Source organism: Streptomyces sp. EDA2-14 (genome assembly GCF_054963755.1).
In genome coordinates this window covers 852,492-908,828 of sequence record NZ_JBUEGE010000001.1, presented here as the reverse complement: position 1 = coordinate 908,828, position 56,337 = coordinate 852,492, and the positions used below count along the sequence as shown (strand labels likewise).

General features: G+C 72.2%; 52 protein-coding genes (2 of these 52 running past the window's edge). 33 read left to right on the top strand and 19 right to left on the bottom strand.

The window, feature by feature from the left end:
* From ACY34M_RS04035 to ACY34M_RS04015, 5 genes are all read left to right on the top strand, one after another.
* On the top strand, positions 1-24 hold the 3' portion of the coding sequence (locus ACY34M_RS04035; protein WP_462717638.1) for a GntR family transcriptional regulator. It extends 600 nt beyond the left edge of the window; only the last 24 of its 624 coding nucleotides appear in the window; its start codon lies beyond the left edge, outside the window; it ends in the stop codon at positions 22-24.
* A 234-nt stretch (positions 25-258) separates the two neighbouring features.
* Entirely contained in the window at positions 259-2,964 is a 2,706-nt protein-coding gene (gene aceE / locus ACY34M_RS04030) for a pyruvate dehydrogenase (acetyl-transferring), homodimeric type (protein WP_462717637.1), read from the top strand.
* A gap of 127 nt (positions 2,965-3,091) precedes the next feature.
* Positions 3,092-3,853 (top strand): VOC family protein, encoded by a 762-nt coding sequence (locus ACY34M_RS04025; RefSeq protein WP_462717636.1) that lies wholly within the window; start codon positions 3,092-3,094, stop codon positions 3,851-3,853.
* A 60-nt stretch (positions 3,854-3,913) separates the two neighbouring features.
* Positions 3,914-4,906 (top strand): helix-turn-helix transcriptional regulator, encoded by a 993-nt coding sequence (locus ACY34M_RS04020; RefSeq protein WP_462717635.1) that lies wholly within the window; start codon positions 3,914-3,916, stop codon positions 4,904-4,906.
* Positions 4,907-5,017: 111 nt separating this feature from the next.
* Entirely contained in the window at positions 5,018-5,533 is a 516-nt protein-coding gene (locus ACY34M_RS04015) for a DUF4240 domain-containing protein (protein ID WP_462717730.1), read from the top strand.
* A 71-nt stretch (positions 5,534-5,604) separates the two neighbouring features.
* Here ACY34M_RS04015 and ACY34M_RS04010 read toward each other — a convergent pair whose 3' ends face one another.
* Positions 5,605-6,492: a TIGR01777 family oxidoreductase gene (locus ACY34M_RS04010; protein WP_462717634.1), complete on the bottom strand. Its 888-nt coding sequence runs from the start codon at positions 6,490-6,492 to the stop codon at positions 5,605-5,607.
* A 32-nt stretch (positions 6,493-6,524) separates the two neighbouring features.
* Here ACY34M_RS04010 and ACY34M_RS04005 point away from each other — a divergent pair, with 32 nt between their 5' ends.
* The 3 genes from ACY34M_RS04005 (at position 6,525) to ACY34M_RS03995 (ending at position 9,728) form a co-directional block, all read left to right on the top strand.
* A complete protein-coding gene (locus ACY34M_RS04005; protein WP_462717633.1) occupies positions 6,525-7,025 on the top strand; it encodes an N-acetyltransferase family protein in 501 nt (166 codons plus the stop codon).
* Positions 7,026-7,152: 127 nt separating this feature from the next.
* Positions 7,153-8,361, top strand: a complete 1,209-nt coding sequence (locus ACY34M_RS04000; protein ID WP_462717632.1) for a PP2C family protein-serine/threonine phosphatase — start codon at positions 7,153-7,155, stop codon at positions 8,359-8,361.
* 17 nt (positions 8,362-8,378) lie between these two features.
* Positions 8,379-9,728, top strand: a complete 1,350-nt coding sequence (locus ACY34M_RS03995; RefSeq protein WP_462717631.1) for a hypothetical protein — start codon at positions 8,379-8,381, stop codon at positions 9,726-9,728.
* A 15-nt stretch (positions 9,729-9,743) separates the two neighbouring features.
* On the opposite strand, the gene ACY34M_RS03990 is transcribed toward ACY34M_RS03995, so the two are convergent.
* Entirely contained in the window at positions 9,744-10,538 is a 795-nt protein-coding gene (locus ACY34M_RS03990; RefSeq protein WP_462717729.1) for a peptidoglycan recognition protein family protein, read from the bottom strand.
* Between the two features lie 108 nt (positions 10,539-10,646).
* Here ACY34M_RS03990 and ACY34M_RS03985 point away from each other — a divergent pair, with 108 nt between their 5' ends.
* On the top strand, positions 10,647-11,843 hold the full coding sequence (locus ACY34M_RS03985; protein WP_462717630.1) for a MarP family serine protease: 1,197 nt from the start codon (positions 10,647-10,649) through the stop codon (positions 11,841-11,843).
* A 48-nt stretch (positions 11,844-11,891) separates the two neighbouring features.
* Here ACY34M_RS03985 and ACY34M_RS03980 read toward each other — a convergent pair whose 3' ends face one another.
* Positions 11,892-12,485: a cysteine hydrolase family protein gene (locus tag ACY34M_RS03980; RefSeq protein ID WP_462717629.1), complete on the bottom strand. Its 594-nt coding sequence runs from the start codon at positions 12,483-12,485 to the stop codon at positions 11,892-11,894.
* 86 nt (positions 12,486-12,571) lie between these two features.
* On the opposite strand from ACY34M_RS03980, the gene ACY34M_RS03975 reads away from it, so the two are divergent.
* On the top strand, positions 12,572-13,564 hold the full coding sequence (locus ACY34M_RS03975) for a GlxA family transcriptional regulator (protein ID WP_462717628.1): 993 nt from the start codon (positions 12,572-12,574) through the stop codon (positions 13,562-13,564).
* 32 nt (positions 13,565-13,596) lie between these two features.
* Here the strand turns inward: ACY34M_RS03975 and ACY34M_RS03970 are convergent, their stop codons facing one another.
* On the bottom strand, positions 13,597-14,382 hold the full coding sequence (locus ACY34M_RS03970; protein ID WP_462717627.1) for an SDR family NAD(P)-dependent oxidoreductase: 786 nt from the start codon (positions 14,380-14,382) through the stop codon (positions 13,597-13,599).
* A 120-nt stretch (positions 14,383-14,502) separates the two neighbouring features.
* Here ACY34M_RS03970 and ACY34M_RS03965 point away from each other — a divergent pair, with 120 nt between their 5' ends.
* Both ACY34M_RS03965 and ACY34M_RS03960 read left to right on the top strand, forming a co-directional pair.
* Entirely contained in the window at positions 14,503-15,144 is a 642-nt protein-coding gene (locus tag ACY34M_RS03965) for a TetR/AcrR family transcriptional regulator (protein WP_462717626.1), read from the top strand.
* Positions 15,145-15,427: 283 nt separating this feature from the next.
* Complete coding sequence (locus ACY34M_RS03960) at positions 15,428-16,759, top strand: NAD(P)/FAD-dependent oxidoreductase (protein ID WP_462717625.1); 1,332 nt, start codon at positions 15,428-15,430, stop codon at positions 16,757-16,759.
* A 190-nt stretch (positions 16,760-16,949) separates the two neighbouring features.
* Here ACY34M_RS03960 and ACY34M_RS03955 read toward each other — a convergent pair whose 3' ends face one another.
* The gene (locus ACY34M_RS03955; protein ID WP_462717624.1) at positions 16,950-18,413 is read right to left on the bottom strand and encodes a regulator; all 1,464 of its coding nucleotides are present in this window, start codon (positions 18,411-18,413) and stop codon (positions 16,950-16,952) included.
* 298 nt (positions 18,414-18,711) lie between these two features.
* Between ACY34M_RS03955 and lipB the strand changes: the two genes are divergently transcribed.
* The 4 genes from lipB (at position 18,712) to ACY34M_RS03935 (ending at position 21,797) form a co-directional block, all read left to right on the top strand.
* On the top strand, positions 18,712-19,515 hold the full coding sequence (gene lipB, locus ACY34M_RS03950) for a lipoyl(octanoyl) transferase LipB (protein WP_462717623.1): 804 nt from the start codon (positions 18,712-18,714) through the stop codon (positions 19,513-19,515).
* A gap of 112 nt (positions 19,516-19,627) precedes the next feature.
* A complete protein-coding gene (gene lipA / locus ACY34M_RS03945; RefSeq protein ID WP_462717622.1) occupies positions 19,628-20,593 on the top strand; it encodes a lipoyl synthase in 966 nt (321 codons plus the stop codon).
* 234 nt (positions 20,594-20,827) lie between these two features.
* Positions 20,828-21,025, top strand: coding sequence for an SCO2195 family GlnR-regulated protein (locus ACY34M_RS03940; RefSeq protein ID WP_306323515.1), 198 nt, complete (start codon positions 20,828-20,830; stop codon positions 21,023-21,025).
* Positions 21,026-21,083: 58 nt separating this feature from the next.
* A complete protein-coding gene (locus tag ACY34M_RS03935) occupies positions 21,084-21,797 on the top strand; it encodes a DUF4191 domain-containing protein (protein ID WP_462717621.1) in 714 nt (237 codons plus the stop codon).
* A 71-nt stretch (positions 21,798-21,868) separates the two neighbouring features.
* Here ACY34M_RS03935 and ACY34M_RS03930 read toward each other — a convergent pair whose 3' ends face one another.
* Positions 21,869-22,336 (bottom strand): RDD family protein, encoded by a 468-nt coding sequence (locus ACY34M_RS03930; RefSeq protein ID WP_462717620.1) that lies wholly within the window; start codon positions 22,334-22,336, stop codon positions 21,869-21,871.
* 199 nt (positions 22,337-22,535) lie between these two features.
* Here ACY34M_RS03930 and glnA point away from each other — a divergent pair, with 199 nt between their 5' ends.
* Positions 22,536-23,945, top strand: a complete 1,410-nt coding sequence (gene glnA / locus ACY34M_RS03925; protein ID WP_462717619.1) for a type I glutamate--ammonia ligase — start codon at positions 22,536-22,538, stop codon at positions 23,943-23,945.
* A 171-nt stretch (positions 23,946-24,116) separates the two neighbouring features.
* The gene (locus tag ACY34M_RS03920; protein ID WP_462717618.1) at positions 24,117-24,629 is read left to right on the top strand and encodes a DUF1269 domain-containing protein; all 513 of its coding nucleotides are present in this window, start codon (positions 24,117-24,119) and stop codon (positions 24,627-24,629) included.
* Between the two features lie 36 nt (positions 24,630-24,665).
* On the opposite strand, the gene ACY34M_RS03915 is transcribed toward ACY34M_RS03920, so the two are convergent.
* From ACY34M_RS03915 to ACY34M_RS03890, 6 genes are all read right to left on the bottom strand, one after another.
* The gene (locus ACY34M_RS03915; RefSeq protein WP_462717617.1) at positions 24,666-25,391 is read right to left on the bottom strand and encodes a GAF and ANTAR domain-containing protein; all 726 of its coding nucleotides are present in this window, start codon (positions 25,389-25,391) and stop codon (positions 24,666-24,668) included.
* A gap of 12 nt (positions 25,392-25,403) precedes the next feature.
* A complete protein-coding gene (locus ACY34M_RS03910) occupies positions 25,404-26,258 on the bottom strand; it encodes an ANTAR domain-containing protein (protein ID WP_462717616.1) in 855 nt (284 codons plus the stop codon).
* Positions 26,259-26,282: 24 nt separating this feature from the next.
* Positions 26,283-28,151: a CheR family methyltransferase gene (locus ACY34M_RS03905; RefSeq protein WP_462717615.1), complete on the bottom strand. Its 1,869-nt coding sequence runs from the start codon at positions 28,149-28,151 to the stop codon at positions 26,283-26,285.
* Positions 28,152-28,165: 14 nt separating this feature from the next.
* Complete coding sequence (locus tag ACY34M_RS03900; RefSeq protein WP_462717614.1) at positions 28,166-28,762, bottom strand: chemotaxis protein CheB; 597 nt, start codon at positions 28,760-28,762, stop codon at positions 28,166-28,168.
* 95 nt (positions 28,763-28,857) lie between these two features.
* The gene (locus ACY34M_RS03895; protein ID WP_462717613.1) at positions 28,858-30,204 is read right to left on the bottom strand and encodes a DUF2252 domain-containing protein; all 1,347 of its coding nucleotides are present in this window, start codon (positions 30,202-30,204) and stop codon (positions 28,858-28,860) included.
* 18 nt (positions 30,205-30,222) lie between these two features.
* Positions 30,223-30,699 carry a hypothetical protein gene (locus ACY34M_RS03890; RefSeq protein ID WP_462717612.1) on the bottom strand — a complete coding sequence of 159 codons (477 nt, stop codon included), beginning with the start codon at positions 30,697-30,699 and terminating at the stop codon, positions 30,223-30,225.
* A gap of 155 nt (positions 30,700-30,854) precedes the next feature.
* On the opposite strand from ACY34M_RS03890, the gene ACY34M_RS03885 reads away from it, so the two are divergent.
* Positions 30,855-32,060, top strand: a complete 1,206-nt coding sequence (locus ACY34M_RS03885) for a winged helix DNA-binding domain-containing protein (RefSeq protein WP_462717611.1) — start codon at positions 30,855-30,857, stop codon at positions 32,058-32,060.
* A gap of 44 nt (positions 32,061-32,104) precedes the next feature.
* Here the strand turns inward: ACY34M_RS03885 and ACY34M_RS03880 are convergent, their stop codons facing one another.
* Positions 32,105-32,386, bottom strand: coding sequence for a hypothetical protein (locus tag ACY34M_RS03880; RefSeq protein ID WP_462717610.1), 282 nt, complete (start codon positions 32,384-32,386; stop codon positions 32,105-32,107).
* Between the two features lie 136 nt (positions 32,387-32,522).
* Between ACY34M_RS03880 and ACY34M_RS03875 the strand changes: the two genes are divergently transcribed.
* From ACY34M_RS03875 to ACY34M_RS03860, 4 genes are all read left to right on the top strand, one after another.
* Positions 32,523-32,885, top strand: a complete 363-nt coding sequence (locus tag ACY34M_RS03875; RefSeq protein WP_462717609.1) for an arsenate reductase family protein — start codon at positions 32,523-32,525, stop codon at positions 32,883-32,885.
* A gap of 160 nt (positions 32,886-33,045) precedes the next feature.
* Positions 33,046-34,077, top strand: coding sequence for a glutamine synthetase (gene glnII / locus ACY34M_RS03870; RefSeq protein ID WP_462717608.1), 1,032 nt, complete (start codon positions 33,046-33,048; stop codon positions 34,075-34,077).
* A 158-nt stretch (positions 34,078-34,235) separates the two neighbouring features.
* Positions 34,236-34,706 carry a winged helix-turn-helix domain-containing protein gene (locus ACY34M_RS03865; protein ID WP_462717728.1) on the top strand — a complete coding sequence of 157 codons (471 nt, stop codon included), beginning with the start codon at positions 34,236-34,238 and terminating at the stop codon, positions 34,704-34,706.
* 55 nt (positions 34,707-34,761) lie between these two features.
* Positions 34,762-36,285 carry a DUF1996 domain-containing protein gene (locus ACY34M_RS03860; RefSeq protein WP_462717607.1) on the top strand — a complete coding sequence of 508 codons (1,524 nt, stop codon included), beginning with the start codon at positions 34,762-34,764 and terminating at the stop codon, positions 36,283-36,285.
* A 37-nt stretch (positions 36,286-36,322) separates the two neighbouring features.
* Here ACY34M_RS03860 and ACY34M_RS03855 read toward each other — a convergent pair whose 3' ends face one another.
* A complete protein-coding gene (locus tag ACY34M_RS03855) occupies positions 36,323-36,766 on the bottom strand; it encodes a hypothetical protein (RefSeq protein WP_462717606.1) in 444 nt (147 codons plus the stop codon).
* A 72-nt stretch (positions 36,767-36,838) separates the two neighbouring features.
* Here ACY34M_RS03855 and ACY34M_RS03850 point away from each other — a divergent pair, with 72 nt between their 5' ends.
* The 6 genes from ACY34M_RS03850 (at position 36,839) to ACY34M_RS03825 (ending at position 45,360) form a co-directional block, all read left to right on the top strand.
* Positions 36,839-39,967: an alpha-N-acetylglucosaminidase gene (locus ACY34M_RS03850; protein WP_462717605.1), complete on the top strand. Its 3,129-nt coding sequence runs from the start codon at positions 36,839-36,841 to the stop codon at positions 39,965-39,967.
* A gap of 54 nt (positions 39,968-40,021) precedes the next feature.
* Positions 40,022-40,561 (top strand): tetratricopeptide repeat protein, encoded by a 540-nt coding sequence (locus tag ACY34M_RS03845; protein WP_462717604.1) that lies wholly within the window; start codon positions 40,022-40,024, stop codon positions 40,559-40,561.
* A gap of 58 nt (positions 40,562-40,619) precedes the next feature.
* Positions 40,620-42,539, top strand: a complete 1,920-nt coding sequence (locus ACY34M_RS03840) for a hypothetical protein (RefSeq protein ID WP_462717603.1) — start codon at positions 40,620-40,622, stop codon at positions 42,537-42,539.
* An 85-nt stretch (positions 42,540-42,624) separates the two neighbouring features.
* Positions 42,625-43,518 (top strand): metal-dependent hydrolase, encoded by an 894-nt coding sequence (locus ACY34M_RS03835; protein ID WP_462717602.1) that lies wholly within the window; start codon positions 42,625-42,627, stop codon positions 43,516-43,518.
* Positions 43,515-44,582 (top strand): PDR/VanB family oxidoreductase, encoded by a 1,068-nt coding sequence (locus ACY34M_RS03830; RefSeq protein WP_462717601.1) that lies wholly within the window; start codon positions 43,515-43,517, stop codon positions 44,580-44,582. Before ACY34M_RS03835 ends, ACY34M_RS03830 begins: the two co-directional genes overlap by 4 nt.
* Positions 44,583-44,661: 79 nt before the next feature.
* Entirely contained in the window at positions 44,662-45,360 is a 699-nt protein-coding gene (locus ACY34M_RS03825; RefSeq protein ID WP_462717600.1) for a TetR/AcrR family transcriptional regulator, read from the top strand.
* A gap of 158 nt (positions 45,361-45,518) precedes the next feature.
* On the opposite strand, the gene ACY34M_RS03820 is transcribed toward ACY34M_RS03825, so the two are convergent.
* On the bottom strand, positions 45,519-45,866 hold the full coding sequence (locus ACY34M_RS03820) for a 5-carboxymethyl-2-hydroxymuconate Delta-isomerase (RefSeq protein ID WP_462717599.1): 348 nt from the start codon (positions 45,864-45,866) through the stop codon (positions 45,519-45,521).
* A gap of 108 nt (positions 45,867-45,974) precedes the next feature.
* Complete coding sequence (locus ACY34M_RS03815) at positions 45,975-47,582, bottom strand: SpoIIE family protein phosphatase (RefSeq protein WP_462717727.1); 1,608 nt, start codon at positions 47,580-47,582, stop codon at positions 45,975-45,977.
* Between the two features lie 204 nt (positions 47,583-47,786).
* Here ACY34M_RS03815 and ACY34M_RS03810 point away from each other — a divergent pair, with 204 nt between their 5' ends.
* Positions 47,787-48,833 (top strand): LacI family DNA-binding transcriptional regulator, encoded by a 1,047-nt coding sequence (locus ACY34M_RS03810; RefSeq protein ID WP_462717598.1) that lies wholly within the window; start codon positions 47,787-47,789, stop codon positions 48,831-48,833.
* A 75-nt stretch (positions 48,834-48,908) separates the two neighbouring features.
* Positions 48,909-49,745 (top strand): phosphatase PAP2 family protein, encoded by an 837-nt coding sequence (locus tag ACY34M_RS03805; protein WP_462717597.1) that lies wholly within the window; start codon positions 48,909-48,911, stop codon positions 49,743-49,745.
* 36 nt (positions 49,746-49,781) lie between these two features.
* Here ACY34M_RS03805 and ACY34M_RS03800 read toward each other — a convergent pair whose 3' ends face one another.
* Entirely contained in the window at positions 49,782-51,356 is a 1,575-nt protein-coding gene (locus tag ACY34M_RS03800; RefSeq protein ID WP_462717596.1) for an amidohydrolase, read from the bottom strand.
* A gap of 88 nt (positions 51,357-51,444) precedes the next feature.
* Positions 51,445-52,890 (bottom strand): APC family permease, encoded by a 1,446-nt coding sequence (locus ACY34M_RS03795; RefSeq protein WP_462717595.1) that lies wholly within the window; start codon positions 52,888-52,890, stop codon positions 51,445-51,447.
* A gap of 137 nt (positions 52,891-53,027) precedes the next feature.
* Between ACY34M_RS03795 and ACY34M_RS03790 the strand changes: the two genes are divergently transcribed.
* On the top strand, positions 53,028-53,636 hold the full coding sequence (locus ACY34M_RS03790; RefSeq protein ID WP_462717594.1) for a TetR/AcrR family transcriptional regulator C-terminal domain-containing protein: 609 nt from the start codon (positions 53,028-53,030) through the stop codon (positions 53,634-53,636).
* 137 nt (positions 53,637-53,773) lie between these two features.
* On the top strand, positions 53,774-54,016 hold the full coding sequence (locus ACY34M_RS03785; protein WP_462717593.1) for a hypothetical protein: 243 nt from the start codon (positions 53,774-53,776) through the stop codon (positions 54,014-54,016).
* Positions 54,017-54,622: 606 nt separating this feature from the next.
* On the opposite strand, the gene ACY34M_RS03780 is transcribed toward ACY34M_RS03785, so the two are convergent.
* A protein-coding gene (locus ACY34M_RS03780) for a bifunctional [glutamine synthetase] adenylyltransferase/[glutamine synthetase]-adenylyl-L-tyrosine phosphorylase (protein WP_462717592.1) crosses the window boundary here: on the bottom strand, positions 54,623-56,337 show its 3' portion. Its footprint extends 1,303 nt past the window's final position; 1,715 of the gene's 3,018 nt are visible here — the last part of the coding sequence; the start codon falls outside the window, past its right edge — the gene reads right to left on this strand; it ends in the stop codon at positions 54,623-54,625.

Sequence of the window (56,337 nt, the reverse complement as noted above, 5' to 3'; positions counted from 1 at the left end):
CTCGGGTGCGCGCCGCGCGCATGAGGCGTCACGGTCCGCAGCTCTGACCAGGCACTGCGTGCCCCGGGCGATCGAAAGCACGACACTCTGTGCCGACTTTCTCGATCTGAAGAGATTTTGCGGGTGAATCCTTTGATCGATCATCGATCAGGGAGTTACAGTCGCCGACGGGTCCCCACCGGGACCCCGCCCTGTCCTGCCAAAGACAACGGGCACCCCCACCCAACCCCTTTCGACTCAGGAAGGCGTGCGGCGACTATGACCGACCCCATGCGCATCCAGCCGAGCGAGCTCGACCAGCTCCCGGACCGCGACCCCGAGGAGACCGCCGAATGGCAGGCCTCCCTGGACGCCGTTACTCAGGCGGCCGGGCCGCACCGCGCCGCATACCTCATGCGGCGGACGCTGGAAGGCGCCGAAGCGGGCGGCCTGGCGCTGCCGAAGCTTCTTGAGACGGACTACCTGAACTCCATCCCCACCGCCGCCGAGCCGGAGTTCCCCGGCGACGAGGAGATGGAAGCCAAGATCACCGCGTACAACCGCTGGAACGCGGCGGCGATGGTGACCCGCGGTTCGAAACACGGCGTCGGCGGCCACATCGCCACCTTCGCCTCGGCCGCCTGGCTGTACGAGACGGGCTTCAACCACTTCTTCCGCGGCAAGGAGGGCGACGGCTCGGGCGACCAGCTCTACATCCAGGGCCACGCATCGCCCGGCATCTACGCCCGCGCCTTCCTCGACGGCCGCCTCAGCGAGCAGCAGCTCGACAACTTCCGCCGCGAGGCGGGGGGCAACGGCCTGCCGTCGTACCCGCACCCGCGTCGTCTCCCCTGGCTGTGGGAGTTCCCGACGGTGTCCATGGGCCTCGGCCCGCTGTCCGCGATCTATCAGGCGCGGTTCAACCGCTATCTGACCGCGCGGAACATCAAGGACACGTCGAACTCGCACGTCTGGGCGTTCCTCGGCGACGGCGAGATGGACGAGCCCGAGTCGACCTCGGCGCTCACGCTCGCCGCCCGCGAGGGTCTGGACAACCTGACCTTCGTCATCAACTGCAACCTGCAGCGCCTGGACGGCCCGGTCCGCCCGAACTTCCGCGTGGTGCAGGAGCTCGAGGCCCAGTTCCGCGGCTCCGGCTGGAACGTCATCAAGTCCATGTGGGGCAACGCCTGGGACGAGCTCTTCCAGCTCGACACCACCGGCGCGCTCCTGCGCCGCCTGCGCGAGGTCCCGGACGCCCAGTTCCAGACGTACCAGACCCGCGACGTGGCCTACATCCGCGAGAACTTCTTCGGCACCGACCCGGCGCTGATCGAGCTCGCGAAGGTCCTGTCCGACGACAAGATCTCCGAGTGCTTCCACACCTCGCGCGGCGGCCACGAGCCCCGCAAGGTGTACGCGGCGTACAAGGCGGCCGTCGAGCACAAGGGCAAGCCGACCGTCATCCTGACGCAGACGGTGAAGGGCTTCACGCTCGGCAAGGGCTTCGAGTCCAAGAACGCCAACCACCAGATGAAGAAGCTGACGATCGACGAGTTCAAGGACATGCGTGACCTCCTTGACCTGCCGATCCCGGACAGCAGGTTCGAGGACGGCGTCGTCCCGTACGCGCGTCCCGCCGAGGACTCCCCCGAGCTGCGCTACCTGGGCGAGCGTCGCGCCGCCCTGGGCGGCCCCGCCCCGGCCCGCCGTACGCAGCCGCTCGCGCCGCTGCCCGCCCCCGCGGACAAGGCGTTCGCCTCGTTCGACAAGGGCTCCGGCTCCCAGTCCGTCGCCTCGACGATGGCGCTCGTACGCCTCCTGAAGGACCTCGTACGGGACAAGACGTCCGGCAAGCGCTGGGTGCCGATCATTCCCGACGAGGCGCGCACCTTCGGCATGGAGTCGCTGTTCCCGTCGCTCGGTCTGTACTCGCCCAAGGGCCAGACGTACGACCCGGTCGACCGCGACCAGCTCATGTACTACAAGGAGTCCGAGTCCGGCCAGATCCTCAACGAGGGCATCAACGAGGCCGGTTCGCTCGCGGACTTCATCGCCGCCGCCACGTCGTACGCGACGCACGGCGAGCAGATGATCCCGCTGTACATCTTCTACTCGATGTTCGGCTGGCAGCGCACGGGCGACCAGTTCTGGCAGCTCGGCGACCAGATGGGCCGTGGCTTCGTCATCGGCGCCACCGCCGGTCGCACGACGCTGACGGGTGAGGGTCTCCAGCACGCGGACGGCCACTCCCCGATGATCGCGGCCACCAACCCGGCGGCCCTGACCTACGACCCGGCGTTCGCGTACGAGATCGCGGTCATCATGAAGGAAGGCCTGCGCCGCATGTACGGCGAGGCCAAGCCGGGCGAGGACCAGGACGTCTTCTACTACCTGACGGTCTACAACGAGCCGATGCCGCAGCCCGCGAAGCCGGCCGTGGACGGTCTCGACGAGGCCATCGTCAAGGGCCTCTACCGGTTCAACACGGCGGAGACCGCGGGTGTGGACGTGGCGGCGGCGAACGCCCCGCGCACCAACCTCATCGCCTCCGGTACGGCGATCCACTGGACGCTCAAGGCGCAGCAGCTGCTCGCCGAGGACTGGGGCGTGGCCGCCGACGTGTGGTCCGCGACCTCCTGGACCGAGCTGCGCCGCGACGCCCTCGAGGCCGACGAGGCGCTGCTCGACGGCGAGGAGCGCGTGCCGTACCTCCGCCAGGCGCTGGCCGGCGCCGAGGGCCCGGTCCTGGCCGTCTCCGACTACATGCGCCAGGTCCCCGACCAGATCGCGCAGTGGGTCGAGCAGGACTACACCTCGCTCGGTGCGGACGGCTTCGGCCTCTCCGACACCCGCGAGGACGCCCGCCGCCACTTCGGCGTCGACGCCGAGTCGATCGTCGTCGCGGCCCTCGCCCAGCTCGCCCGCCGCGGCGAGGTCAAGGCGACGGCCGTGAAGGAGGCGCGCGAGCGCTACGGCCTGTAGTTCCTGTAGCTGTACGGGCTTGTGCGTGCCCCGTCCCGATTGCCGGGGCGGGGCACGCGTGCGTGAATGGACCCGTCCGCTCCGGGGACCCGTTCGCGTCCGTCCGCCGTCTTGGGAGGCGTACTTCATGAAGATCTCCAAGACCCCGTCCGCTCCCTGCTGGGCGGAGCTGTCGACCACCGAACCGGAGGCGGCCCGGTACTTCTACGAGGCCCTCTTCGGCTGGCGCACGCGGTCGAGCGACGACCCCACGGTCGGCGGGCACGGCCGGTTCGCGCTCGACAGCCCGGACGGGCCGAAGGTGGCGGGGGTCGGCCCGGTGCTGCGCCCCGGACAGCCCGCCGCCTGGCTGCCGTACTTCCAGTCCAGCGGCATCGACGCGGTCACCGCGCGCGTGAGCGGCAACGGCGGCCGGGTCGTCTCCGGCCCGATCGGCGTCGTCGAAGAGGGCAGGCTCGCGGTCTGCCAGGATCCGGCGGGCGCGGCGTTCGGCCTGTGGGAGCCGCAGGAGCACGCCGGGTTCGAGGTGGTGAACGTGCCGAGCAGCTTCTGCTGGTTCGAACTCCTCACGCGGGACGGCGCGGGCGCGGTGGACTTCTACCAGTCGGTGCTCGGCTGGGGCGCCGAGGCGGACGAGGGCTACACGCGGTGGTCGGTCGCCGACGAGCCCTTCGGCGGCATGGTCGACATGTCGACGGGCCGGTTCCCGCCCGCGCCCTCGCACTGGAATCTGTACGTGGCCGTGGACGATCCGGACGCGGTGGCGGAGCGCTGCACGGAGCTGTCGGGGCAGGTCCTGGTGGAGCCCACGACGGTCGCGCCGGGCCGCTTCGCGATGCTCGCGGATCCGCAGGGCGCGGCGTTCTCGGTGATGCGCTTCGGGGGCTGAAGGGCCGCTGGGGGCCGCTGGTCCGGACGGGTTGTCGGTGGGGCGGTTCATGATGGCCGTATGCGTGCTGCCCGCCTGATCAAGATGGTGCTGTTGCTCCAGTCCCGGCCGTCCATGACCGCGGCCGAGCTGGCGCGCGAGCTCGAGGTGTCCGAGCGGACGGTGACGCGTGACGCGCAGGCGCTGTCGGAGGCCGGGGTGCCCGTGTACGCGGACCGGGGTCGGGCCGGTGGGTACCGGCTGATCGGCGGGTACCGGACGCGGCTGACGGGGCTCGCGCGCGGGGAGGCGGAGGCGCTGTTCCTGTCGGGGGTGCCGGGGGCGCTGCGCGAGATGGGCCTGGAGGACGCGGCGTCGGCGGCGCATCTGAAGGTGTCGGCGGCCCTGCTGCCCTCGCTCAGGGACGCGCCGCGGACGGCGGCGCAGCGCTTCCACCTGGACGCGCCGGGCTGGTTCAAGGAGTCGCCGACGCCCGAGCTGCTGCCCCCGATCGCGGAGGCGGTGTGGGCGGACCGGGTGGTGCGGGTCCGCTATCGCCGCACGTCGCGCGATCGGGCGGAGGAGGTGGAGCGGGAGCTGGAGCCGTACGGCCTCGTGCTGAAGGCGGGCGTCTGGTACCTGGCGGCGGCGGTGCGCGGGGCGGACGCCTTCCGGGTGTACCGGGTCGACCGGTTCACGGCGGTGGAGCCGGGCGAGGAGCGGTTCGCGCGGGCGGAGGGGGAGGGCGCGTTCGACCTGCCGGCGTTCTGGGAGGAGCGGGCGGCGCAGTTCGCGCGGGCACTGCTGCGGTCGGAGGTCGTCGTGCGGCTCACGCCCTCCGGGGTACGTCAACTGCCGTACGCCGCGGACCCCGCGTCCGCGCGCGAGGCCCTGGAGTCGGCGGGGGCGGCGGACGCGGAGGGACGGGTGACGGTGACCCTGCCGGTCGAGTCCGAGGACGTGGCGTACACGCAGCTCATGGCGCTGGGGCCGGAGGCGGAGGTGGTGGCTCCGGAGGCGCTGCGGGAGCGGTTCGCGCTGGCCGCGCGGCGGATGCGGGGGTGGTACGGGTGACCGGGCCGGGGCGGGCGGCGGGTGCCGTGGGCATGTGCATGCATAACGAAGTGGAGCACGTCCGTCGCTCGGCGTGCGCCCCATCGGTCCAGGGCCGATGCTGGTCCCGTGATGGACGAGACCGAGTTCTGGGAGATCGTGGACAGTACGCGTGAGGCCGCGGGCGGCGACCCCGAGGACCACGCCGAGCTGCTCGTCGAGCGGCTGCTGCGCTCCGACCCGGACTTCGTGCTCGACTTCGCCCGGCACTTCGAGTCCCGGTACAACCGGGCGTACCGGTGGGATCTTTGGGGTGCGGCGTGGGTGCTGCTCGACGGGGCGAGCGACGACGCGTTCGACTACTTCCGGTGCTGGCTGATCGGCCAGGGCCGCGAGGTCTTCGAGGGCGCGCTGCACGATCCCGATTCGCTGGCGGAACTCCTCGACGACTTCGACGACGAGGTCGACGGGGACGGCGAGGAGATCGGCTACGCGGCGGACGAGGCGTACGAGCAGCTGACCGGGGTGGTCGCCCCGGACCTCGGCATCTCCCCGGCCCCACCGGAACCGGAGGGCACCCCCCTGGACTTCGAGGACGACGGCGTCATGGCCCGCACATACCCCCGCTTGACGTCCCGGTTCGCCTGATCCTTCCAGCCCCTGCGGCGATTGAGCAGCGGGGTCCGGGGCGGAGCCCCGGGGCGTAGGGGGCCAGTGACTCAGGCTGCTCGGATGGCCTGGTCCACACCCGGGTGGGTGAACTCGAAGCCGGATTCCAGCAGCCGCGTAGGCACCGCACGGGTGGACCCCAACACGTCACCCGCCATCTCACCGAGCACCGCGCGGAGCGCAAACGCCGGGACGGGAAACAGCGCGGGCCGCCTCAGCACCCGCCCCATCGCCTCCGTCACCTCCCGGTTCGTCGCGGGCTGCGGCGCCGTCAGGTTGACCGGACCGGCCAGCTCCTCCGTGTCCAACAGGTACCGCAGCGCCGCCACATGGTCGTCCAGCGCGATGAACGACCAGTACTGCCGGCCGTCCCCCATGCGCCCGCCGAGCCCCGCCTTGAACAGCGGGAAGAGCTTGGCCCAGGCCCCGCCGCCGCGCGCGACGACGAGCCCGGTCCTGGCGAACACCGTCCGGATGCCGGCCTGGTGCGCGGGCGCCGCCGCGGCCTCCCACTCGACGCACACGGACGGCAGGAAGCCCTCGCCCACGGGAGCGGTCTCGTCGACGGTCCGGCTGCCGGTGTCGCCGTAGTAGCCGATCGCGCTGCCGTTGAGGAAGACGCGCGGCGGGGTGTCGAGCCCGGCCGCGGCCCGCGCGAGCGTCTGCGTGCCGAGGACCCGGCTGTCGCGGATCTCCTGCTTGTACGCGTCCGTCCACCGGTGGTCGCCGACGCCGGCCCCCGCGAGGTTGACGATTGCCTCGCAGCCGTCGAGCCGGGACGTGTCGACGTACGACTCCTTGGGGTCCCAGCGGGCCTCGTCCGCCGCCCGTGGGGCGCGCCGCACCAGGCGCACCACGTCGTGCCCGTCGTCGGTCAGGGATCGGACGAGTGCCGATCCGATGAGCCCGGATGCGCCAGCCACCGCGAAACGTGTCATGGGCCCATCCTGCCCGTCGTACAGTCGGCCGCATGTCAGACCCCAAGGACTCCGTGGCACACATACGGTTCGCGATCGCCGATGACGCGGCCGCGCTCGACCGCCTCGACCGGGACACCTGGTCGTATCTGCACGCGGTGAAGCCGCTCGACCCGGAGCCCTCGCCGTTCTTCAACGAGCGCTTCGGCCCGCGCGACCATCTCGTCGCCGAGCTCGACGGCCTGCTCGTGGGCTACATCCGCCTCGGCGTCCCCACTCCCCTGGACGCGAACGCGCACGTGCGGCAGATCATGGGGCTCGCGGTCTCCGACGCGGCGCGCGGGCGCGGCGCGGGCCGGGCCCTGGTGCGGGGCGCGGTCGAGCTGGCGCGGCGGCAGGGCGCGCGCCGGATCACGCTGCGCGTCCTCGGCCACAACACCCCGGCGCGCAAGCTGTACGAGGCGGAGGGCTTCGTGGTCGAGGGGATACTGCCCGGGGAGTTCCTGCTGGACGGGGCGTACGTGGACGACGTGCTGATGGGACAGCCCCTCTAGCCACCCCGCGGCCACCACCCCACGCGCGCCGCCCTGCGACCGCCGCCCCACGAGCACGGCGTGCGACGGGCGGCGACTCGTTGCAGGGTGAGGTGACAGCTCCGTCGCGAAGGGATGCGTAGCCCGCATGATCTGGCCCGTGGCGCGCCGCAGGGACGAGTCCCAGCGTGCCTGGCTGCGCGGGGCCCCGCCGCCGCAGTGGGTGCGCTGGCTTCCCGTGGTGCTGCTGGTGTCCCTCTACGCGCTGCAGGCAGCCACCCGGCACCGGTTCGAGCTGGCGTTCCTGCTGGGGGCCATCCCGCCGCTCGCCGCCCTGACGTACGGTCCCGCGGCGACGGCGCTGTTCGGCGGCTGTGTCGTGCTGCTGCTGAACCTGCCCCGCATCGGTTTCGGGCGGCCCGGCAACAGCGACGTGCTGACGGTGACGTTCGTCGCCGTGCTGAGCGTGGTGATCGCCTGGGTGCGCAGCCGCAGGGACGAGCAGCTGGTCACGGTGCGCACGGTCGCGGAGGCCGCCCAGTTCGCGGTGCTCCCGCCGCTGCCCGGGCGGGTCGGCGGCGTGTGCTGTGCGGGCCTGTACCGGGCGGCGCACCGCGGCGCCCTGGTCGGCGGCGACTTCTTCGACGTGCGCAAGGGTCCGACGGGGGTACGGGCCGTCGTCGGCGACGTACAGGGGCACGGTCTGTCGGCGGTGGGCACGGTGGCGGGGCTGCTCGGCGCGTTCCGGGAGGCGGTGCTCGATCAGCCGGACCTGGAGGGGGTGGCGGCACGGCTCGACCGGCGGCTCGTGGTGGACACGTCGGAGGACGAGCACGCGGAGCTGTTCGCGACGGCGGTGCTGCTCGAATTCCCCGACCACTCCCCCGGCGAGACGCCCGTCGTCCATGTCGTCAGCTGCGGTCACCCGCACCCGCTGCTGCTGCGCGACGGGCGGGTGACCGAGCTGGACGTGCCGTCGGGGGCGCCGCTGGGGCTCGGCCTCGCGGAGGTCGCTCCGCCGAAGCGGCTCACGGTCGAGCTGCGGCCCGCGGACCGGCTGGTCGTGCCCTCGGACGGAGTGACGGAGGCACGGAACCGGGACGGCGAGTTCTATCCGCTCACCGAGCGGCTGCCGCAGTTCGCCGCGGAGGATCCGGCCGGGCTCACGGACGCGGTGTGGCGGGACGTGATCCGGTTCGCCGGTTCGGTCAGGGACGATCTGACGCTCCTCGTCCTCGCCCCGCCCGAGACCCCGCCCGAACCCGCGCTGAAGTCCCCGTCGGAGCCCGCGTCCGCGCCCCCGCGCCTGCCCCCGCCCGACGCCACACGGACCCCGGACGTGCCTCGCGGGACGTGAGGTGTGAACGTAGGCGCATGAAGAACCCGGGACTCCCGCGCCGCCAGGGACGCCGCCGTGCCGCGGCAACCGCCTCCGTACTGCTGCTGCCGCTCGCCCTCTCCGCGTGTTCCGACGACGACGGGGCGACCAATCCGCCGCCCGCGGCCTCCCCCGCCGCGACGGCGAGCGGCGCCCGCTGCACGACGGATCCGTCCGCCGACGACAAGGGCCCGGACGCGGAGCCGCGCGCGAAGGCCGGGTACACGGTCGAGCACAAGACCGTGAAGGCGAAGGCCCAGAAGGAGTTCAAGACGACGACGGGCGACAGGTCGGCGCTGCTCGTGTCCGGTTCGGGGAAGCTGACGACGCGCGACGGGAAGATCATCAAGCACGGCGGCACCTCGTCGGTCACCGCGTCCGACGGGCACGGCCTCAACGCCGCCGCGCTCGCCCGCGACGGCGGCACGCTCACGATGTCCGGCGGCCGGATGTCCACTCAGGGCAAGGGCGCGACCGGGGTGTTCGCCTCGGGCAAGGGCGCGAAGGCCACGCTCCACTCGGGCGGCATCAAGACGAAGGGCGCCTCGGCGCGCGGTGTCACGGCGACGCACGGCGGCGCGCTCGACCTGACGTACGTGGAGATCGACACGGCGGCCGCGCAGGCCGCGCCGGTGGCCGTGGGTCCCGGCGGCGGCAAGGTCACGGTGTCCGGCGGCACGATGACCTCGGCGGGCTGCGGCTCGCCGGGCGTGCAGACGGCGGGTGACGTGACCCTGTCGCAGACGCTGTTCGACCTGGCCAACTCGGAGGCGTTCACCGTGGAGGCCGGCGGTTCGCTGACCCTGAAGGACGTCCGGGCGTCCGCGGCGGCGGGCGGCGTGGTGCTGCGCGGCGACGGCGAGACCTCGTACCGGATGACCGGCGGGGCGGTGCAGGCCGCCGACGGTGACATCTTCTCGGTCCAAGGGGCCGACGCCGACATCACGTTGGACGGCGGCGCCGACGTGCGGACGAAGGACGGCAAGCTGCTGCGGGTCACGGGCGGGGGAAAGGCGACCTTCTCGGCGGACGCCGAGAAGCTGAAGGGCAGCGTCGCCGTCGGGAAGGGCTCCTCCGCCACGCTCGACCTGACCGGCTCCACCGAGCTGGACGGAAAGATCGTGGGCGCGGCGTCGCTGAAGCTCGGCCCGAAGACGCAGTGGTCGGTGTCCGGGGACTCCCCGCTGAAGAGCATCGAGCTGGCCGACGGGGCGAAGGTCTCCGACGTGATCGTGGGCAACGGTCACACGGTGACGTACGACAAGGCGTCCAGCCCGGACCTGCGCGGGAAGAAGTACCAGCTGGAGGGCGGCGGCACGCTCAAGCCCGCGCGGGGCCGCGCGTAGGACCGGGGCCGGGTCCTAGCTACGGCCCTGCAGCGCCGCGGCCCGCTCCCTGATCTCGGGCAGCTTCCCCATCAGGGCGAGGCCGGGGCAGAACGTCTCGTAGCCGTCGCGGTGCCCGGAGACCGCGAAGAAGTCGTGGGCCGCGCCCGTCCTGAAGCGGGCCAGGTCGTTGCTGGACACGAGCCGCACCCGCTCGCGCGGATCGATGCCGGACAGGCCCAGCTTCCAGGCGGACACGGCGGCGATCGCGTCGGTCATCGCCTTCGGCACCGGGGTGCCCTCGGTGAACGTGCCGATCGCGGCGATCCCCGCCGTGTCCTGGTTGAAGCCCTGCGTGTGGGCGCCGACGACGGGCCGGTCGACGCCGCCCGCACGCCCCTCGTAGATCGTTCCGCAGCGGTCGACGAGGAAGTTGTAGCCGATGTCGTCCCACTCCTTGCCGCCCGCCGCGCCGCCGCCCGCCTGCCCCGCGTACAGGTAGCGGATGATGCGCGGCGCGTCCGCGCAGTCGTAGTCGTTCGGCGAGTCGGTGTGGTGCAGGAAGACGGCCTCGACGCGGTCGCCGTAGCGGATCGGGTCGCGGTGGTACGTCTGCGCGCCCGTGAGCCACCGCGAGCGCGGCACGATCCGGGGGCGCGCCACCGGCGCGTGCCCGCCCGCCGCCGCGGCCCGCTTCACCGGCACGGCGGCGGCCGGCAGCTCGCCGCGTGCGGTGGCCGCGAACCGCTCGGGCCCGGGGCGGTCGACCGCCGCGGCGCACATCACGAGGAGCCCGAGGGCCGTGACTCCGGGCAGCCAGCACAACACCATTCGCAAGACGCGCACGCCTCACACCCTCCGCCCGGCGCGGCCTGTGCGGTCAGCCACAGTGGGCCAGGTGGTGGAACCATCGGGGCCACCCGGGCGTTTCTTACCGGTATGGACCTCCACCTACTCGACGTGCTGCTGCTCGTGGTGGCCCTCGCCTATGCCGCCTCCGGCTACCGGCGCGGCCTGCTCGCGGGCTGCGTCTCACTGGCCGGGTTCGTGGGCGGCGCGGTCGTCGGCGTATGGCTGCTGCCGTACCTGATGGAGACGGTCACGCCGGGCACCACGTCGGCCACGATCGTCGCCGTGCTCACGGTCCTGGTGCCCGCGGTCGCCGGGCACGGTCTCGCCGGGCTGCTCGCGGCGCGGGTGCGCGGCGGCATGTCGCACGCGCCGGGGCCGCTGCGGGTGGCCGACGGGGTGGGCGGCGGCGCCGCGAGCGCGGTCGCCGTCCTGGTGGTGGCATGGGTCGCGGGCAGCGTCCTCGTTGCCTCCTCGTCCACGGTGCTGAACCAGGCGATACGGAACTCCTCGGTGCTGGGCGCGGTGCAGGACACCATGCCGAGGTCGACCCCGTCCTGGTTCTCGCAGGCCACGGGCGCGCTCACGTCGGCGGGTTTCCCGCAGGTCTTCGACCCGTTCTCGCACGAGCCGTCCGCGAAGGTGGCCAAGCCGTCGGGGGACAACGTGACGGCGAAGGCGACCGCCGCGGCGCAGCGCAGCAGCGTCAAGGTGGAGGGCGCCTCCGGCACCCAGGGCCGTGAGGGCAGCGGTTTCGTCTACTCGTCCGAGCACGTCATGACCAACGCGCACGTGGTCGCGGGCATCGACGACCCGTCGGTCCGGGTGGGCGGCACGGGCGACTCGTACGAGGCGAAGGTCGTCCTCTTCGACCCCGACAAGGACGTGGCGGTCCTCTACGTCCCCGGCCTGGACGCCCCGGCCCTGCGCTTCGACGACTCGGCGCAGCGCGGCGACGCGGCCGTGGTCGCGGGCTACCCGGAGAACGGCGGTCTGGACCTCCAGGCGGCCACCGTCGACGACACGATCAAGGCGGCTGGCCAGGACATCTACGGCTCCGGGAACGTCACCCGCGACATCTACTCGATCCGCTCCACGGTCCTGCCGGGCAACTCCGGCGGCCCGCTCCTCGACACGGACGGCGAGGTGTACGGAGTGGTGTTCGCCCGGTCCACGACGGACGACGCGACGGGCTACGTCCTGACGGCGGACGAGGTGTCCTCCGACGCACAGCGGGCGGCCTCGGCCACGGCGCCGGTGGACACCGGGGCGCTGGTGTCCTCCTAGGGTCCTTCCAGAACCTCCTGGGACCTTCTAGGGCTCTTCCAGGGCCCTCTAGGACAGGGACTCCCCTGTCGGCACGACCACCCCGTACAGGTCGGTGATCGTCGCCATCGCCCCGAGGTGCACCTGCTCGGCGGGCAGCTCGACGCCGCCGACCGAGGTCAGGGGGCGCGTCGCGCAGGCGTCGGCGACCACGGTGGGCCGGTTGCCGCGCAGGAACGCGCCCTGGGCGGTGAACTGCACGCACATGTGCGACATGAACCCGATCACGACGACGTCCTTGTGGCCCGCGGCGTCGACGTGCTCGCCCAGGTCGGTGCCGACGAATGCGTCCGGGGCGGGCTTGACCACGACGGCCTCGCCCTCGACCGGCGCCACGTCCGGGTGGATCGCGCCGATGTCGGCGCGGACGTCGTACGCGGAGCCCTCGCCGCCGTCGTGCTGGACGTGGACGACCGTCGAACCGGCCGCGCGGGCGCGGGCGAGGAGTGCGGCGGCGTTGTCGAGGGCGGTCCGCCAGCCCTCCAGCTCCATCACGCCGCGGGTGTACGTGTTCTGGTAGTCGATCAGGATCAGCGTCGCGTCGGCGAGCGATGCGGGCGTCTCGTCGAGGCCGTTGAGGGTGCGCAGAGTCGTTGTCGGCATGCCTGAAACGCTATGGGCGGCGCCGCCATGTCGGCAATGACGGCTAACCTGCAGATTCGGACATGCCGTCGTGAGAGGGGCCCACCGTGAGCACCGAGAGCGCCGCCGAGCGGATCGTCGTCATCGTGCTCTTCGAAGGCGTCGACACGCTCGACGTCACGGGCCCGCCCGAGGTGTTCGCGCTGGTGAGGCGGGAGGGCGACGCCGGCTACCGGGTCCTGCTCGCCGCCGAGACCCTGGACCCCGTCACGACGTCCGCGGGCGTCCGCGTCCTGCCCGACGTCACCTTCGACGACGCCGCCCGGCTGCCCGTCGACACGCTTCTGGTGCCGGGCTCGGTCGAGGCCGACCCGGAGCACGGGGTGCGCGCCCTGGCGGAGCCCGCGGTGGTCGACCGGGTGCGCACGCTCGCGGGGCGGGCGCGCCGGGTCGCGTCGGTCTGTGTCGGGGCGCATCTGCTCGCGGCGGCCGGGCTGCTCGACGGCAAACGGGCGACCACGCACTGGTCGACCGCGCGCCAGCTCGCCGACGAGCACCCGGAGATCGACGTCGACCCCGACCCGATCTTCATCCGCGAGGGAGACATCTGGACCGGGGCCGGGATCAGCTCCTGCCTCGACCTGTCGCTCGCCCTGGTCGCGGACGACCTCGGTGAGCAGACCGCGCTGCGGGTGGCGCGGCAGTTGGTGATGTACCTGAAGCGGCCGAGCGGCCAGAGCCAGTTCAGCGTGCCGCTGGCGCAGGCCTCCACGACGCGACGTGTGGAGGACCTGCGCCAGCACATCACCCGCAACCTCGGCGCACCGCTCACGGTCGCGGACCTCGCCGCGCACGCCCACGTCAGCGAGCGCCAGCTCACCCGGATCTTCAAGTCCGAGCTGGGCACGACGCCGAGCGCGTACGTCGAGTCGGCCCGTGTCGAGCGCGCCCGTCAGCGCCTCGAGTCCAGCGACGACACGCTCGACCGGGTCGCCGCCCTCTGCGGTTTCGGCACGACGGACACGCTGGTGCGGGCGTTCCGCAGGCAGCTCGACACGACGCCGACGGCGTACCGGCACCGCTTCCGCGTGTCCGTGTAGCGGCTTCCTCGCAGCGGCTTCGGCGCGGCGGCTCAGTAGTGGGTGCCGCCGTCGATCCGGATCTCCGTACCGGTGATGAACTTCCCGTCCTCGGAGGCGAGCATCGCGACGACGCCGGCGACGGCCTCGGGCCCGGCGAAGCCCTCGCCGAGCGCGGGCGACAGCTTCGCGAACAGGCTCCAGTCGGTGTCCTCGGGCAGGCCGGGGCCCTGGCTCTGCTTGCTCTCGCCGGAGCCGTCGGTCATGCCGGAGGCGATGGAGCCGGGCTGCACGGCGGTGAACCGGATGCCCTGCTTGCTGTACTCGGCGGCCAGCGCGTGCGTCATGGACTGGACGCCGCCCTTGCTCGCCGCGTACGCCGCCATGTACGGGTGGGCGAACAGCGCGGACGTGGAGCTGAAGTTGACGACGGCGGGGGCCGCGCCCAGGAGCAGCGCCGGTATCGCCTCGCGGATCATCAGGAAGGTGCCGGTGAGGTTGACCGCGAGCACCTGGTTGAACTCGGCGAGGCTGGTCTGCTCGGTGTGCGAGGAGCGCAGGATGCCGGCCGCGTTGACCAGTACGTCGAGGCCGCCCAGCGTCTGCACGGCGGTCGCGACGGCGGCGCGCACGGACGCCTCGTCGGCGATGTTCACGACGACCGTGGTGAGGCGCCCGGCGTCGGCGCCCGCCCTGCTCGCGGTGTCCTTGAGGCCGGCCTCGCTGACGTCGGCGGCGACGACCCGGCCGCCCTCCGCCAGCATGCGCAGCACGGTGGCCTGCCCGATGCCGGATCCGCCACCGGTGATCAGTGCGCGGCGTCCTTCGTAGCGGTTCATGGCGACTCCTTACGTTCCTGTGTGCGTCCTCGCACGGCGTTCACCGTACGCCTAAGTGGCACGTTTTGCCATAACGACTTCTTGTGCCAGTTCATTCCCCGTGGGGCTACTCTTCGTCGGGTGAACGAGCCCAGAACGCCCTCTTCGTCGCCTGCGCAGCCCTCACTGACCGAACGCCGCAAAGCGGCGACCCAGCTCGACATCGCCCGCGCGGCGATGGAGCTGTTCACCGAGAAGGGCCCCGACGCCACCACGGCCGAGGAGATCGCGCGCGGCGCCGGGGTCGCGCTGCGCACCTTCTACCGCTACTTCCGCAACAAGCAGGACGCCGTCGGCCCGCTGCTCGCGTCCGGCGGCGACCGCTGGCGCGAGCTGCTGGCCGCGACGGAACCCGGCACCCCGCTGCCGCGGGCCCTCGAAGCGGCCGCGACGGCCAGCCTCTCCCCCGCGGACGAGGCGGCGAAGGAGGCGTTGCAGGGCACCCGGACGCTGCTGCGCGCGGCGCAGGACGACCCGGCGCTGCGCGCCGTCTGGTACCGGGTCAATCAGGAGTCGGAGGAGCGGTTGCTCGCCGTCGTGACCCGTCTCGCGGGCCCCGGCGCCGACCCCCTGGAGGTCCGGCTGACGGCGGCCGCGGCGACCGACGCGATCCGGGTGGCGCTGGAGCTGTGGGCCACGACGGACGCCGGGACCTCGGGCCCCGGCTCCCCCGCGGCCCTCGCGGTCCGTGGACTGCGCCATCTGACGGCGGGCACCGGCTGACGGCGGACACCGGCCGACATCGGGCAGCGGCCGACCGCGGGCGCCGGATCATGGAACGGCGGGTGGCGTCCGGCGGAACGGCGGACACCGTTCCGCAGAGCCGCGGGAGTCGTCCACGGGGGCGTGCGACCGTCGTGCCCCCGTGCCGCCCCTACGCGCGACTGCCCGGCGCCCGGCGCGCGCCTACCCTCAAGGTCCCTGAGTGCCGAACTCAGGCATTCCGGCGGCCCGTTGAGGGCATGAGCCTCCGGACGCCAGCCACCCGACCCGCCGGAGGCACACCGTGCTCGATCCCACAGACGCAAGCCCTGGAGCCGTCGTCGTCGTGGGCGCCGGGGTCGCGGGGCTCGCGACGGCCCAGCACCTGACCAGGGCGGGTCTGCGCCCGCTCGTCCTGGAAGCGGCCACGGGCATCGGCGGCCGCATGTCCACCGAGAAGGTCGACGGATTCCGCCTCGACCGGACCGGCCGGCCGCTGTGCACGGCCTACCCCGAACTGCGCCGCACCCCCGCCCTCGCCCCGCTCGCCCTGCGCCGCTTCGCCCCCGGCACCCTCGTGCACAGCGAGGGACGGCGCCACAGGGCGGGCGACGTCACCGGCACCCGGCGCACAAGGGGCGCACTCAGCGCGGCACGCGCCATGGCAAGCGCCCCCAGGGCTCCGCGCGGCACGCGCCCCGCCCTCGGCACCCCGTTCGACCACGCGCGCCTGGGCGCCGCCCTCTCCCGGCTCGCGGCGACGCCCCCGTCCCGCCTCCTCGCCCGCCCCGAGCTTCCGGCGGCCCGGGCCCTGTCGAACCGCGGCCTGCCGCCCTCGGCCCTGCACGGCTTCCTGCGCCCCCTGCTCTCGGCGCTGCTCTGCGATCCGGACCTCAGCACCTCGAGCCGGTGCGCCGACCTCGCCCTGCGCGCGTACGCGGCGGGCCGGCTCGCCATACCGGAGGGCGGCGCCGACGCGCTGCCCGAACTGCTCGCGGCGAGCCTGCCACCCGGCACGGTGCACACCGGCATACGGGCCACGGCGGTCGCCACCACGTCGGTCACGACCACCGAACTCGGCCGCCTCCCGTGCCGCGCCGTCGTCCTGGCGACCGGCGCGCACGACGCGGCGCAGCTCCTGCCGGGCCTGCGCGTCCCCGACTTCCACGAGGTCACGGTCGTGCACCACGCCGTGCCCGAACCCCCGCTCACCGAGCCCGCGTTGCTGCTCGACGCGGACCGGCTCGGCCCGGTCGCGCACACGTCCGTGATCAGCCAGGTGGACCCGACCAGAGCCCCCGCGGGCCGCGCGCTGGTCTCCTCCACGGTCCTCGGCCCGCCCCCCGGCGACCGCGAACTCCGTGCCCAACTCGCCGCGCTCTACGGCACGTCGACCACCGACTGGGAAACCCTGGCCGTGCACCACGACCCCCGCGCCGTGCCCGCGATGCCGGCCCCGCACGACCCGCGCCGCCCGGTCCGCCTCCTCGACGGGCTGTACGTGTGCGGGGACCACCGGGACACCAGCACGGTGCAGGGAGCGCTCCACTCGGCCCGGCGGGTGGCCCGTGCGGTCCTGACGGATCTCGGCGTACGGCCCGCGGAGGCCGGCGCGGCGGTGGCCGACGCCGCCTGATCCCCCATACCGCGTCCGCCTCCGTGGCCCAACTCCGGGGGCGGACGCCCCAACCTCCGGTGGTTGACCCGGCGGTGGTCGGCCCCCGCGTCTCCTCTGCCCGCGCCGGGGTGCGCCCCCGGGGGCTGCGCCCCCAGACCCCCCGTCGCCCTTCGGGCTCGTCCTCAATCGCCGGACGGGCTTGAACGGATCACCCGAGCGCGGCGACACGCTCCCGGTACCCCCGGACGGGGCCCGCGTCGCGGTACGGCTCCAGGCGGCGTTCGAATTCGCGGACGTATTCGTGGGCGCGGACCGAGCGCATGTCGGCGGCGGCGACCGCCGCCTCCGCGCCCAGGGAGCACGCCGAGTCCAGTTCGCCGAGGCCGAGGCGGGCCGAGGCCAGGACGACCCGGCAGAAGAGGCGGCTGCGGGCGAAGCCGGGTGCGCGCAGTTGGAGGGAGCGCTCCGCGTGCTGGGCCGCGGCCCGGTACTGCTGGAGGTCACGGTGGCAGTGGCCGAACTCGTCCGCCAGTTGCGCCTCGTCGAAGAAGCGCGCCCACGGCGGTACCTCGTCCCCGGCCCGCACCGCCGCGAGCGCCCGCTCGGCCCGCACCAGCGACGCCGTGCACGCCCGGACCTCGCCGAGCACCCCGTGCCCGCGCGCCTCCACGGCGTGCAGCAGCGCCTGGACCGCGGCCGGCGCGGAGCCGCCCACGCCCTGCTGCGCGACCCGCGCGAGCTGCACCGCCTCCCGCCCGTGCCCGAGATAGACGGCCTGCCGGCTCATGGTGACCAGCACGTACGAGCCGTACATGCGGTCCCCCGCCGCCTGCGAGAGCCGCAGCGACTGCACGAAGTACCGCTGGGCGAGCCCGTGCGCCGCGATGTCGTACGAGGTCCAGCCCGCGAGCCGGGTCAGCTCGGCGACGGCGCTGAACAGCCGCCGCCCGTGCTGCTCCCCGTACGCGCCGCGCAGCATCGGCTCGGCCTCGTGCTCCAGGTACCGCACGAGGGCCTGGCGCGCGTGCCCTCCCCCGTACGCGTGGTCGAGGGCGCGGAACAGCTCGCCCACCGAGCGCAGCGCCGCGATGTCGCCGCTCGTCACCCGGTGTCCGGGACCGCGCTCGGTCTGGGCGCGCTGGCGCGGCACCGCGGTGCCCACCGCCTCCAGTGCCGGGGCGGGGCGCCCCTGGAGCGGGACGCGCGGCAGCTGCTCGCCGTGGGCCACCCGGTCGTCGGCGCGGCCGATCAGCCAGTCGCGGCTGGGCACGACGAGGCCGGCCGGGGTGAACGCGATCTTGCGGAGCTCGGCGTGGCTGCCGGAGTCCTTGCGCCACAGGCCGCTGACGATGTCGACGGCCTCCTCGGGCGATCCCGCGAACTCCAGGCCCGCGTACACGGGCGCGCACGCGTCGAGCCCGAGGTCCTGCGCCGAGAGGCGGCGGCCGAGGCGGCGGGTGAACACCTCGGCGATCAGGGCCGGGGTGGTGCCGCGCGGCTGCTGGCCGCGCAGCCATCTGGTCACGGATGTCTTGTCGTAGCGCAGGTCCAGGCCGTGTTCGAGCCCGAGCTGGTCCACGCGGCGCGCGAGCCCCGCGTTGGAGAAACCTGCCTCCGCGATGAGCGCGGCGAGCTGGCGGTTCGGGGTGCGCTGCGGAGGTCGTTCCGTCATGCTGTGCGATTGCCTTCCGGGCCCTGGGAAGCGGTAAAGGGGGGCCATCAAGTGCCCCCCTTTTAGTCGCTGTCCCTCATGGAACGGCGTGCGCCGTGACCGGCTCCCGCTCACGGACGGCGCTGAAATTATCACGCTGCGCACACGGCGTCCCCCAATCGGCCGAGCTGAACCCCTCCTTCATCCGATCGTGTGACAAACCGAGCGAGGGGTGGACGGCGGCGGCGTCATTCGGGAGCCGTACAGTTGCTCCGGGCGCGTTATATGCACGGTGAAGGTTCTTAGGGAGGCACTTGCCGTGAGTGAGTTCCGGTTCGTCCGCATGGGTTTCGGTGCGGACATGGTCGATTACCAGGTGGCCTGGGACGAGCAGCGCCGTGTGCACGCCGCTCGGTTCGCGGACGAGGTGCCCGACACCTGTCTGCTCCTGGAGCACCCGCCCGTCTACACGGCCGGCCGTCGCACCGCCCCCGAGGAGCGCCCGCTCGACGGCACCCCGGTCATCGACGTGGACCGCGGCGGCAAGATCACCTGGCACGGTCCCGGCCAGCTCGTCGGCTACCCGATCCAGAAACTCCCGCGCCCCGTGGACGTCGTCGCACATCTGCGCCGCCTCGAGGACGCGATGATCGCGGTCTGTGCCGAGTTCGGCATCGAGGCCGCGCGCGTGGAGGGCCGGGCCGGGGTCTGGGTGCTCGGCGACCCGATCGAGCAGCGGACGAATCTGGGCGGGCTGTCCCTCGACTTCAATCCTCGGCTCAGCAGTGAGGACGAGGAGTTCGACCACCGGCTCGTCGGCCCCGAGTACGCGCCCTCGAACGCGGGCCAGCGGCACGAGGACCGCAAGATCTGCGCCATGGGCATCCGCGTCGCCAAGGGCGTCACGATGCACGGCTTCGCGCTGAACGTGAACCCGGACACCTCCAACTTCGACAAGATCATCCCGTGCGGCATCCGCGACGCGGGCGTGACCTCCCTCTCGTACGAGCTCGGTCGCGAGGTCACGATGGACGAGGTGCTGCCGATCGCCGAGAGGCATCTCCAGGACGTCCTGGGGAACGCGGACCTGCAGCCGCGCGTCGTCGAGAAGACCTCGGCATAGCCCATCCGGGGAATGCACCCCACAGGCCACCGGTTGGCCACCCGTGAGGGCCACGAACATCACGGGCGTACCCTGATGTACGCCGAGGAATCAAAGCTTTAGGGAGCCGGTCGTGTCCGCAGTCGCACCCGACGGACGCAAGATGCTGCGCCTGGAGGTCCGTAACGCTCAGACCCCCATCGAGCGCAAGCCCGAGTGGATCAAGACCCGGGCGAAAATGGGCCCCGAGTACACCAAGATGCAGAACCTCGTGAAGTCCGAGGGCCTGCACACGGTCTGCCAGGAGGCGGGCTGTCCCAACATCTACGAGTGCTGGGAGGACCGCGAGGCCACGTTCCTCATCGGCGGTGACCAGTGCACGCGCCGCTGCGACTTCTGCCAGATCGACACCGGCAAGCCGGAGCCGCTCGACCGCGACGAGCCGCGCCGCGTCGGCGAGTCCGTCGTCACGATGGACCTGAACTACGCCACGATCACCGGCGTCGCCCGCGACGACCTGGACGACGGCGGCGCCTGGCTGTACGCGGAAACGGTCCGCCAGATCCACCGCCAGACCACCAACCGCGCCGACGGCCGCACCAAGGTCGAGCTCCTCGCCCCGGACTTCAACGCGAACCCGGAGCAGCTGGCCGAGGTCTTCTCCTCCCGCCCCGAGGTCTTCGCGCACAACGTCGAGACGGTCCCGCGGATCTTCAAGCGGATCCGCCCCGGCTTCCGCTACGAGCGCTCGCTGAAGGTCATCACCGAGGCCCGCGACTTCGGTCTGGTCACCAAGTCGAACCTGATCCTCGGCATGGGCGAGACCCGCGAGGAGATCAGCGAGGCGCTGCGCCAGCTGCACGACGCCGGCTGCGAGCTGGTCACCATCACGCAGTACCTGCGCCCGTCCGTGCGGCACCACCCCGTGGAGCGCTGGGTCAAGCCACAGGAGTTCATGGAGCTGAAGGACGAGGCCGAGCAGATCGGTTTCTCCGGCGTCATGTCGGGCCCGCTGGTCCGCTCCTCGTACCGTGCGGGCCGGCTCTTCCAGATGGCCAAGGAGCGGCGCGGCTCCTACACCGCCTCGCAGGCCGTGTGAATTCAGGCACAAGAGGCTACTGACAAGTAGCGGCCGATAAGACGCGGCCCTGACGATCCCCGCAGATGAGGGGCACCGTCAGGGCCGCGTCTGCGTTCGGGTCCCCCGCATCAAGGCTTCATGGGTGTTTGACCGTCCAGTCACGCCCTGGTAACACCAATCAGTGACTCTGGAATCACACCCAGTGCACCTCCGAGCAACCGTCGTGATCAGCCCCGAGGAGGGACCCCGACCATGCAGGCCGCGCCCGTTCGCGCCACCGCCATCCCGACCGTCACCGACGCCCTGCGCGCCGTTGAGTCGCTGCTGATGAGCAGTGGACAGCGCACCGCACGCCGCAATGCCTGGACCTCCGTCCTGGAGGACCGCCGCCGCGCCAAGGACCGGGTCGAGGCGCAGCGCGTCCTGGAGGCCGCCGCCTCGCGGGGCTGAGCGAACCGGGGGCCGGTGCGGGTTCTTCCCGCTTCCCCGGCCACGTAGACTTCAAGACATGGCGAGGAAGGAAACTGCAGCGGACGCTGCTAACACCGGGCGGCTCAAGCAGATCGCTCAGACCTACAAGATGACTCGCAGGGTCGATCCCAAGATCGGTCTTGTACTCGCGGCTGTGGGAATCGTCACCTTCGGTGTCTTCCTCGCGATCGGCTTCTTGCTCGGTCACCCCATCTACCTCGGAATTCTCGGCTTCCTGCTCGCTTTCCTCGCGATGGCGATCATCTTCGGACGCCGAGCCGAGAAGGCGGCCTTCGGGCAGATGGAGGGACAGCCCGGCGCGGCCGCGGCCGTGCTCGACAACATCGGACGTGGTTGGACGACGACCCCCGCGGTCGCCATGAACCGCAGCCAGGACGTGGTGCACCGCGCGGTCGGCAAGGCCGGCATCGTGCTCGTCGCGGAGGGCAACCCGAACCGGGTGAAGTCGCTCCTCGCGGCCGAGAAGAAGAAGATGGCCCGCATCGTGGCGGACGTGCCGGTGCACGACTACGTGGTGGGCACGAGCCAGGGGCCTGAGGGAACGGTTCCGCTGAAGAAGCTCCGCACCACCATGCTCAAGCTGCCCCGCACGCTGACCGGCCCCCAGGTGACCGCGACCAACGACCGGCTGAAGGCCATGGGCGACCTGATGTCGAACATGCCGATGCCGAAGGGTCCGATGCCGAAGGGGATGAAGATGCCCAAGGGCGGCGGCGGCCGCGGCCGCTGACGCTCCCCGCAAGCAAATGTGGCGGGCCGGAACCCGAGGGTTCCGGCCCGCCACTCGTCGTTCCGGGACGATCAGATACGGACCTCGACCGACTTCGCCACGCGGTCGTGGAGGCCTCGGCCGTCCCGGTCCCAGATCAGGGCCGGAATGGCCACGCACAGCAGGACCGTGCGGACGACGACGCGGCCGAGGCCGATGCGGCCGCCGGCCTCCGAGACGACCCGCAGGCCGAAGAGGCGCTTGCCGGGCGTGCAGCCGAGGGTGCCGACCGTGAGCACGCTGAGTACGAAGAAGATGAGCAGCGCCCAGTTCCCCGTGGCCTGGTTGTAGCCATGCGTGAGCAGGCCGTATGCGATCAGCATGCACAGCGCCCAGTCCACGACGACGGCCCCGATGCGGCGGCCGGGGCGGGCGACGGAGCCGGGCCCGTGCTCGGGCAGACCGAGCTGTTCACCGCGGTAGCCGAAGTCGGCGCCCGCCTGTTCCATGGCCTCGCGGGGCCCGGACAGCCACGATCCCATTGCTTCCCTGTTGTCCACGCATCAACGGTACTGCGCCGCGTCCGGGACGCCGCCGCGGCCCCTGTTCCGGTTAACTTGGGCGAAACAAATGGGTCATGCTTGAGAAATCACGCCTGCATATCGTCGGGCCCCAGCGTGTACCACCGCACTGGACGCGCGCTCGAGCTGCCAAGAGCTGCAACCCCGCCCCTCCCTGGGTGGGAGTAGGAGGAGTTGGATGTTCCAGAACGCCGATGACGCCAAGAAATTTCTCGCGGACGAGGACGTCAAGTTCGTCGACGTTCGCTTCTGCGACCTGCCGGGTGTGATGCAGCACTTCACGGTACCGGCCGAGGCGTTCGACCCCACGGAGGAGCTGGCCTTCGACGGCTCGTCGATCCGCGGCTTCCAGGCCATCCACGAGTCCGACATGGCGCTGCGCGCGGACCTCTCCACCGCCCGTGTGGACCCGTTCCGCCGCGACAAGACGCTCAACGTCAACTTCTTCATCCACGACCCGATCACGGGCGAGCAGTACTCCCGTGACCCGCGCAACGTGGCGAAGAAGGCCGAGGCGTACCTCGCCTCCACCGGCATCGCCGACACCGCGTTCTTCGGCCCCGAGGCCGAGTTCTACGTCTTCGACTCGGTGCGCTTCGAGACCTCCGCGAACCGCTCGCTCTACGAGATCGACTCCGAGGCGGGCGCCTGGAACACCGGCGCCGTCGAGAACAACCGCGGCTACAAGGTGCGCTACAAGGGCGGCTACTTCCCGGCCCCGCCGGTCGACCACTTCGCCGACCTGCGCGCCGAGATCTCCCTGGAGCTGGACAAGCAGGGCCTCAAGGTCGAGCGCCAGCACCACGAGGTCGGCACGGCCGGCCAGGCGGAGATCAACTACAAGTTCAACACGCTGCTCGCCGCGGCCGACGACCTGATGCTCTTCAAGTACATCGTGAAGAACGTCGCGTGGCGCAACGGCAAGACCGCGACCTTCATGCCGAAGCCGATCTTCGGTGACAACGGCTCGGGCATGCACGTCCACCAGTCCCTGTGGTCCGGTGGCGAGCCCCTCTTCTACGACGAGCAGGGCTACGCGGGCCTCTCGGACACCGCCCGCTACTACATCGGCGGCATCCTCAAGCACGCCCCGTCGCTGCTCGCCTTCACCAACCCGACGGTGAACTCGTACCACCGCCTGGTGCCGGGCTTCGAGGCGCCGGTCAACATGGTGTACTCGCAGCGCAACCGCTCCGCGGCCATGCGTATCCCGATCACGGGCTCGAACCCGAAGGCCAAGCGCGTCGAGTTCCGCGCGCCGGACCCGTCCTCGAACCCGTACCTCGCCTTCTCGGCGCTGCTCATGGCGGGCCTCGACGGCGTCAAGAACAAGATCGAGCCTGCCGAGCCGATCGACAAGGACCTGTACGAGCTGGCTCCCGAGGAGCACGCCAACGTCCAGCAGGTCCCGACCTCGCTCCCCGCGGTCCTCGACGCCCTGGAGGCGGACAACGAGTACCTGCAGGCCGGCGGCGTCTTCACGTCCGACCTGATCGAGACGTGGATCGACTACAAGCGCACGAACGAGATCGCCCCGATCCAGCTGCGCCCGCACCCGCACGAGTTCGAGCTGTACTTCGACATCTAAGCCGTCCCGTCACTCCGGACGCGCTCGTCGACGAGGGCCCGGTCTTCCCCATCAGGGAGGCCGGGCCCTCGCACGTGCAGGGGGTGGGTGGGCTCCGTCGGGCGGAAAGCGGCCAATCGGCTTAAACTCGGGCAAGTCGCACACGCTGCCATGTCTCGGAGGAGTGCCCCCATGAGCAATCTGTTCGTCGTCGCCTACAACGACCTCGCCACCGCCAACCAGGTCCGCACGCGGCTGCTCGACATGTCGAAGGAGCACCTCGTCGAGCTCGAGGACATCGTCGTGGTCGAGCGCCGGGAGTCCGACGGGAAGATCAAGCTGCACCAGGCGGTGAACCACACGGCGTTGGGCGCCGGCGGGGGTGCGCTGTGGGGCGGGGTGATCGGGATGCTGTTCCTGGTGCCGTTCCTGGGGGCCGCCGTGGGCGCCGCCGCCGGGGCCGCCGGTGGGGCCGTCACCGACACCGGGATCAACGACAACTTCATGAAGGAGCTCAGCCAGAACCTGCGGCCGGGCGCCGCCGCGCTGTTCGTGCTCGTCAAGCAGGCCGCCCGCGACAAGGTCGTGCCCGAGGTCGCCAAGTACGGCGGCCAGCTGGTGCAGACGTCGCTGAACAACGACGAGGAGGACGCCCTGCGCGAGATCCTCCAGGACGCGCAGGCGAAAGCGGAGGCCTCGGCGTAAGCACCTCCCGGGCCGCGGCCGTCGGCCGCGGCCGCGCTACCGGATGGGAAGTTCCAGGCGCTTCTCCGTGACCTCGCGGGCGACGTCCGCCAGCTTGCGCCGATGGGAGCGCGCGTAGCCGCGCAGTCCGGCGAAGGCCTCGTCCAGGGTCAGGTCGTACCGCGCGGCGATGATGCCCTTGGCCTGCTCGACGATGACCCGGCTGGAGAGTGCGTGCTCCAACTGGCCCGCCAGCGTGCGGGATTCGGAGAGTTCACGCTGGAGCGAGAGGGTGTGCCCCGCCGTCTCCGCGAAGGTGCGGACCACGGCGAGGGCCTCCTCGTCCAGGGGGCTCGAAGGGGCACAGAACAGTACGAGGGCACCGGTCACGGTCTCCCGCGCGCGCAGCGGCAGGGCGGTGACCCGGCCGTGGCCGAGGGCTCTGGCGCACGGGGTCCAGCGCGGCCAGCGGGCCTGGCCGACGTCCGTGGTGATGTCCACGTCGATGAGGGCGCAGCCCGTGGTGCGGACGTCGTGGCCGGGACCCTCCCGCCACTGCACGACGGCCTCGGACAGGGCGCGCAGCTGGGGGTCGGTACCGCCGTACTGCATCGGCGTGCGGGGATCGGGCGTGTACTGCACCGTTGCCCCGCTCGCGCCGAACAGGCTGCGGCCGCCGTGGGCGAGGGTGGCCAACAGTGCACGTGTGTCGAATGGTTCGCGGGCGGCGTCCTCGGTCAATCGGGCGAAGAATTCCGCGACTCCCTGCTCCTGCAACGTCACGGTGAAGACCTCTCAACCAAGTTTTAGATGTCCCTCGACGATATCGTGGGCGATGTCCCCAATGGAGCGACCGTCGGCGAAGGAACGGGCTTTGACCAGTTCTAGTGCATCTGCGACGCGACACCCGAGCTGAACCGCCACCATGCCCGCGGCCTGATGGACTTCGGCCCGGTGGTCGATGTCGCCGAACAGTCCGGGTACCGCGTCTTTGCCGAGCAACACACTGCGGGTCAGGGCATCGGCGACCCGCCGGACGATCGAGGTCGACGTGTCCGCGGAGCTGTCGCCGAAGGCGGCGAGCGCACCGATGCACGATTCGGCGGACTCCAGCGGTACGGCGACGACTTGGCCGAATCCGAGCGCTTCGAAGGCCGGCCCGTAGCCCGGCCAGCGGGCGGAGAGAGCCGTTCCGGACACGACGACGGGACTGCGCGCGAGAATCGTGTCACGGGCCGGGCCCTCGCCGAGCACGTATTCCAAGTCCTGTGCTTCGTGGGCGGGGCGGTCGGAGTACGCGGCCGCCACCTGGTTCTGCTGACCGTCGACGAGGGTGACGGCGACGCTCTCGAAGCCGCACGCCACCGCGACTCCCGTCATGAACTGCGGGGGCGGTCCGCCGACGGCCTGTGCGGCGGCGGCGCGGCGGGCGTGTCCCGACAGGAGTTCCGCCGCGACCTGGTGGCGGGCCGCGGTCGACCGGTGCAGCTGGCCCAGCCGGATGTGCGTCTCGTCGCCCGAGCGTGCGGCCAGGTCCTCGTACCCGACCGCGAGGCGGTGCTCCCGGTCCGCCCGTTCCTGCGCGGCGACGGCACGTCGCCAGACGGCAGCCACCTGTTCCGCCGACGGCGACCTGCCTCTGGGTTCCATACCTGTCACCGTACGCCGGTGCGGTCAGGTCGCGCCGTTGGTCCTGCCTTCTTCCATCAGGAGGACGACCCCGCCGCGGTGCCCGTCGAACGGGCTGCAGTGGACGGTGCAGTTGATGCTCCGGCCGAGCCGGTTGACGGCTGCGACCACCACGGGGGCGCCGCGCTTGCGGGTGGTGACACAGCGATCCACGGCCTCCCGCAACTCCTTGGTGGGCAGCCCGAAGTCGAGGGCGAAGAAGGATTCCTCGAGGACCTCGTCCTGGCGCAGGCCCCACAGGTCGGCGGCGCCCCGGTTCCAGCTCTTGACGTTGAGATCCTTGTCGAGGACGACGATGGCGGCCGCGATGGAGGTGAGGACGCCCTCCAGGAAGGCGCGGGTCTCGTCCAGTTCCTCGGTACGGATCCGCATCTCGTCGTTCATGGTCTCCAGTTCCTCGTTCCCGGACTGGAGTTCCTCGTTGGTGGTCTCCAGCTCCTCGTTGGTGGACTGGAGTTCCTCGTTGGTGGTCTCCAACTCCTCGATGGAGGACTGGAGTTCCTCGTTCGTCGTCTCCAACTCCTCATTGGTCGACTGGAGTTCTTCGTAGGCCGTCTCCAGATCCTCGCGTACGCGTTTGACCTCGGCCTTGAGCTGGGTGGAGACGGTGACGTCGGTGAACGTGATGTTGGTGGCGGCAGGGAGGCCGCCCGCGCCGACGAGCGGCTGGACCAGGATGTCGTAGTACTGGACGTCGTCGCCGATCCTGCGCTCCGCCCCGTTCACCCGCAGGGAGCGGCGTTCGTGCGTGGCCTGGTCGATCAAAGAGCGCAGCTCGACCGGGCGGTAGGAGATCTCCAGGTCCTGGAAGGGCCGCCCGATGTCGCTGGTGGTCAGTCCGAACTGGACGCGGGCGTGGTTGTTGATGAGGACCACGATGCCCTCGCCGTCGACCGCGAGGGCCGCACCGGGCGAGGCGTCCAGGATCAGGTCGCGCAGCTGCCGATTGCGGGCCACGTTCTGCATCTCCCCGCCGACATTGGCACGCAGCTTCACCGGGGTGGGCTGGTACGGGGCCTGCGCGTCACCGGCGCGGCGGCGGAAGATCCGCTGGCGCATGCTGATGACGTCGAACCGGTCGGCGTCGTTGAGCAGCATCTCGGCCTTGCCGAGGAAGAGGAAGCCGCTCTCGCGCAGCGCGAAGTGGAACCGGTCGATGATCTGGGTCTGCGCCTCGACGTTGAAGTACATCAGCGCGTTGCGGCAGACCAGCAGGTCGAGGCGGGAGATGGGGGCGTCGCGGGTGATGTCGTGGCGGCCGAAGATGACGCGGCGGCGCAGGTCGGAGCGGAAGCTGTACTGCGACCCGTTCTGCTCGAAGTACTTGTCGCGCAGTTCCGCGGAGAGCGGTTCCAGCGTCTTGGCCGGGTAGAGACCGGAGCGGGCGTCGCGCAGCGCCTCGTCGTCCACGTCGGTGCCGTAGATCTTGACGCGGTTGAGTGCCTCGTCGACCCCGAGGGCCTCCGCGAACATGATCGCGAGGGAGTACGCCTCCTCGCCGCTGGAGCACCCCGCGCTCCACACCCTGACGTCCTCCTCCGGGCCGAGCTGCGTGAGGAGTTCGGGGATGACCTCGCGCTGCAGGTACGTCCAGGCGTCCGCGTCGCGGAAGATGGAGGTGACGTTGATCAGGATGGTGTTGAAGAGGGCGCTGAATTCGTCGGCGTTGGTCTCGAGCTGGTCGCGGTAGTCGGCGTACGAGTCGATGCCCACGTCGGACATGCGCTTGCGGATACGGCGGCCGAGCGACGAGCGCTTGTATCCGGTGAAGTCGAATCCGCGGGCGTCCCGCAGGAACCGGAGCAGCTCCTCCAGCTCCTCGTCGGTCTCCACGTCGCGCGGGGCCTCGCTCATCGTCTGTGTCCTACCTACTGCCTCGTGATGCCGACAAGCCCGCGGATCACCGCGGGGATTTCCTCCAGAGGTAGCACGAAGTCAACCGCTCCAGTACCCACCGCTGCCTCCGGCATGCCCCGGAATTCCGCAGAATGCGGATCCTGGGCGATCACCGTACCGCCCCGCGACTTCACGGCGTCCACACCCATTGATCCGTCGTTCCCCGTGCCGCTCAGGACGACCGCGATGGCGCGCCGGTCGTAGGCGCCGGCGACGGACTCGAAGAGCAGGTCGGCGGAGGGGCGCAGGAAGTGGACGAGTTCGCTCTGGGACAGCGCGAGGGCCCCGTCGGGGCCGACGAGCAGGTGCCGGTCGGGCGGGGCGACGTAGACGGTGCCGGGGCGGGCGGTCTCGTCCTGTTCGGCGAGTTTCACCCTCAGGTCGGTGCGGCGGCCGAGGATGTCGGCGATGACGGTGCGGTGCCGCGGGTCCAGGTGCTGGACGACGAGGACGGGCAGCGGGAAGTCGGCGCCGAGGCCGTCGAGGAGGACGGCCAGGGCGTGGATGCCGCCCGCGGACGCGGCGACCGTGACGGCGGCGTAGGTGTCCGGGGGGTCGGCTGTCGGCATGGAGTCCCTCTCCTGGGAGTGACGCGGGCAGTCCGGGTGCCGGGTGCCCCTCGATTGTCGCTGCTCACCCCTGCCGCGTCCTGTTTCGTTCCCGGTCACGCGCCCGGCGCCGCCGTCAGCACGCCCGCGGAGATCGCCCGGCGCAGCGCCCCGTGGTCGTCGAGGGTCTGGTCCGCGTAGCGCAGCGCGAACGCGGCGACCGCCTGGTCGAAGGTGTCCTTGCCGCCGAGGTAGGCCGCGATGGCGACGCGGTCGCCGGAGCGGGCGTGCGCGCGGGCGAGGGCGGTGCCGCACAGCCGGGCGTACGCGAGGAGTTCGTCGGGCGGCATGGCCGTGACGTCGGCGGAGCCCTTCATGTCGCGCAGCTGGCGCCAGTAGAAGGAGCGGCCCTGCGGTCCCGTCATCCAGCCGAGGAAGATGTCGCCCGCCGCCTGGAGCAGGCGCTGGCCCGACACGACGCGGTGGCCCGGATGGATGTACGGGCCGTGGTACGGCAGGTGGTCCTCGACGACGGACCGGTTGGCCTCCTTGATCTGGAGGAACAGCGGGTCGTCGGCGTCCCGCCCCGCGAGCAGCACGATGAAGCAGCGGGTGCCGACGCTGCCGACGCCGACGACCTTGCGGGCCGCGTCGACGAAGCGGTAGCGGTCCAGGAGGCGGCGGCGTTCCTCGGCGAGCGTTGAGCGGTAGTCGCCGAACATCTTGCGGACGGCCGCGGCGTCGGTGATGCCCGCCGGTTCGAGCAGCGGCGGATCGTGCACGATGCGGCGGCGCCCGTCGGGGGTCGTCTCGGTGAGCTTGCCGAGGGCGTGCAGGCTGGTGCGCCGGGCGGCCCGGGCCAGGGTGTGTTCGGCGCGGCGGCGGTGGCCGTCGGAGCGGATGAGCGGGAGCAGCGCGTGGGCGTCGATCCGCTCGTACCAGACGGCGAGTTCACCGAGTGAGGCGAGTCGGCGCATGTTCGTGCGGTACGCGGTGACGGAGGTGCGGGCCGCGCGGTGGGCATGTTTGTCGGAGTGGCCGTTGTCGCGGGCGGCGACGGCCACGGAGGCGGCGAGGCGTTTGACGTCCCACTCGAAAGGGCCGGGATACGTTTCGTCGAAGTCGTTGAGGTCGAAGAGCAGGGCGCGGTCCGGCGCGGCAAAGAGGCCGAAATTCAGCAGGTGCGCGTCGCCGCAGAGTTGGACGGTGAGACCCGTGTGGGGTGTCGCCGCGAGGTCGCCCGCCAGCACGGCGGCGGCCCCGCGCAGGAATGCGAACGGGCTCGCCGCCATCCGCCCGTACCGGATGGGCAGCAGGTCGGGGAGCCGGTCGGCGCCCTGCCGCTCAAGAGTGACGACCGGGTCGGTGCGGTCGGCGGCCGGGATCCACGGGCCGTGCGAGGAGCGGGGGCTGTGCTTGCGGGCCCGGCGGCCCAGTTCGGCGCGGTCGGCGGGGCTGCTCATGGCGGGGCGCCCCGCCGGTCAGTGACGCAGGGCGCGGGAGACCTCGGCGGTGATGTCGCCGTCGAGGGAGTGCGTGCTGCGGGCGGTGGCCTTCTTGGAGCCGCCGCCCGGCACGTCGTTCACGTTGAGCACGACGGTGTCCACCCGCTTGCCGTCGCCGTTCTTGAAGTCCACCTGGACGACGTACGACTTGGTGCCGGAGGCGCCGTTGCTGACGGTGACGGGCACCGTGGTGCGGTTGCCGCCGGACGTGACGCCGCCGAGCTTCACGTCGCCCTTGGCGTCGACGCCGCCCTTGAAGTCGTCGAACTTCTTCTGCGCCTCCGCGGTCGCCGAGGCCACGATGTCCTTGGCCCTGAAGGCGGCCGAGGAGGCGGCCGATGCCGCGGAGGCGGCCTTCGACGCGGCGCTGGACGCGTTGCCACCGTCGTCGGAGCAGCCGGCCGCGGCCACGGTCAGGGCCGCCACGCACAGGGCCGCGCCCACCGCTCGCACGCCTCGCGCACCTCGCCGTACGTCCGCCATCGCCGACACCTCCGCTCGACCACCACTGCAGGTCGCTTCAGTCAACGGTGCGCACGCCGACGGCCGCATGCCAAGGGGGGCAAACAGGTGACCGGCGGGAACGGGCCGCGGGCATGATGACCGGCATGACCACCCACACCACAGGCAGCCCGCGGCACATCGGTGACGACGAGCGGCGTGTGCGGCTCGCGCTCGCGCAGCGCCTCGCCCCCGCGGCGCGCGCGGACCGCGCAGAGGACGTCGCCCGCTCGCTCGTGGCGCTGCACGGCACGGATCCGGCGACCGTGTACCTGGCGGTGGGGGCGCGGCTCGCGGACGCCTCCGGGACCGTCGCGGACGTCGAGCGGGCGCTGTACGAGGACCGGACGCTGGTGCGGATGCACGGGATGCGGCACACGGTGTTCGCGTTCCCGGCCGGGCTGGCCGCGACGGTGCACGCGTCGACCGGGCTCGCGGTGGCGGCGAAGGCGCGGGCCGGGCTGCTCAAGGACATGGTGGGCGGGAGCGACGGCCGGCTCACGCCCGAGTGGCTGGCGGACGTGGAGGCGTCGGCGCTGGCCGCTCTCGAGCGGCGCGGGGAGGCCACGGTGACCGAACTCGTGGCGGACGAGCCGCGGTTGCGGGAGCAGTTCACGTACGGGCGGGGCAGGAGCTACGAGGCCGCGCACACGGTGTCGTCGCGGCTCATGCGGGTGCTCGGGGTGGAGGGGCGGGTCGTACGCGGCCGGCCGCTCGGCTCGTGGACCTCGACGCGGTTCCGGTGGGCGGTCGCGCCGCCGCACCCAGAGCTGCCGGTCGCCGAGGCGCAGGCGGAGCTGCTGGGGCGCTGGCTCGGGGCGTGCGGGCCCGCCACCGAGGGGGACCTCAAGTGGTGGACGGGGTGGAAGGTCACGGATGTACGCAAGGCGCTCGCGGCGGTGGGGGCCGTCACGGTGTCCCTGGACGGCGGCGGCACGGGACACGTCATGCCGGACCAACTCGACGCGCCAGAAATTGACGTGGAGCCGTGGGCGGCGCTCCTGCCGGGCCTCGACCCCACGGCGATGGGCTGGCAGGAGCGCGACTGGTACTGCCCGCCGGAGCTGCGCCCCGCGCTCTTCGACGGCAGCGGGAACATCGGCCCTACGGTGTGGTGGGGCGGGCGGATCGTGGGTGGATGGGGGCAGCGGGCGGGCGGCGAGGTGGTGTGGCGGTTCCTGGACACCTCCCCTGGGCGCGAGGCGGAGCGGGCGGTGGCGGCGGAGGCGGAGCGCCTCACGGAATGGCTCGGCGAAACCCGTGTGACGCCCCGCTTCCGCACACCGCTGGAGAAAGAGCTGGCCACCGCGTGAGCGCACGCGGTGGCCCCTGCGGGGCTCGATGTGGCCGGATCGGACTACCGGCTGTAGCGCATGAGCGCTCGCACCATGTGGCACGTCGTGTCGGACGGCGGGTGGATGCCGACGAGCTCGGCCGTCGCGCGGATCTTGCGGTTGTGGGCCTGGGTGGGGAGGTAGACGCCGGAGTCGAGCAGGGCTATCGCCAGGCGCATGGCCTTCAGGCGGCGGTTGTGGGTGATGTACCAGTCGCGGGGGCGCCCCGCGGGGAGCGGCCTCTTCGCCAGTGGCGTGTACGGCAGATCGATCAGCATCGGAGCGGCGGCAGCGGGCACAGGCATCCTCCTGTCGCGAGCGTCCGAGAGCCCCCGTAGCCCTCGAACAATGCTTCTATTCTACTGCCGACCACTGACAAAAGCCGCTGGCCAGGCCCCCGTTGAGGCCGTCGATCGACGCCACTCGCGTACCGTTGACCCCATGGAGATCTGGATCAACCCGGCCTGCTCGAAGTGCCGCAGCGCGCTCACCCTGCTGGACGCGGAGGGCGCCGACTACACGGTGCGCCGCTACCTGGAGGACGTGCCCGCCCCCGACGAGATCCGCGCCGTGCTCGACCGGCTCGGGCTCGAACCGTGGGACATCACCCGCACCGGGGAGGCCGCCGCGAAGGAGCTCGGTCTGAAGGACTGGGCGCGGGACGCGGACAGCCGGGAGCAGTGGATCGAGGCGCTCGCCGCGCACCCGAAGCTGATCCAGCGCCCGATCATCACGGCCGACGACGGCACGGCCGTGGTGGGCCGCAGCGAGGAGGCCGTACGGGACGCGCTCGGCCGCGGCTGACCCGGATCCCGCGGCGGATCGCATACAGGCCCATGGGCCACGTCACACCCCACGACACGTCAGGTAACACGGGGTTCACAAACGAGCAACGGACGAGAAATGCCCTGGTGACACGCTTCCCGGCAGTTCGAGACCCGCGTGAATGAGGATGTGGCCCCCCGTGACCTTCAAGGCTGAGTACATCTGGATCGACGGCACCCAGCCGACGGCCAAGCTCCGTTCGAAGACGAAGATAATCGCGGGCACCCCGCAGGGCCTGGACACGCTTCCCGTCTGGGGCTTCGACGGCTCCTCCACCAACCAGGCCGAGGGCCACGCCTCCGACCTGGTGCTGCGGCCGGTCGCCCAGTACCCGGACCCGATCCGCGGCGGCGACGACATCCTCGTCATGTGCGAGGTCCTGAACATCGACATGACGCCGCACCACACCAACACGCGTGCCGCGCTCGCCGAGACCGAGGCGCAGTTCGGCGCCCAGGAGCCGATCTTCGGCATCGAGCAGGAGTACACCTTCTTCGAGGGCGACCGCCCGCTCGGCTTCCCCGTCGGCGGCTTCCCGGCCGCGCAGGGCGGCTACTACTGCGGCGTCGGCACCGACGAGATCCACGGCCGTGACGTCGTCGAGGCGCACCTCGAGAACTGCCTGAAGGCCGGTCTCGCCATCTCCGGCATCAACGCCGAGGTCATGCCCGGCCAGTGGGAGTTCCAGGTCGGCCCCGTGGGCCCGCTGGAGGTCTCCGACCAGCTGTGGATCGCCCGCTGGCTGCTCTACCGCACCGCCGAGGACTACAAGATCTCCGCGACCCTCGACCCGAAGCCGGTCAAGGGCGACTGGAACGGCGCGGGCGCGCACACCAACTTCTCCACGAAGGCGATGCGCGAGGGCTACGACGCGATCATCACCGCGTGCGAGTCGCTCGGCGAGGGCTCGAAGCCGCTCGACCACGTGAAGAACTACGGCGCCGGCATCGACGACCGCCTGACCGGTCTGCACGAGACCGCCCCGTGGGACGAGTACAAGTACGGCGTCTCCGACCGCGGCGCCTCGGTCCGCATCCCGTGGCAGGTCGAGCGGGACCGCAAGGGCTACATCGAGGACCGCCGCCCGAACGCCAACGTCGACCCGTACGTCGTGACCCGGCTGCTCGTCGACACCTGCTGCGCCGCCCTGGAGAAGGCCGGCCAGGTCTGACGGCCCCGGCCGGTCCGAATCCGGCCATCCGCTTCGGGAGGGTGTCCACATTGTGTGGGCACCCTCTCGTATGCGTGACGCATCTGTTTCAATGAAGACATGGCCAGTCTTTACCGGAACAGCAGCTCGTGGGGTCGTCGGCACGACCTCGAGCCGTTCTGGCCGTCCCGCCAGCACCACGATTTCGACCGTGTGTGTCGCCGCGTGAGGAACGCGCGGCCCCTCTAAACCCGTTGGCCCGACCGCCACGGCCTTCGGTCCGCGCGTACGACGTACGTCCTTCCCTGACGACTCCTCGCGCGAAAGAGCTGACCATGGCTTCTGCCCTGCTGACCGACCCGCTCATCTCCGTCGACACCGCCTGCCGCACCGTGCACGTCGCGGGCCGCCAACTCGACCTCACGTACCTGGAGTTCGAGCTGCTCGCCCATCTGGTCGCACACCCGCACCGGGTGCACACGCGCGATCAGCTCGTGCACACCGTGTGGGGATACGGGCATGTGGGCGACGGCCGCACCGTCGACGTCCATGTCGCCCGACTGCGCCGGAAGCTGGGCGCGGAGCACCGGGACACGATCCGTACGGTGCGCCGCGTCGGCTACAAGTACACGCCACCCACCGGCAGTTGAGGTGAAATCCGGGGGCCGATTGAACAGCGTCGGCCCCCGTTGCGTACGTAGTCCCATGGGACGCACCTCACGGAAACGGCGCTCATCGCTGGCGACGCGCATGACCATCGCGTCGGCCGCACTGCTCCTGGGCGGAGGTGGGCTGGTCGCGGTCAACGTGTACGCGTCGGCCCACGAGGAATCCGCCGACGGGCAGAACGCAAGCAGCGGGGCGCAACAGACACAGCAGGCACAGCAAGTGGCCACCATCGACTGTCCGGACGTCGGCGCACAGCTGACCGACGTGCCGGGCGGCGCCCGCGCCGCGGTCGACGGCGAACTGGCCACCCTGGACACCCAGGTCACGCGGGCCTATCAGCGGCTCGCCTCGACGCGGGACGCGGCCGCGCGGGATCCGCGGTTCGTGCAGAACAGCATCATGGGCCCGCTGAAGCAGCAGCGGACCAGCGCCCTGCAGCGCATCCGTCAGGACATGGAGCGCTCGGGCGGCCGGGCCCCCGCCGGCATGGGCGACATGGCCGAGTGCACCGCGCAGCCGAAGGACGGCACCCAGCCGTCGGCCGCCCCGAGCGGCAGCCAGAGCGCGGACCCGGGCGGGAACACCGGCCAGCAGCCGGGCGGAGGCCAGCAGCCCGGCGGCGGCCAGGCGGGCAACGGCGGGCAGGCCGGGAACGGCCCCGTGGCCGCCGACTTCGCCGACATCACCAAGGTCCGGCCCAACGTCCAGCAGCCCCGCAACGGCAGCAACGCCTCCACCGGCACCTTCACCACCCGCTGCGGCGTGAACGAGAACAAGAAGTTCAACACCGACAACATCATCGTGGCGCCCGGCGTGACCAACGGCGCGCACCATCTGCACGACTACGTCGGCAACCAGGACAACGACGCCTTCTCCAGCAACGACGACCTGGCGAACGCCGACACGACCTGTCAGAACCAGGGCGACAAGTCCACCTACTACTGGCCCGTGCTCCGCCTCCAGGACGGCTCGAAGGACTTCGACGCCGACAAGGACGGCGGCGGCAAGGAGGGCAACGTGGGCACGATCCTGCGGGCCGAGAAGGCGAGCATCAAGTTCGTCGGCAACCCGCGCGGCAAGGTCGTCCCGATGCCGAAGTTCCTGCGCATCATCACCGGTGACGCCAAGGCGTTCACCAACGGCACCGCCAATGCCAACGCGCACTGGAGCTGCACCGGCTTCGAGAACCGGCAGTTGACGGACAAGTACCCGCTGTGCCCCGAGGGCAGCAAGGTGGTGCGCAGCTTCGCGTTCCAGAGCTGCTGGGACGGGCAGAACATTGACAGCGCAAACCATCGCACACACGTGGCATTCGCCGACCAGGCAGGCAACTGCCCGCAGAACTTCAAGGCCATCCCGCAGCTGAAGATGCGCCTGGTGTACGACGTGCAGACGCCGAAGATCCAGAACGGCCAGGTACAGAACCCGTTCGCGGTCGACGGCTTCCCCGAGCAGCTGCACAAGCCGATCACGGACCATGACGACTTCATCAACGTCTTCGACGACCGGACCATGCAGAAGGTCTCGGACTGCATCAACAAGGGCGATCGCTGCAACTGAGCAGCGACCGCCCCCTTTTGGCCGCTGTGCGGCCGGCTCAGCGACGCCCCGCGTCCTCGTGACCCCCACCACCGCTACTCCCCGAGTGGTGCGAGGACGGCCGCTCCAGGGTTCCGCCGAGCCGGCCGCGCAGCCGTGTGAGCTGCGCGGCGCCGCCGACCGCGATCCACTTGGGGCCCACGAGATAGACGCCGCCGTAGTCGTTTGCCTGGTCGAACCATTCGGCCTGCCCCTTGTCGCTGGTGAAGGTGGCGAGCACGTAGCGGCTGTCGCCGGTGCCGCAGTTGGCCTGGCGGAGATCGGCGGCGTCGGTCTGGATGTCGGGTCGGCATCCTGCCTGCTCAGCGAGGTGCTCCAGGCTTCCCGAGGCCGTACGGGGGATCTTCGGCGTGTCGTCCTTCGGGGCCCCTTCGGAGCCGCCCGCACCGCATCCCGTGGCCGCCACGAGCACGACGGCACCAGCCGCCAGCACTTTCCTCATTTCGCTCTCCTGTCCGGGGAGTTCCGTTGCTACCGTGCGCCGCACCATCCGCGACGCAAGGGGGGTACACACATGTCCGCACCATCGCGACGCACGGTTCTCGGCACGACGGGTGCCATCGGCCTCGGCACGGCCCTGGGGGTGGGCGCCCCGACCGCTCAGGCGGCTCCGGTCCCGGTGGCCGCGAGCAGACCGACTGTTCTTGATACGGCTGCGGCGCGTGCGGCGCTCAACCGTCAACTGCCGCACCACTCGGACCAGTTCAGACTCAGCCTGGTGGCCGCGCGCGGCACGGAGGACCGTTTCCGGGTGACCGGGACGGCGGGCCGCATCGAGGTGTACGGGACGACCCCGGCGACGCTGCTCGCCGGGGTCCACTGGTTCCTGAAGTACGAGTGCGGGGCGCACATCGCCTGGAACGGCTCGCAGCTGGACCTCCCGGCCCGGCTCCCGGCCCCCTCGAAGCCGCTGGAGCGCTCCACCTCGCTCCCCCACCGCTTCGCGCTCAACGACACCAACGACGGCTACACGGCACCCTTCGCCGACTGGTCGTACTGGGAACGCGAGATCGACATCCTGGCGCTGCACGGCTGCAACGAGGTGCTCGTCATCGCGGGCATGGAGGCCGTGTACCACCGCGTCCTGAAGGACTTCGGCTACAGCGACGCGGAGGCCCGCTCCTGGCTGCCCGCCCCGTCCCACCAGGCGTGGTGGCTGCTGCAGAACCTCTACGGGTACGGGGGTCCGCTCTCGCCCGAACTCATCGCGCGCAGAGCGGAGTTGGGCCGAAGAATCGTCGACCGGCTGCGCGAGCTCGGCATGAAACCGGTCATGCCCGGCTACTACGGGCACGTGCCGAAGGAGTTCGTGCAGCGCAACGGCGGCGACGCGCACGTCGTGCCGCAGGGCGTGTGGCACGGCTTCGACCGCCCGGACTGGCTCGACCCGCGCACCACGGCCTTCGCGCGGGTGGCGGAGTCGTTCTACGGCCACCAGAAGGACCTGTTCGGCGAGATCGGCGCCTTCAAGATGGACCTGCTGCACGAGGGCGGCACGGCCGGCGACGTGCCGGTCCCGGACGCGGCGCGCGGCGTCGAGAAGGCGCTCCAGAAGAACCGTCCCGGCGCGACGTGGGTGATCCTCGGCTGGGAGGCGAACCCGCTGCCCGAGCTGATCGACGCGATCGACAAGAAGAAGATGCTGATCGTGGACGGGGTGTCCGACCGGTTCACCTCCGTCACCGACCGCGAGAAGGACTGGGGCGGCACCCCGTACGCGTTCGGCACGATCCCCAACTTCGGGGGCCGTACGACGATCGGGGCCCGCGCGCACATCTGGGAGCAGAAGTTCTTCGCGTGGCGCGACAAGCCGAACAGCGCGCTGACCGGCACGGCGTACATGCCGGAGGCCACCGACCGCGATCCGGCGGCGTTCGAGCTGTGGTCGGAGCTGGCCTGGATGGACACGAAGGTGGACCGGGCCGCCTGGTTCGCCTCGTACGCCGACCTCCGCTACGGACGCCGCGACAGGGGCGCCCGCGCCGCCTGGCAGGCGCTGCACGACACGGCGTACCAGCAGAAGGCGACGGAGCGCTCCGACCCGCACGACTCGTTGTTCGCGGCACGCCCCGACCTCTCGGCCGACCGCGCCGCCTACTACGCGCCGCGCGCCCTCACCTACGATCCGGCCCGCTTCGACGCGGCGCTCGCCGGGCTCCTGGACGTGTCGGGGAAGCTGCGGGGCAGCGCGGCGTACAAGTACGACCTGGTGGACGTGGCGCGGCAGGCGATCGCGCACCGCAGCCGCCAGCTCCTGCCGCAGCTGAAGGCGGCGTACGCCGCCAAGGACCGGGCCACCTTCACGTCCCTGTCGACGCTGTGGCTGAAGCTGATGCGGCTGTCCGACGACGTGACGGGCACCAACAAGGCGTTCCTGCTCGGCCCGTGGATCCAGGACGCCCGCGATCTCGCCACGAACGACGCCGAGCGCGCCGAGTTCGAGCGCTGCGCGAAGGCGCTGATCACCGTGTGGGGCGACCGGGCCACGTCCGATCCGGGCAACCTCCACGAGTACGCCAACCGGGACTGGAACGGGCTGATCGCCGACTTCTACCTGCCGCGCTGGCAGAAGTGGCTGGACGAGCTGGCCGACGCGCTGGCCGCAGGCCGGGAGCCCGCGAAGGTCGACTGGTTCGCGTTCGAGGAACCGTGGACGCGCGAGCGCAAGGACTATCCGCTGCGGCCGTACGGGGATCCGTACCGGACGGCCTCGCAGGCCCGCGACATCCTCGCGCGCGCCCCGTACCAGGGCTCGGTGAAGGTCACCGCCGAGCCGGCCGCCTTCCCGCCGGGCGGGCACGCGCGCGTGGCGGCCACGTTCCGCAATGTCAACGGGCTGCGCGCTACGGGCCGCGTCGACTTCGAGCTCAAGGGCATCACCGCCGTGCCCGAGGGCCCGACCCGCCTGGGCAGCGTGCCCCCGGCCGGGGAGGGCAGGGTCGCGTGGCAGGCGAGCGCCCCCGGCACCCCGCTCGACGCTCCGCTGCGCCCGCTCCCGTACACGCTCGACGTCCAGTACGGTCCGGCCGGCGAGCCGCGGATCACGTACGTCCACAAGGGCACGCTCTTCGAGGCGGGTCCGCTCGACGAGGGCTGGCGGACGTACAGCAACAACGCGGCGGTCTTCGGGCAGCTCGGCCGGCGGTTCGCGATCGACGGCGGCGGCGCCGACCTGTGGAAGGGCACGGCGGAGTTCGGGGCGGTGTACCGCGCGAACGCGTTCCGGGACGGCTCGGTGGCGGTGGTGCGGGTGGACACGCAGGCGGTGACGGGCCCGTGGGCGCGCGCCGGGATCATGGTGAGCAACGCCATCGGCGACCCCGGGGCACAGGGCTTCGTGAACCTGTCGGTCACGCCCGCCAACGGCGTCGTCCTCTCCTACGACTCAGGCGGGGACGGCACCCTCGACACGTACAAGCGGATCACCGGGATCAAGGCGCCGGTGCTGCTGCGGCTGACCCGGGCGGGCGACGCGTACACCGGGGAGTGCTCGACGGACGACGGCGCGACCTGGCGGACGGTCGCGACGGTGCCGTCGCAGCGGCTCGCCTCCGCGCAGGGCGTCGGCATGTTCATGAGCGCGACGAACGGCGGGAACGGGACGCGGGGCACGGTCGAGTTCAGCGGGTGGAAGCTGAGCTGATCCGGTCCCCGCAACTCCGGTGACACCGGGGCGCTCCTGTGTGAGAGTGCCCCGGTGAGCACCGAGAACAGTGACTGGGAAGAGCGGATCGCGGCCGCGTGGGCCGCATTCGACGCCTCCACCGACAGCACAGAGGCGGGCGCGGGCGAGTTCCGCGCGCTCGTCGACGACCTCGCCGCCGAGCTGCCCGCCGGCAGCCCGGTCGCCCCGTTCGAGCGGGCCTGCGCCTTCGACTCGACCGGCCACTCCGACAAGGCCGTCCCGCTGTACCAGGAGGCGCTGCGGCTCGGCCTGACCGGCTACCGGGCCCGCCGGACGAAGATCCAACTGGCCAGCTCACTACGGAACACGGGGCGCGCGGCGGAGGGCGTCGCGCTGCTCGAACCGGAATTGACGTCTCCCAGCGACGAGTTGGACGACGCGGTACGGGCCTGCCTCGCGCTGTGTCTGTCGAGCCTGGGCCGCGACCGGGAGGGTCTGTCCCTGGTCCTCGCCGCTCTGGCGCCGCATCTGCCGCGCTACCGGAGATCGATGGCGAACTATGCGAAGGCGCTGGTCACGCCCGAGGACGGGGCCGAAGCCGACCGCGCGTAGCGACGGACGGCTGTGACCATCGCACGATTCGCTCGTTCTGCTGAACGTGCAGTCAAAGGTGCAGCAGCAATCCACGCCCCCGTCCGCAGCGCCGGCCGCCGTCATCGACGTCGAGCAGGCCGAGGCCGCCCTGGTCGAGCACTACCCACGACTGGTCCGACTGGCCTATCTCGTGCTGCCGCCCGGCCTCGGCCGCAACCGCCGCGTGCTGACCGCCCACTCGGTCGCCCAGCGGGCCCTCCCCCGCGGCCGCACCGCCGACGCCCCGCCGCCGGTCCCGGCGCAGCGCGGCGGCGACGGCCGCACCGGCGACCCCTGCTACGCCTACGTACGCCTGAAGGTGCTGCGCAGCTCGCTGGAGGCGGGGCTGCCGCTGCGGCGCGCGGCCTGGCCCAAGCGGGCCCAGCTGCCGCCGCTGCTGCCCCAGGTGTGGGGCCTGAGGCTGTTCCCGAAGTCCGGCGGCGCCGATGAACTCGCCCTGGACCAGCAGCTCTCCGCGCTGAGCGGTCCGGCCCGCGCCGCGTACGTGCTGCGCGGCCTGGAGCGCCTCGACGACAGCGCCGTCCACGCGGCCCTCGTCGAGGCGGGCTGCACGGAGGAGGACGCGGCCGCGGCCGTCGCCGAGGCGCGGGGCATGGCGGCCGACGCCGGGTCCGGGACGGAGCTCCTGGAGTCCCCCGAGTTCGACCCGTGCTCCCTGCACGCGCGGCCCACCGACCTGATGCGCCGCCGCCAGCACCTGAAGGCGGCGCTCGCGGCGGTCGCGGCGACCCTCGTGTGCGGCGCGCTGCTCGGCCTGCCGGGCGACGGCTGGACCCCGGACGGCGCGGCGGCCCCGCCGTACGCGCGGAACCCGGCGGGGCAGGCCGCCCTGAACCCGGCCGAGCTGCACCGGGTCGGTCCGGGCGCGTGGAAGACGTCGGCCCGCACCGACTTCTCGGTGTGGCCCGCGCGCGGTTCGCTCACCGGCGACAAGGAGCTGCTGCGCAGGGCGCTCGCCGTGTGGGCGCGGCCCGGCGGCTCGGTGAAGGTGTCGGCGACACCCGGCACTCCGGCGGGCGCACCGCCGGGACCGCCGCAGCTGCTGTACGCGGGCGAGCTCGACCAGGCCCGCGTCGTCCTGCTCTACGACGGCCTGCGCGTCGTGCGCTACGCCGAGCCGAAGCAGGGCACGAGCGGCGCCGCGCTCGACTTCGCGCGGGTCGACGGCGCGGCGGACGCGCAGGCGAGCGCCGTCGTCCTCGACCGGGCCGACGGCAACGTCCGCTATCTGACCGCCCCTTGGGTGGCCGGATCCGCCACCCGCGACCTGCTGAAGCCGTCGGCGGGGGCGCGGGCCCTGTCCCGTACGAAGGACGGGGTGACGGCGCCGTTCCCGAGCCCGGCACTCGCCTCCTCCTGTACGTCGTGGAACGCGCTGGCGCTGACCGACTCGACGGGCACCCGGCTCACCACCGACCTCGGCGAACTGGTGCCCGCGCACCTCACGTCCGGCAGCCCCGCCGCGCCCCGCGAGGCGCGGCCCGCGGACTGGGCGACCACCGCGTGCTCCCTCGCGGCGGCCCGCTCGCACGGGGTGCGCTCCGTGAACTCCTGGACGTACGCACGGCAGGCGCTGCCGGAGGCGAACGGGACGGCCGAGTGGCTGTGCACACGGGCCGACACCTGGCGGGGCACCGGGCCGCGCACTCTGGCGTTGTTCCGGGCGCCGGGGGCGGATGCGGCGGTCGTCGCGGCGAAGTCGGAGTCGTCGCCTGCGTGCGGTTCGCGCGATCCGCAGGTGCTTGCGGGTGTGCGGTGGAAGTCGCGGGAGGGGGCGTGGTACCTGGTTGCCTCGGGTAGCTCGGGCTTGAACTCGGTGACTGCCGCGGGCCGGTCGGTCCACGGCCATGCGCTCGCGGTGCCTCTTGCGCGCGGCACGAAGGTTTCGCTCAGCGGGCGGACGGCGCAAGGCGACACGGTGCGACCCCTGCGGTAGGCGGGAACGGCCTTGTTGACGATCACGTAAAGAAACTCGTGCACAAGGGGTGTCCGTCCGGCCTACCCGTCAGTACATTGACGCCATGTCTAATACGCGCGTCCCGTTGAAGGCACGCCAGGTCTCCTTCGCCTGGGACAGGACACCCCTGCACTGGCTGCCGGACGACCCGTTCACCACGCACACCATCAACGTCCTGCACCTCCTGCTCCCGGCCGGGGAGCGCTGGTTCGTGCACGTCTACAAGCAGGTCCTGCCGTACATCACGGACGAGCGGCTGCGCGAGGACGTCATCGGGTTCATCGGCCAGGAGGCCATGCACTCGCAGGCCCACGACGAGGTGCTGCCGCACCTGCGCGAGCAGGGCCTCGACCCGACGCCGTACACGGCCCAGCTCGACTGGTTCTTCGAGAAGTTGCTCGGCGACCGGACGCTGCCGCCGGGCAAGGCGCGGCAGTGGTGGCTGATGGAGCGGGTCGCGCTGATCGCGGCGATCGAGCACTACACGGCGTTCCTCGGCAACTGGGTGCTGAACGCCGACGAGCTGGACCGGCGCGGCGCCGACCCGACGATGCTGGACCTGCTGCGCTGGCACGGCGCGGAGGAGGTCGAGCACCGCGCGGTCGCCTTCGAGCTGTTCGAGCACCTCGACGGGAGCTACCGGCGCCGGGTGCGCACCTGGGCCACCGCCTTCACCGCCCTCGTCTTCCTGTGGCAGCGGGGCGCGCGGTTCTTCATGGAGAACGACCCGACGCTGCTCGACGGCAAGGCCAGCTTCAAGCAGTTCTACCAGGGCGGCAAGCGCGGCGTGCTGCCGACGACCGGGGCCATGGCGCGGTCCATACCCCGCTATCTGAGCCGGAGTTACCACCCGGACCAGGAGGGCGACACCGATCAGGCCGTCGCCTACCTGGCCTCCTCCCCCGCCGCGACCGCCGCCGACGCCCGCGAGGCCGCACGGCAGGGAGCGGCCCGATGAACGCCCGTACGCTGCGCAGGGCAGCCGTCGTCGCCGGTGCCGCGTTCGTCGTGCGGCGGGCCATGCGGCGGCGGGTGCAGCGGTCCCCGCTGTGGCCGATGCCCGCGCTGGAGGAGCCGACGTCGGGGCGGCCGCGGGCCCGTGCGCTGCACCTCCGGATCGCGCGGCACGAGCGGCTCGCCGACGGCGTGGTGCAACTGCGCCTGGAGGGCCACGACCTGCCCGCCTGGCGGCCCGGCGCCCACCTCGACCTGGTGCTCCCCTCGGGTCTCGTACGGCAGTACTCGCTGTGCGGGGACCCCGAGGACACGTCGTCGTACACCGTCGCCACCCGGCTCATCCCGGCGGACGAGGGCGGGCGCGGCGGATCGCGCGAGGTGCACGAGGCGCTGCGGGAGGGCGCGGAGGTCGAGGTGCGCGGGCCGCGCAACCGGTTCCCGCTCGACGCGCAGGCGCCCGCCTACGTGTTCGTCGCGGGCGGCATCGGCATCACCCCGATCCTGCCGATGCTGCGGGAGGCCGAGGCGCGGGGCGCCGCCTGGACGTTGCTGTACGGGGGCCGGACGCGCGCCTCCATGCCGTACGTCGAGGACGTGGCGAAGCTCGGCGGCGAGGTCACCGTCGTGGCGGAGGACACGGACGGCCGGCCCGACCTCGCGGCGGCGCTCGCGGACACCGTGCCCGGCACGGCCGTGTACTGCTGCGGGCCCGAGGGGCTCCTCGCGGCCGTGGAGGCGGCTCTCCCGGAGCACTGCACGCTGCACAGCGAACGGTTCGCGCCACGGAAATCGGCGGACGGGAACGCCCCGTTCGAGGTCGAGTTGCGGCGCAGCGGCAAGGTGGTGGACGTGGCCGCCGACACCACGGTGCTCGCCGCAGTCCGCCGCGAGGTGCCGTCGATCGCGTACTCCTGCGAGCAGGGTTTCTGCGGAACGTGCCAACAGCGCGTCGTGGAAGGGGAGATAGAGCACCGCGACGAGTTGCTCACGGATGCCGAGCACGGCGACTCGATGCTGATCTGTGTGTCGCGGGCGCGGGGCGAGCGACTGGTGCTGGACCTGTAGCGGGACCCGTGGCGGAGGTGCGCGGAGATCGTCACGGGGGCCGGTTGGCAGGCCGAATCCGCTCGGTAGAGTGTTCGGCATGACTACCGGGGTGCGGCGCAGGTTGGGAGTCGAGGAGCGGCGACGGCAGTTGATCGGGGTCGCCCTCGAACTGTTCAGCAACCGCTCCCCCGACGACGTCTCCATCGACGAGATAGCGGCCGCCGCGGGCATCTCACGGCCGCTCGTCTACCACTACTTCCCCGGCAAACTCAGCCTGTACGAGGCGGCGTTGAGGCGGGCGGCGCAGGATCTGGCCGAGCGGTTCGAGGAGCCCCGGGAGGGGCCGCTCGGTGCGCGGCTGCTGCGGGTGATGGGCCGGTTCTTCGACTTCGTGGACGAGCACGGGCCCGGCTTCTCTGCGTTGATGCGGGGTGGTCCTGCCGTCGGGTCCTCCGCCACGAACGCGCTGATCGACTCCGTGCGGCAGGCGGCGTACGTCCAGATCCTCGCGCATCTGGGGGTCGTGGCGCCCTCCGCGCGCCTCGAACTCGTCGTCCGGTCCTGGATCTCGCTCGCCGAGTCGACGGCGCTGATCTGGTTGGACGGGCGGCGCATTCCGCGGGGCGAGCTGCAGTTGCAGCTCGTCCACGACTTCGCCGCGCTGGCGGCGGTGAGTGCGGCGCACGACGAGGAGATGGCGACGCTGCTCCGCCACATCCTCGTCGACGAACCGTCCGACGGCCCCTTCGCGGACCTCATCGTCCGCCTGACGGCCCTGACCCCGACGGGAGCGTAGGGCTGCGCCCGGCGCCGCACCGTGCGCCGCCTTGCCCACCCTGCCGCCCAAGGCGGGGCAGCCAGTGCCGGTGATTCAAGCCCCGTCGGCGATTGAGGCGCGGGGTCCGGGGCGGAGCCCCGGGGCGTAGGGACGGGGCGTAGGGACGGGGGCCGGGATCAGTCGGTGACGGCGGAGCGGTATGTGGGGGCCAGGTCGCGAACCTCGGCGGAGAGGTGGACGCCCGACGGCTCCTTGATGTGGGCCGGAAGCGCCGCGAGGACCGCCTCCGCGAGCGCCGTCTTCGCCTCCTCCGTACGCCCCGCCAGAAGCCCGATCTCCACATGCACGAGGGAAGCGGGCCCGTCCCCGACCACCGTGGTCCCGACCTCCCGGAACCGCGTCTTGCACGCGGGGATGCGCGCGGCCACGATGTCGACGGCGGCCTGATGCACGGCCGCGGCGAGCCCCGCCCGGTCGAGGCGCTCGTCGAGGTCCGCGGAGTGGTCGACGGTGATCTGAGGCATGAGGCCCTCCGTGGTGTCGTGGTGCGTGCGTGTCCGCCCTGTCGGCGATCACCTTCACCCGGAAGCGCCCCACCGCACAATCACGTCCCGTACAGCGGACACCCGGTCTCACATGGGAACGCGCCGCAGCGCCAGGAGCGCGATGTCGTCGGCGCGGTCGCGCCCGAAGCGGCCGAGGAGCGCGTCGCACAGCGAACCGGGCGCGGCCGGCGCCGTCTCGGCCGCCTGGCGCAGTTCCTCCAGCGAGACGGACAGGTCGATGCCGCGGGTCTCGACGAGCCCGTCGGTGACCATCAGGAGCCGGTCGCCGGGGGCGAGGCCGAGCGAGGTGGGTTCGGGGTGCGGCAGCCCGAGCCCGAGCAGCGGCCCCGCCGCGTCGGCGTAGTGGGCCGAGCCGCCGACCGGCACGACGAGCGGCGGAATGTGCCCGGCGTTGGCCACCCTGGTGCGGCCCGTCACCGGGTCGACGAGGGCGAGGCAGAGCGTCGCGGTGAGCTGCGGGTGGTAGTGCTGGAGCACCCGGTCGAGCCGGGTCGCGAGCTGGGCGGGGCGCGGGTCCTCCAGGGAGTAGGCGCGCAGCGCGTGCCGGAGTTCGACCATCACCGTCGCCGCGTCGAGCGAGTGCCCCACGACGTCGCCGACCCCGACGAGCACCCCTTCGGGCGTGGGCAGCGCCGCGTAGAAGTCGCCGCCCATCTCGGCCTCGCGGGAGGCGGGCACGTAGCGGAAGTCGAGGTCGAGGCCGGGGAACGGCGGCAACTCGGAGGGCAGGAAGCTCCGTTGCAGCGTGTGGGCGACATGGCGTTCCTGCTCGTACAGGACGAGGGGTTCCGCGGCGAGCGCGGTGGCGCGGGCGAGCTGGGCGACGAGCGCCCCGATCCGGCCGTCCGGGTCGGGGAAGCCGGGGGTGGCCAGGCAGACGGGGAGCCGGCCGTCGCGGGTGCGGGAGAGGGTGAGCCGGGCGCCGCCGGGCCCGAAGTACGCGTGCGGCCACACGGCCCCTGACTGCAGCGTGCTGCGTACGGCGCCGGGCCCGCAGCTGATCTGCCGGACCAGCTCGACGGCCTGCTCGCGGTCGGCGGAGTCCGGCACGGTGCGCGCGGGGCCGCTCCAGGTCAGGCCCGTGTGCACCGCGCCGCGGTCGGAGAGGACGAAGGCGGCGGCGTCGCCCCCGGTGAGCCGGGCCGCCGCGGCGGCGGCCGTCCTCGCGAGTTCGGCGAGGCCGCGGGCGCCCTGTACGTCGACGACGCCCCGGGACAGCCGGGTCAGATGGTCGAACTGGGCCTGGGTCTGGGAGAGTTCGCGGACTCCGCGGAGCGCGGCGCGGACCACGGCGCGGATCTCCTCCGGTTCGGCGGGCACCGCCAGATACGCCTCGCCGCCCGCGTCGAGCGCCTGGCAGCGGTCCTCGGGTCCGGAGGGGCGGGCGGAGAAGTGCACGACGGGGATCCCGGCGAGCGGGGGCAGCGCCTTGACCCTGCGGCACAGCTCGAACCCGCTGAGGTCGGGCAGGCCCACGTCGACGAGGGCCAGATCGGGCAGCGATCCGGCGCGCAGCCGCACATCGAGCTCGACCAGTGCCTCGCTCGCGGAACCGACGGGGACGACGGCGTGGCCCGCGCGGCTCAGGACCGCGCTCAGCGCATACCGGTTGGCGGCGCTGTCGTCGACCACCAGGACCGTGCTGCCGGCTTCGGTCCCTGATCCCTGAACCATGGTCTTCACGAAGAGGCCCCTCGGTGAGACGGAGCGGTGCGGGCCCCCTCGGCCCGCCGCACCAAGCTACCGCCGGGCGCCCGTGTGGCGACCCCCGTGGGTTCTGGTTCACCGATCCGGGTACGTCTGCCCCAACCCGGCTTGCGCGCACGGTACTTCCTGTTCGGTGGGCAATGCGGCGAGTGACGGGTAAGGTCGCGTCCCGTGACCGCACGCCTAGCCGACATCGCAAGCCAAGCGGGGGTCAGCGAAGCGACCGTCAGCCGCGTGCTCAATGGGAAGGCGGGGGTCGCCGCGGCCACCCGTCAGTCCGTCCTCGCCGCCCTCGACGTGCTCGGCTACGAGCGCCCGGTGCGCCTCAAGCAGCGCAGCGCGGGCCTGGTCGGCCTGATCACCCCGGAGCTGGAGAACCCGATCTTCCCCGCGCTCGCCCAGGTCGTGGTGCAGGCCCTGACCAGGCAGGGGTACACGCCGGTCCTCGCCACCCAGACCCCCGGCGGCTCCACCGAGGACGAGCTGACCGAGATGCTGGTGGACCGCGATGTCAGCGGGATCATCTACGTCTCCGGGCTGCACGCCGACACCACCGCGGACACGCAGCGCTACGAACGCCTGCGCGGCCAGGGCGTCCCCTTCGTGCTCGTCGACGGGTACTCCCCCGGGGTCGCCGCGCCGTTCATCTCGCCGGACGACCGGGCCGCGGCCCGGCTCGCGGTGACGCATCTGCTGTCGCTCGGACACACCCGGATCGGGCTCGCCGTCGGGCCGCGCCGCTTCGTTCCCGTGCAGCGGAAGATCGAGGCCTTCGTACGCACAATGGCGGACCGCCTGGACCTGCCGGTGGACGAGGTGGAGCACGACTTCGTCCAGCACTCCCTCTACACCCTGGAGGGTGGTCAGGCCGCGGCCTCCGCGCTGCTCGACCGGGGCTGCACCGCGGTGGTGTGCGCCAGCGACATGATGGCCCTCGGCGCGATCAGGGCGGTGCGCGAGCGCGGCCTGGACGTGCCGAAGGACGTGTCGGTGGTCGGTTTCGACGACTCTCCGCTGATCGCGTTCACCGATCCGCCGCTGACCACGATCCGCAAGCCGGTGCACGCGATGGGCCAGGCGGCGGTGCACACGTTGCTGGAGGCGGTCGGCGGCACGCCCGCGCCCCCGAGTGAATTCGTGTTCATGCCGGAGCTGGTGGTGCGGGGGTCCACAGCCGCGTCAGCAGCGGTTTCCGTAGGGGTTCGGCCTCGTCCGTAGGGCGTAGCGGGTGCGCTCGTGACCCGCCCAAGGGATGATCGGTCGGGGGGTCGGAATCTGGCAGACTCTGTGCCTATGGGTGAAACGACCGTGACGACACGTGAAGGCCGAAAAGGGGCCACACCCTCACCCATCGCGGAAGACCGCGCCGGGCGTCGCCTTCGGGTGCCGCGGCGTCCGCGGCTCTGGTTCGAGATCCTGCTGATCGCGGTGAGTTACTACACGTACTCCCTGATCCGCAACGCGGTCCCGGAGCAGAAGGCTCAGGCGCTGCGCAATGCCGACTGGATCTGGCAGACCGAGCACAGTCTCGGGATCGCCGTCGAGCAGGCAGTCAACCATGCCGTGAACTCGCTGACTTGGCTCGTCGTCGGCATGAACTACTACTACGCGACCCTGCATTTCGTCATCACGCTGGGCGTGCTGGTGTGGCTGTTCCGCTGCCATCCCGGCCGCTATGCGGCGACCCGTCTCGCGCTGTTCGCGACGACGGCGGTCGCTCTCGTCGGCTACTACTTCTATCCGCTGGCGCCACCGCGCCTGATGAACGGCGGCGCCTTCGTCGACACCGTCGCGGTGCACCACACCTGGGGCTCGATGGCCTCGGGCAACCTGAAGAACATGTCGAACCAGTACGCGGCGATGCCGTCGATGCACATCGGCTGGTCGCTGTGGTGCGGCATGACGATCTTCGCGCTCGCCTCGGTGCCGTGGGTGCGGGTCCTCGGGCTCGTGTACCCGGTGCTGACCCTGGTGGTCATCGTGGCGACGGCGAACCACTTCTGGCTGGACGCGGTGGGCGGCATGCTGTGCCTGGCGTTCGGGTTCGCGGTGGCGCGGGCCTGGTACGGGGCGCTGCCGTACGCGTTGCCACGGCTGGTGGCACCACCGCTGGTGCCCGCGAAGGTGTGAGCGGGGGCGGCACCATGGGCGCCGCCCCGCCCCGCGTCACGCGCCCCGGTGCGTGATCCGGCCGTCGGTCACGGTGAGGACGACGGGGGCCTCGGCGAGCTCGTCCGCGGGGGCCCGCACCGGGTCGAGGCCGAGCACGGTGAGGTCCGCGCGCAGGCCGACCGCGATCCGACCGCCCTCCGCAGCCTGACCTGCGGCGATGGCCGCGTGCGAGGTGACGCCTTCCAGTGCCTCCAGGCCGGTGAGCCCCTGCGCGGGCCCGGCGGCGCCCCGCGGCACCCGGGCCGTGGCGAGCACCTGCCGGGCGTCGTAGTGGGCGATCGGCCAGTCCGAGCCGAGTGCGAGCACGGCGCCCGCGTCCCGCAGGTCACGGGTGCGCCAGGCGCGGGCGGCCCGCGCGTCGCCGAGCCGCTTGGACCACTCGTCGCTGTGGTCACCCTTGGTGTACGCGGTGTGCGGCGGCTGCATCGACGCGGCGACGCCGAGCGCGGCGAACCGCGGGATCGTGTCGTCGGGCACGGACTCGATGTGCTCGATGCGGTGGGCGTTCCGGCCGCTCTCCCCCAGAGCCTCGATGGTGTCGAGGGCGTGCCGGACGGCGGCGTCGCCGATGGCGTGCGTCGCGGTGCGCACTCCGGCGGCGTGCAGGTGGCGCACGGCCGCGCTGTAGGCGGCCGGGTCCGGCCAGAACGCGTCGGTGCCCTGGCCGTGGCAGTCGGCGTGCTCCAGCCAGGCGGTGCCGCCCTCGACGGTGCCGTCCATGAAGAACTTGACGCCGCCGACCCGCCAGCGCCGCCCGCCGAGCTTCTGGAGCGCGACCAGCTCGTCGAGCCCGGCCCGGTCCACGCCGGGCATGCACCAGGGCGAGACGGTGAGCCGCATCGGCAGCTCCGTCTCCTCCTCCACGGCGGCGAGCAGGTCGAGCCCCGAGCCGTCCATGACGTGGGCGCCGGTGAGGCCGGTGGCGGCCATGGTGCTCAGCAGCTCGACGAGCCCGGCGCGGCGGTCCCGGGCCGAGGCCCTGGGCGCGACCTCGTACACCAGGTCCATGGCGGCGTGCTCGACGAGATACCCGGTTGGCCGCCCCTCGCCGTCGCAGACGACCTCGGCCCGCTGCGCGAACTCCCGCGGCCCCGTGATGTGCGCGGCGTCCAGGGCGGCGCCGCTGACCAGCGCGGAGTGGCCGTCGTAAAGGCGCAGGAAGGCGGGCGCGCCGCCCAGCACGTCCTCGATGAGCCCGCGGTGGACGGGCCGCCCCTCGAAGGCGTTGTGGTCGAGCCCCCACCCGACGACCCACCCGTCCAACCGCTTCGCGGTCCGCAGCGCGCCCCGGAGCCCGTCGAGGTCCTGTACGCCGCTGAGATCGACGCCGGTGGCCATCTCCAGGCCCCAGACGGGGTGACTGTGGGAGTCGACGAAACCGGGGAGGACGTGGGCGCCGGCGAGGTCGAGCCGTTCGGTGCCCGGGCCCTGCCAGTCGCGTACGAGGTCGTCCGTGTCGCCGACCGCGACGATGCGGCCGTCGGCCACGGCGACGGCGGTCGCCTCCGGCCGGTCGGGGTCGAGCGTACGGACGTGGGTGCCGGTGAGGAGGAGGTCGGCGTACGACATGAGGTGGGGGTGGCTCCGTTTCTGTGGTTCAAGCCCCTGCGGCGTTCGAGCAGCGGGGTCCGGGGCGCGGCCCCGTGACGTCGGCCCGTTACTGGCCGAACCGTGCGTACGTCTCCGGGCGGGAACGCTTGAGGCGCCACGCCAGTGCGAGGCCCAGCACGAACACCGCCGGGGCCACCGCCATGAGGATCCAGTTGACCAGCGGCGACGCCCCCGTGAAGAGGTCGATGTGCGTAGCCACCAACCCGATCGCGGCGGCCAGGAGAATCGTCGCCAGGACCGGCGCGACGACCGTCCGGACCACGCCCTCCTGGTGCGTGATCCGCCGGAAGAAGAACGGGACGGCGAGCGCCGCGAGGAGCTGGAGGGCCATCAGGCCCAGCATTCCGGGGGTGTTGACCCAGAGCAGCAACTGGTCGTACGGGTCCGCGCCGGCCGCCCAGAAGCCGAGTACGACGACCGCGCCGAGGGCCGTCTGCGCGAGCCCGGCGACGTACGGGGAGCGGTGCTTGGGGTGGATGCGGGCGACGGCGCGCGGCAGGACGCCCTCGTCGGCCAGGGCGAGGGCGTACCGGTTGATGGCGTTGTGGAAGGCGAGGAGGGAGGCGATGACGCTGGTGACGATGAAGACGTGCATCAGGTCGGCCGCCCAGCCGCCGACGAAGGTGGTGATGGCGGTGAAGAAGAGGTTCGCCGGGTCGTCGCCCGCCGCCTTCACCACGGCCGCGTCGCCGAAGGACTGGATGGCGATCCATACGGTGAAGGCGTAGAAGAGGCCGAGGAAGGCGACCGCGATGTACGTGGCGCGGGGCACGGTGCGGTCCGGCTCGCGGGCCTCGCGCCGGTAGATGACGGTCGACTCGAAGCCGGTGAACGCGGCGAACGCGAAGGCGAGTACGGCGGCGGTGCCGGGCACGAGGACGTTGCCGGGCGTGAAGGAGGTCAGGGAGAGGCCGTGCGCACCGCCCTTGATCAGGACCCCGCCCGCGAGCAGGAGCAGGATTCCGGTCTCCGCGACCAGCAGCACGCCGAGCACCTTGGCGCCGAAGTCGATCGAGCGGAAGCCGCCGTACCAGATCAGGACCAGGCCGACGAGGGAGACCGGCAGCCAGGGCACGTCCGCGCCGAACAGGGCGTGCACGGTGTCCCGGGTGGCGGAGCCGAGCAGTCCGTAGACGCCGATCTCCATGCCGTTGTAGCCGACCATCGCGAGCAGCGCCGCCCCGATTCCGGCGGGTCGGCCGAGGCCCTGCGTGATGTACGAGTAGAAGGCGCCGCCGCCGGTGACATGGCGGCTCATCGCGGTGAAGCCGATGGCGAAGACGGCGAGGGTGATGCCGGCGAGCAGGTATCCGGCGGGTGCCCCGACGCCGCCGAGGGAGATGGCGATGGGCGCGACGCCCGCCATGACGGTCAGCGGGGCGGCGGCGGAGACGACGAAGAACGCGATGTCCGACGTGCCCAGGCTGCCCGTGCGGAGGCTGGGCGACGCGCTCGGCGGCGCGCTCTCGGTCTTCGGGGAAGTCACGGTCATGCGGCAGGAAGCCCCTCTGGCGGACGGCCCGCACTGCGGACGGGCGTAAATCTAAAGGCTTTTGGTTTTCGCAATGTAACCTCCCGTTGGGCATACGGGAAGACCCGATTTTGTGGAGCTGAGGAGGAGGAACACCGATGGGGCGGCCACGCACACCCCTCCTCGACCGGGAGCGGATCGCCACGGCGGCGCTCGGACTCGTCGACGAGAACGGCGAGTTCAGCGTCCCGCAGGTGGCGCGCAGGCTCGGCGTGCAGGCGGGTTCGCTCTACCACCACGTGGAGGGCCGCGACGGCATCGTGGAGCTGCTGCGCGAGCGGATCTGCTCCGCGATCGACGAGACGCCGCTGACCTCGGGCCTCCCGTGGGACGCGGCGATCGCCGGCTGGGCCCGCTCCTACCGCGCCGCGTTCGCCGCGCATCCCAAGGCGATCCCGCTCCTGACGACGCATCCGGTGCGGGCGCCGCGGGTGCTCGCGCAGTACGAGCTGGGGGTGGCGCTGCTGCTCGACGCGGGGTTCGCGCTGCCGGACGTGATGCCGGTGATCATCGCCCTGGACAACATGGTGCTCGGCTCGGCGCTGGACATGGCGGCGCCCGACACGATGTGGGAGCCGTCGGAGGAGGGCATGACGCCGCTGCTCGAACGGGCCCTGGGCGCCGGGCCCGAGAGCCGCACCGACGCGGCGTTCGAGCTGGCGCTCGCCGGGTTCGTCGCACAGTGCCGACTGCTGCTCGACGCGTAAGGCCCGCGTAGGGCGCCGGGACTTTGGTCCCGCGCCTTCACGACCGATGGCATCTGCCGCCGGGGCCCGTGGCCGGGGATCGTCGTGAGTGAGGACACCGACGAGGGTGCCGACGCTACGGACGGAGGGCCGGTTCCATGACCACGGCAGGCAAGGGCACGGCGGGTGTACTGGTGACGGCTGCGGCGCTGCTGGCCGCGGCGCTGGCGCTGCCCGCGGAGGCGGTGGCCGCGCCGGGCGACGAGTCCCACCCGTTCTCCGCGCTCGAGCGCACGCACATCTCCGCCGACGAGCGGACGGCCGCGGCGACGGCCCTCGACCACCGCGGGCCGTCGGGCCTGCCGTGGCTTTCGGGCACGATGTCGGCGAAGGTGACGTAAACCCGACCGATGGCCCCCACCTTGCGCCACCTGTTGCCGCCCCGCCTAGGGCTCCCGGTGCCGCCGAGCCTCGGGCCATCCAGCGCCGCCCCGCCTAGCGCCACCCGGCGCAGCCGAGCCTCGAGCCGTCCGGCGCCGCCCCGCCTGGGCCCATCCGGCGCCGCCCCGCCTCGGGCCATCCGGCCCCGCCCCGCCTGGGCCCATCCGGCGCCGCCCCGCCTCGGGCCATCCGGCCCCGCCCCGCCTGGGCCCATCCGGCGCCGCCAAGCCTCGGGCCATCCAGCGCCACCCCGCCTGGGCCCATCCGGCGCCGCCAAGCCTCGGGCCATCCGGCCCCGCCCCGCCCCGCCCCGCCCCGCCTTGGGCAATCTGCCGCCTTGGGCGGCAGGGTGGGCAAGGCGGCCCCCGGTGCCGCGCAACCGGACAACGGGCGCCGACCCCGGCACGGACGGCAAACCCCGGTGCCGCGAAACGGAACGATGGGCGCCGACCCCGGCACGGACGGAAACCCCGGTGCCGCGCAACCGGACGACGGGCGCCAACCCCGGCACGGATGGCAAAGACCGGCGCCGCGCAACACGAACACCCGGCGCCCGCGCAGCCCCGTCACCCGTCGTAGAACCGCTCCTCCATCACGGCCCGCGCCCGCCGCGTAGTGCGCCGATAGTCGTCCAGCATGTCCCCCACATGACCGGGGTCGTACCCCAAGTACCGCCCCACGGCCCCGAGCTCCCGCCCGTCCGACGGAAACGTGTCGCCAGGCCTCCCCCGCACCAGCATCACCGCGTTGCGCACCCGCGAGGCCAACACCCACGCCTCGTCGAGGATCGCCGCCTCCTCGGCCGGAATCAGCTCGGCGGCGCACGCGGCGGCCAGCGCCTCACGGGTGCGGGTGGTCCGCAGCCCCGGTTCCGCCCACCCGTGCCGCAGCTGCAGCAACTGCACCGTCCACTCGACGTCGGAGAGCCCACCACGCCCCAGCTTGGTGTGGAGCGTGGGATCGGCGCCGCGCGGCAACCGCTCCGACTCCATCCTGGCCTTGAGCCGCCGGATCTCCCGCACGGCATCGTCACCGAGCCCTTCGGCGGGATACCGCAACGGATCGATCAGCTCGATGAACGACCGCCCCAACTCCTCGTCACCGGCGACGGCATGGGCCCGCAGCAGCGCCTGCGACTCCCACACCAGCGACCACCGCCGGTAGTACGCCTCGTACGACTTGAGCGTGCGCACCAGCGGCCCCGACTTGCCCTCGGGGCGCAGATCCGCGTCGATGAGCAGCGGCGGATCGGAGCTCGGCAGGGCGAGGAGCCGGCGCATCTCGGAGACGACCTTGTTCGCGGCCTGCGCCGCCTCGTGGTCGTCGACGCCCTCGCGCGGCTCGTGCACGAACAGCACGTCGGCGTCCGAGCCGTACCCCAGCTCGTGCCCGCCGAAGCGGCCCATGGCGATGACGGCGAACCGCGTGGGCAGGGTGTCTCCCCAGCCGTCGCGGACCACGGCGCGCAGCGTCCCGCCGAGGGTCGCGGCGGTCAAGTCCGACACGGCGCCGCCCACTTGGTCGACCAGGGCGCCCTGGTCGGCGACGGCGGGCGTGTCCTCGGTGCCGTACGAGGCGATGATGTCGGCGGCGGCCGTGCGCAGCAGCTCGCGGCGGCGCACGGCGCGCGCCGAGGCGACCGCCTGTTCACCGCCGTCCGCACGCCGCACCGCGGCGAGCACCTCCTGCTCCAACTGGGCGTGCCCGCGCGGCTCCAGACCCCGCTCGTCGCCGAGCAGCGCCACCGCCTCCGGTGCGCGCATCAGAAGGTCGGGGGCGAGGCGCCCGGCGGACAGGATCCGCGCCAGGTTCTCGGCGGCCGCGCCCTCGTCGCGCAGCAGCCGCAGGTACCAGGGCGTCTTGCCGAGCGCGTCGGACACCTTGCGGAAGTTGAGCAGTCCCGCGTCCGGGTCGGCGGAGTCCGCGAACCAGCCGAGCAGCACCGGGAGCAGCGTCCGCTGGATGGCGGCCTTGCGGCTGACGCCGGAGGCCAGCGCCTCCAGGTGGCGCATCGCGGCGCTGGGGTCGGCGTACCCGAGCGCGACGAGACGCTCGCGGGCCGCGTCCGCGCGCAACCGGGTCTCGCCGGGGGCGAGTTGGGCGACGGCGTCGAGCAGCGGCCGGTAGAACAGCTTCTCGTGCAGCCGCCGGACCACGGACGTGTGCCGCCTCCAGGCCCGCTTGAGGTCCGTGATGGGTTCCGTGCGCATGCCCATCGAGCGGCCGATGCGGCGCAGGTCGGCGTCGTCCTCCGGGACGAGGTGGGTGCGGCGCAGCTTGT

What these genes read in the sequence shown, in the direction of transcription:
- aceE (WP_462717637.1), top strand. Translation starts at nt 259, where the DNA reads ATGACCGACCCCATGCGCATCCAGCCGAGCGAGCTCGACCAGCTCCCG.
- ACY34M_RS04025 (WP_462717636.1), top strand. Translation starts at nt 3,092, where the DNA reads ATGAAGATCTCCAAGACCCCGTCCGCTCCCTGCTGGGCGGAGCTGTCG.
- ACY34M_RS04020 (WP_462717635.1), top strand. Translation starts at nt 3,914, where the DNA reads ATGCGTGCTGCCCGCCTGATCAAGATGGTGCTGTTGCTCCAGTCCCGG.
- ACY34M_RS04015 (WP_462717730.1), top strand. Translation starts at nt 5,018, where the DNA reads ATGGACGAGACCGAGTTCTGGGAGATCGTGGACAGTACGCGTGAGGCC.
- ACY34M_RS04010 (WP_462717634.1), bottom strand. Translation starts at nt 6,492, where the DNA reads ATGACACGTTTCGCGGTGGCTGGCGCATCCGGGCTCATCGGATCGGCA.
- ACY34M_RS04005 (WP_462717633.1), top strand. Translation starts at nt 6,525, where the DNA reads ATGTCAGACCCCAAGGACTCCGTGGCACACATACGGTTCGCGATCGCC.
- ACY34M_RS04000 (WP_462717632.1), top strand. Translation starts at nt 7,153, where the DNA reads ATGATCTGGCCCGTGGCGCGCCGCAGGGACGAGTCCCAGCGTGCCTGG.
- ACY34M_RS03995 (WP_462717631.1), top strand. Translation starts at nt 8,379, where the DNA reads ATGAAGAACCCGGGACTCCCGCGCCGCCAGGGACGCCGCCGTGCCGCG.
- ACY34M_RS03990 (WP_462717729.1), bottom strand. Translation starts at nt 10,538, where the DNA reads ATGGTGTTGTGCTGGCTGCCCGGAGTCACGGCCCTCGGGCTCCTCGTG.
- ACY34M_RS03985 (WP_462717630.1), top strand. Translation starts at nt 10,647, where the DNA reads ATGGACCTCCACCTACTCGACGTGCTGCTGCTCGTGGTGGCCCTCGCC.
- ACY34M_RS03980 (WP_462717629.1), bottom strand. Translation starts at nt 12,485, where the DNA reads ATGCCGACAACGACTCTGCGCACCCTCAACGGCCTCGACGAGACGCCC.
- ACY34M_RS03970 (WP_462717627.1), bottom strand. Translation starts at nt 14,382, where the DNA reads ATGAACCGCTACGAAGGACGCCGCGCACTGATCACCGGTGGCGGATCC.
- ACY34M_RS03955 (WP_462717624.1), bottom strand. Translation starts at nt 18,413, where the DNA reads ATGACGGAACGACCTCCGCAGCGCACCCCGAACCGCCAGCTCGCCGCG.
- ACY34M_RS03940 (WP_306323515.1), top strand. Translation starts at nt 20,828, where the DNA reads ATGCAGGCCGCGCCCGTTCGCGCCACCGCCATCCCGACCGTCACCGAC.
- ACY34M_RS03935 (WP_462717621.1), top strand. Translation starts at nt 21,084, where the DNA reads ATGGCGAGGAAGGAAACTGCAGCGGACGCTGCTAACACCGGGCGGCTC.
- glnA (WP_462717619.1), top strand. Translation starts at nt 22,536, where the DNA reads ATGTTCCAGAACGCCGATGACGCCAAGAAATTTCTCGCGGACGAGGAC.
- ACY34M_RS03920 (WP_462717618.1), top strand. Translation starts at nt 24,117, where the DNA reads ATGAGCAATCTGTTCGTCGTCGCCTACAACGACCTCGCCACCGCCAAC.
- ACY34M_RS03910 (WP_462717616.1), bottom strand. Translation starts at nt 26,258, where the DNA reads ATGGAACCCAGAGGCAGGTCGCCGTCGGCGGAACAGGTGGCTGCCGTC.
- ACY34M_RS03905 (WP_462717615.1), bottom strand. Translation starts at nt 28,151, where the DNA reads ATGAGCGAGGCCCCGCGCGACGTGGAGACCGACGAGGAGCTGGAGGAG.
- ACY34M_RS03900 (WP_462717614.1), bottom strand. Translation starts at nt 28,762, where the DNA reads ATGCCGACAGCCGACCCCCCGGACACCTACGCCGCCGTCACGGTCGCC.
- ACY34M_RS03895 (WP_462717613.1), bottom strand. Translation starts at nt 30,204, where the DNA reads ATGAGCAGCCCCGCCGACCGCGCCGAACTGGGCCGCCGGGCCCGCAAG.
- ACY34M_RS03885 (WP_462717611.1), top strand. Translation starts at nt 30,855, where the DNA reads ATGACCACCCACACCACAGGCAGCCCGCGGCACATCGGTGACGACGAG.
- ACY34M_RS03880 (WP_462717610.1), bottom strand. Translation starts at nt 32,386, where the DNA reads ATGCCTGTGCCCGCTGCCGCCGCTCCGATGCTGATCGATCTGCCGTAC.
- ACY34M_RS03875 (WP_462717609.1), top strand. Translation starts at nt 32,523, where the DNA reads ATGGAGATCTGGATCAACCCGGCCTGCTCGAAGTGCCGCAGCGCGCTC.
- ACY34M_RS03860 (WP_462717607.1), top strand. Translation starts at nt 34,762, where the DNA reads ATGGGACGCACCTCACGGAAACGGCGCTCATCGCTGGCGACGCGCATG.
- ACY34M_RS03855 (WP_462717606.1), bottom strand. Translation starts at nt 36,766, where the DNA reads ATGAGGAAAGTGCTGGCGGCTGGTGCCGTCGTGCTCGTGGCGGCCACG.
- ACY34M_RS03850 (WP_462717605.1), top strand. Translation starts at nt 36,839, where the DNA reads ATGTCCGCACCATCGCGACGCACGGTTCTCGGCACGACGGGTGCCATC.
- ACY34M_RS03835 (WP_462717602.1), top strand. Translation starts at nt 42,625, where the DNA reads ATGTCTAATACGCGCGTCCCGTTGAAGGCACGCCAGGTCTCCTTCGCC.
- ACY34M_RS03830 (WP_462717601.1), top strand. Translation starts at nt 43,515, where the DNA reads ATGAACGCCCGTACGCTGCGCAGGGCAGCCGTCGTCGCCGGTGCCGCG.
- ACY34M_RS03825 (WP_462717600.1), top strand. Translation starts at nt 44,662, where the DNA reads ATGACTACCGGGGTGCGGCGCAGGTTGGGAGTCGAGGAGCGGCGACGG.
- ACY34M_RS03820 (WP_462717599.1), bottom strand. Translation starts at nt 45,866, where the DNA reads ATGCCTCAGATCACCGTCGACCACTCCGCGGACCTCGACGAGCGCCTC.
- ACY34M_RS03815 (WP_462717727.1), bottom strand. Translation starts at nt 47,582, where the DNA reads ATGGTTCAGGGATCAGGGACCGAAGCCGGCAGCACGGTCCTGGTGGTC.
- ACY34M_RS03805 (WP_462717597.1), top strand. Translation starts at nt 48,909, where the DNA reads ATGGGTGAAACGACCGTGACGACACGTGAAGGCCGAAAAGGGGCCACA.
- ACY34M_RS03800 (WP_462717596.1), bottom strand. Translation starts at nt 51,356, where the DNA reads ATGTCGTACGCCGACCTCCTCCTCACCGGCACCCACGTCCGTACGCTC.
- ACY34M_RS03795 (WP_462717595.1), bottom strand. Translation starts at nt 52,890, where the DNA reads ATGACCGTGACTTCCCCGAAGACCGAGAGCGCGCCGCCGAGCGCGTCG.
- ACY34M_RS03790 (WP_462717594.1), top strand. Translation starts at nt 53,028, where the DNA reads ATGGGGCGGCCACGCACACCCCTCCTCGACCGGGAGCGGATCGCCACG.
- ACY34M_RS03785 (WP_462717593.1), top strand. Translation starts at nt 53,774, where the DNA reads ATGACCACGGCAGGCAAGGGCACGGCGGGTGTACTGGTGACGGCTGCG.